Source organism: Mesorhizobium sp. CU3 (genome assembly GCF_006442965.1).
In the GTDB taxonomy this organism is placed as follows: Bacteria; Pseudomonadota; Alphaproteobacteria; order Rhizobiales; family Rhizobiaceae; genus Mesorhizobium.
Window position 1 is genome coordinate 170,849 of sequence record NZ_VFWX01000012.1, and the last position, 44,846, is coordinate 215,694.

Consider the following 44,846-nt stretch of genomic DNA (forward strand, 5'->3'; position numbering starts at 1 on the left):
AGAACCTCTCCGCCATAGGCCAGAAACGTACCGACGCCAGCTTGAACATCTTCAAGCTTCCCCTTGAATACATTGTTTTCGCCTACGAAGGATGCCACGAAGCCGTTGGCGGGGTTCTCGTAGATATTTTTTGGGGTGTCGACCTGCTGGAGTTTTCCTTGCGACATGACACCGATGCGATCTGACATCGCGAGCGCTTCGCCCTGATCGTGCGTAATATAAATGAAGGTAATGTTGGTGCGCTTCTGGATGGCTCGCAGCTCCGTGCGCATGTGTTGCCGCAGCTTCAAATCCAGGGCAGAGAGCGGCTCGTCGAGCAGCATCACTTTTGGCTCGACCGCAAGTGCCCTGGCGATCGCCACGCGCTGTTTCTGGCCGCCCGACAACTGGGCAATCGCCTTGTCGGCTGCACCCGGCAGGTCAACCAACCTCAAAAGCTCCTCGGCCTTTGCGCGCCGCGCGGCCTTGGGGGCACCGCGCACTTCCAGACCGAACGCAATGTTTTCCCACACCGACATCAGCGGAAAGAGGGCGAGGTTCTGAAAAATTAGTGCTGTTGGTCTGCGATTCGGGCCAATCCCTGCCATGTCTTGTCCGCCGATGCTGACGACACCAGCGCTTGGTGCGATGAAACCGGACACGGTGCGCAAAATCGTTGTCTTGCCACAGCCGGACGGACCAAGAAACGAAAAGAATTCTCCGGATTTGATGGACACAGAGACGTTGTTCACGGCGCGGAAACTACCGAAATTCACCGAAACGTCTGAGAGTTCAACACCTTCGCTCATAGACCGCTTTCTAAAGATTGCAAAACGGGATGCCATAATTGCACGCTGCCGCCAACGGCACGCGTGCGGCGGAGGCATCAACTCTTAGCCTCGCCGCGTCTGGGTCTAAAGGTCAAATCATAAGGCTGCAGGCTCCGTCCCGAAAGGGCTGGCCGCGCCTGCAGCCAATGCGCAACCTTGCTCAGGCCGCGCGCCACTTGTCGCCGTATTCCGTGCTCAGCTTTACGAACCATGGTTCGCGTGGCGGCCACAGCCAGAGCTTCTTCAAGGCATCCTCTGGGTATGCAGCCTTGTAGAAATCGAGCACTTTCGGCGACATGAGCTCGATGCCGCCCTTGCCGATTGGGTTGCAGCTATACATGGTGGCCCACCCGGCGGACCCCTCAGCCGACGAAACCCAGTTGATGAATTCGTTCGCCTGCTCCACGTTCTGGGCGCTCTTCATCAGGACGAAACCCTGGCTCCAACTGAACGCCCCTTCCTTAGGTGCCAGGAAACCAAACCCGTCCGGCGCGAGGTTGGCGCCGGTTGAGTCCCAGCACAGGCCGAGCGTGCAGCCATTCGTACGGAACGCGCCCTCGGCCTCGGAGTCCGAGGCCCAAAACTGGGCTACATTAGCTTTGCGTTCGATCGCCGCAGCCAGGACGATGTCCCAGATCTGTCGCATCGTAGCTTCATCTTTGTAGCTGTCGAGGAACGGCCGTGGCAACTTGCCTTGCGCCTCAAGAAGGCGCCCCATGGCCGGCAGAGCCGACTGCGGGCGCAACGTCACCTTGCCTTCGAACTTCTTGTCGAAGAGGTCGGCGAGACTGGCCGTACCGTAGGCCATTGGCGCGTCCTTCTTGCTGAACACCAGCGCTTCTGTGCCCCAGCTCGAGGGCAAGTAATAACGCTTGCCCTCGACCTCACCCTGGTCTCCCGGCGAAGCGCCCGGCGCCCCGTCGACAAAATTGGACATCTTGATCTTGTTCAAATCATAGGGCTGGAGCATGCCCTCGCTAACCCACACGCGCACATAGTGCATCGCAGGCTCAGCGATATCGATGCCGGTTTTGTCGAGCTTTGCCTGCGAAAGCATCGTCTCTGAATCAGGCTGTGCAGAAGTGATCTTGACCGTGATCCCGGTCGCCTTTTTGAACTTTTCGAGCAACGGCGCGTAGTCGTACCCTGCCCATGCCATGTAGTTTAGACTGCCCGATGACGACAGGGCATCCTTGACAATGGCCGGTGCAGCGAGCGCTGCCAAGCCAGCTGTAGTCGCCCCCTTCAGCAGGGTTCTGCGGCTGATTCTGCTTATCATCTTAGTTCTCCCCATTTGCCTTCAGTGGATCTTGTTTTTGATTTTTCCGCTTCCCCGGCGACGGCAAAAAGCCGGGCCGAAGATGGCTGTCACAGAGGCTTAGCCCAGTTCGAATTGGTTGTAAATCGGATTTTAATCGAAAACTGGTTCGCGACGTGACCGAGATCGTGATAAGGGATATGGCCCGCCATTAGGTCGCGTTTCGAACCTATTTGTCCTGCATTTCGACCTTCCGAAACGCCGAGGCAATCGGTGTGAAACGCCTTAGAATACAAGACGCCAGAGCAAAGATTGGAATTTCCGGTATGTCTAGAACTTGGTCGCGCGGTAGTTTGCGATCTTGTGAGAAGTCGATGTCAAATCGTCAGCAGCTCGGCGCAATTCCTACTCGCGCCGAACATTTCGATGGGCTAGATTCTCGATTAAGATTGTAAAACACGTGTGTGATGTGGTCTCGCCGGCCAGAACGACGCTGATACGTTCTGGATATCCAGGCAGCGATTTTGTTTAGCGGATCCTATCAAGAGAAAACCCGATTGCAGAGAGTGATATCGGTCTCGCGAGGTCCAAATCTCAGACAGCCGATGGAACGGAGATTTTGATGAGACATTCAAATGAGGATCGGGTTTTCGACACGGCGAAGAGCGCTGTCGTTAGACCTAAATCGTCCCAGCGCAAAAGCAGGTCCGACGATGTCGAGCATATCGCGCGTCGACCTATACAGAATAGGAGCCAGGCGAGGTTTTCGAAGATCCTCACGACGGCTGAAAAGCTGCTCGAGACTGCCAACATCGAGGACATCAGTTCCTACGATATCGCGCGAGCGGCAAACATACCGCCGGCTTCCATAAGCTACCTGTTCCCCACCATGGCGGCGCTGCGTATCGAATTGACAAGGAAGTGCGCACACATTGCCACAGAGATTACGGTTCGGGCGCATCGCGCTCAGGCACAATCGAAGAATCCGAGCTGGCAAGTCTGGATGTACAAGATGGGCGAATATGCCCGCGATCAATACAACTCGAACCGACCGGCCTGCGAGGTGCTTCTCGGTCCGCAACTCCATCGCCAAGCGACATGTGCGACATTCCAAGAGACGCGCGCAGCAGCACGTGAGTTGGTTTCAGCGTTGAGGTCTTTTTTTGTCATACCCGACATACCCGATATGGAGGAGACTTTTTCACGGGCGATGGACCTCGTCGAGGGGGTGTGGGCGCGCGCATATCTGCTCTACGGCAGGATTGACGACGAATCCTTCGAACACTCCATGCGAATGCAGATCTCCTATCTACGGACGATTCTCCCTGATGTGCTCGCGGTCAAGCGTGGGAAAAGGGGGGCATGATTCAAAACGGGAACTCGAACCATTCCTAAAAGCGGTCACCTGCGATTGGCTGCCTTCCCACGCATTTGGCAGCGAGAGTGAGCTGGACAATTTTACGCCCCACCGTTGACGCGATATGAATAACCCGATTAATATCAGGTTAGTGCCATCGGCATCATAGAGCACAGAGAGATTTTACCCGCGCAAATTGACTCTGCGTAGATTGTGATGGCGCTGGCGCCGGCCTGGGTTTTGTGCTGCACACCGCAACTCAGGCAGGCGGGGGCGATAAGGCCGACTTGGGAAAGGCGCATGGGCCTTACGTGTGGGCGCCGTCACAGGCAGGGCGCCCGCAGTCCGGTCCTGGTCGGTGGCGTTAGTAGGGACGGATTGTTATGGGCGTAACTGTCGAGACCTATTTTTTCAACGGGAACGGACGGGTGCCGAATTCGCGTCTGCCCTTACTCGTTTATAGAAATGTTATCGTCTGGTCAGCGGTTCAAATGGAAGATCGTCAACGATCGAATTACTGGAACCCGACGTGGCACAGTCCGATCGGCTTCTATCCGCAGCATCATTTCCACAGCCAGGCACACGAACTCATCGCAATCATCCGGGGCGAGGCGTGTGGGCTGTTTGGGGGCCATGACGGCAGAGAGGTCTTGCTCCGCAAGGGAGATGTCGTTGCTATTCCCTCTGGCGTCGGACATTTCGGCGTTTCGATCACCGACGATCTGCTCGTGACCGGATCGTTTCCTGCCGGATTCGGAGTGCTCGATTTCCGTCTGGGTCATCCAGACGAGTATTATGAACTTGCGGAGACGTCGCGTCTGGTGCCGATCCCGGCCTTTGATCCCTTCTTCGGTCCCGGCGGTCCCCTTCCGGCACTATGGAATGACGCAGACAGAGGCAAGCCCGTACCGGCCAAGCATACGGTCTAAGGCCCAAGGCGTTGCTGCCTGAACAGAGGAAGGAGACGACAATGCACAAGAGTCCGCCGGAGATCGGAGAGTACAATTCCCTAAAGGAGCAGTCCGGCTACGCCCGTCCGGTCGAAGATTTCGGAAAATCGGAGCTCAGCGAGGATCATCTGGGCAATCTTGAACGCATGCTTGGCATGCTCATCCAACGCCGGCGCTATCTCGCGCAGGAGGCGATCGCCTACCAGATGACATTCATGGGCAGGTCGTATGACATCGCCAAGATCCAGCCGATCATCGAGGCTATGCAAGCGGCGATCGCGCATGAGAAGGATCTGGGCGCGAGAAACAGTTAAGGCAAGTCACGATATCCGAGCGGCACACATGAAGCACGCCGGACCGTTACGCTGCGCACACTCCTCATCGGCCGACCTTAGGCCGCTTGCCCTTGTTGGTCGAGACGGAGTCGATAGGCGTGCCCGAGAGGATTTCCTCGACACCAATTCTCATCTTAACAAGCGCCGGTCCGATTATCTCGGCAATCGTTTGCTCGTCGATAACCTCGGCGGTCCCGCCGCAAGAGAACGCAAGAGGCGGAGACCCATCGATGGGGGTAAACGGAACACCGACGGCTTTGATGTAGCTGTGCCAAGTGCCCAAGGCTGTGACGTAGCCCACACGGGCATACTGGTCCAGGGCTTGTTCGAGTAACTTCGAAAAGGTTGCTCTTTCGCTCCTCGCGCGAGGCAGGAACCGGTGTTTCAGCAGCTTTCGTTGCTCTTCAGGGAGGCCGACCAAATAGGCCAGGCCCATACCGCTGTTCCACAGAGGGACCCTTGACCCGACATTGAGTCTCAGCGTCAGCAAGCTTTCAGATCTGCAGTTGGAGATATAGACCATTTCGTCATAGTCGCGGGTTCCAAGCGCGACCGCTGCGCCGGTTTTGTCAGCCAGTGCCTGCATGAGCGGGCGCGAAACGTGGACGATGGCGTTTGAACTCAAAGCGGTGTAGCCAAGCGAGATTGTCGCCGCACCGAGGCTGTAGCGTCCAAGGGTTTCATCGTACACGAGATAGCCTAGGCCCGCGAGTGTGTAGGTTAGTCGCGACACAGTCGCTTTCGGCAGCCCCGTGCGGGCCATAAGTTCTAAGTTTCCAAGCGACGCGTCGCCCGGGCGGAAGCTTCGCAATACTTGCAGCCCACGCACCAGTGACGTTGAGAAGCCCTCGCTCTCGCCAGCGTCGTCAATAGGGTTACTCAGTCGCTTTCGCAAATTGGTTTCCTCGATCCTACGTCGGCATGCTGTACCCTAGTAACAGCACCTACGTGAAGGCTTTCCTTTCCAAGTGCGGTTAGGTTCACCAAACACTTCCCGATGCTCTTCCCTCTCTGTGAAGGTCATAAACGAGCGGTTTTTCAAAGCCGGTGCGGAAACTTCCGAATAGCAGACGACGTCCCCATCTGACCAAGTCGGTACGGCAAACTCGCCAGACGACACATGGTGATACAGACGTGTCATTTTGGGCGACGAACTACAAAAGATCGTGTTCGAGCTTCTATGTCGCTACGACCTCTGTGAAGATCGGGCTGCACTAACGCTGGCCCGATGAGTCTTGACAAAATCCGATTAATGTCAGATTTCCTGAGAGGTGGCGCCAACCAGTCGCATGGCCGGTCGGTGTCCGCGAAAGGAAAACACCGCATGGAAGTAGTGATACCGAACACTTCGGCGGAAAAGCTGTCTGGCGGGTCCATTCTCAACCGTTCCCGCTCACATTGGTGGAACACCTCCGACTCCTATCAACCTTCTGCCCCCCTTGTCGGCCAAGCCGATGTCGACGTCTGCATCGTTGGAGGCGGTATCAACGGCCTATCGACGGCGTATCATCTGAAGAAGCTCGAACCCTCTTTGGAAGTCGCATTGCTCGAGGCCGAGGTCGTCGGCTTTGGTGCGAGCGGCCGAAACGCCGGGCAGATCATCATGAAGTTTGGAGGCACATCACCCGAGCGCCTTGTCGGGAGCTATGGGGCCGAAAGGGCGCGTGAGGCGTGGAACTACATCCACCGTGGCATAGCCCTGATCCAAGACCTTCGTCTGGATGAAGACATCGACTGTGACTATGCAAATACGGGAACGATGAACGTCTGCCTGCGCATCGAGGGTGACGGGCACGTGGACGAGGCCATGCGGCTGATGGAGCGGATGGGGCAGTCGCAATATGTTGCTTACGTTGAAAGCGAGCGGGTCGAGCAGGAACTCGGTAGCAACCAGTTTGGCGCCGCTTACCATGAGTCGCGGGGAGGCCAGTTCAACCCGCTTAAGCTGGTGCGTGGCCTCAAACGCGCTGCCGAGCGCCGAGGCGCCAGAGTCTACGAGAATTCGCCGGTGGCATCGATCGACACCACGGAAAATTTGATGACGCTACATACGGGACTCGGCGTAATCCGCTGCAAGAAACTGGTTCTGGCGACAAACGCCTTCACTCATTTGCTACCCGGCGCTAGGCGGCTCGGCCTTGCCCGCGAGCAGACGCCTCTGATGGTCAAGGGGGTCATCACGCAACCCCTCTCACCACAGCAATGGGAAAGGGTCGGGTGGCCCCGACGAGCGGGCATTAACATCCATTCGGACCTGTTCTACTCGTTCGCGCCGACGGCGGATGGTCGAATCCTTTATGTCGGGGGCTACTACACCTCTGCACCGTGGGACCGGAATCTCGCCCCAGAGATCGACACTCGCCTCAAGCGGGTTGGCCCCGACCACCTGGCGGCCTTCTTTCCCGCGCTGTACGGCGTCGGCGTCGCGCAGACGTGGGGAGGGCCTATCTCGATCACACCCGACTGGATTCCTCATGTCGGCGAAGCCAGGGACCCGCGCATCCTCTACGCTTGCGGCTGCTGGGGCAACGGCATGCCCTGCGGGATGCAGAACGGTCGTACGCTCGCCGAGCTCGCCTTGGGAAAGCATACGGAGAACGCTGACGCTTGGTTCGTGACCCGCAAGAAGCGGAAATGGCCGAGCCGTATTCTCGCCGCGTTCCTGGCCAAAGGCGTCATTCGCAAACGTCACGTCGCCAATCGCAGAATCGGTGGGCGGATGACCCCGCCGCTCCGTTTTCCGCGCTAGACTTTTTACGTGTCAATGATTCGCCAAACGTGTGGACTGAGGTTCAGCTTTGCTGAGGTCGTTGAAGACACGCTGGAGCCGACGGACTCGAACTCAGGACATCACACGCCTTTGCAACAAGGCCGTGCATGCTTGGGGAAACCGCCAAAGGGAAAGCTGCTCAGATGGCCGAGGCCTATATCTGCGATTACATCCGCACGCCGATCGGCCGCTTTGGCGGCTCCCTCTCCTCGGTACGTGCCGACGATCTCGGCGCCATCCCGCTAAAAGCGCTGATCGAACGCAATGCCGGCGTCGACTGGGCAGCTGTGGACGACCTCGTCTACGGCTCCGCCAACCAGGCCGGCGAGGACAACCGCAACGTCGCGCGCATGGCGCTGCTGCTCGCCGGCTTGCCCCAGGACATTCCGGGCTCGACCGTCAATCGCCTCTGCGGCTCGGGCATGGATGCCGTCACCATTGCCGCGCGCGCCATCAAGGCCGGTGAGGCTGAACTGATGATCGCCGGCGGCGTCGAATCGATGAGCCGCGCTCCCTTCGTCATGCCCAAGGCCGATACCGCCTTCTCGCGCAATGCCGAGATTTACGACACCACCATCGGCTGGCGCTTCATCAACCCGCTGATGAAGAAGCAGTATGGCGTCGATTCCATGCCGGAGACCGGCGAGAACGTCGCCGAGGATTTTTCCGTCTCACGCGCCGACCAGGACGCCTTCGCCGCGCGCAGCCAGGACAAGGCAGTCGCCGCGCAAGCCAACGGCCGTCTGGCGAAAGAGATCACGCCGGTGACGATCCCGCAGAGAAAGGGCGATGCCGTCATCGTCTCGAAGGACGAGCATCCTCGCGCCGGCACCACAATCGAAGCGCTGGCCAAACTGCCGACGCCGTTCCGCCAGGGCGGCACCGTGACGGCCGGCAACGCCTCCGGCGTCAATGACGGCGCGGCCGCCCTCATCATCGCCTCGGAAGCAGCCGCGAAGAAACACGGCCTGACGCCGATCGCCCGTATCCTTGGCGGTGCCGCCGCCGGTGTCGCGCCGCGCATCATGGGCATCGGCCCCGCGCCCGCCACGAAGAAACTCTGCGCCCGCCTCGGCCTGACACCGCAGCAATTCGACATCGTCGAACTCAACGAAGCCTTCGCCTCGCAAGGTATCGCTGTGCTGCGTGATCTCGGCATCGCCGAGGACGCCGCGCACGTCAACCCAAACGGCGGCGCCATCGCGCTTGGTCATCCGCTCGGCATGTCGGGCGCGCGTATCACCGGCACGGCAGCGCTTGAGCTGCGTGAACGCGGCGGCAAGCTGGCCTTGGCCACTATGTGCATTGGCGTCGGCCAGGGTATCGCGATTGCGCTGGAGCGGGTCTGACCGCTTCGCACCATTCATGGGAGATGGAATGGACGGTCGCAGCGGCTGGGACAATGATCGAATTTTGGCGGCCTACGAAATCGATATGCGGATCCCACGCTACGCGTTAGCGAAACCGAAGCTGCTGCGCGCATGGCCGGCATCTTGCAGCCAAGCGCGTCATGTTGTCGATGCTGCAGCCCTGGGGGCAACCACGAACAGACGGCTGAAAGACGTATCAGGTGCCGTCGATGTGGTATCCAGCTGATTGGTGTCAACCGGCGTTCAAAATTTTGCACGCCGAAACACACCTATGTCCTCACATTTTCGATCCGGAAAATGATATTGGAGCGAATATTTCAGTTAAGAGGAGAGGGTTGGCTCGCCAAGCAATGCTAGGCGCTATATATCGACACGCCGGTGGTCGAATCCGGTTTGGAGGAAATGGAGGCCAATTGCGCAAGCGGACCAAATTCGACCCCAATGACGATACGTTAAACGGTGAGGGCTTCTCGACGTCTCTCGTTCGTGGGCTGCAGATACTCAGGGCCTTTGGCAGCGGGGATCCACCCCTGGGCAATCTGGACCTGATGGAGAGGACCGGACTACCAAAGGCCACCGTCTCCAGGCTCACTTATACGCTTTCTGCGCTGGGCTATCTGGTCTACGACGAAGCCCTTAGGCGATACAGTCTGGGAACCGCATCGGTGTCGCTTGGCTATACCGCCCTTAGCTCGAATCCCGTGGTGCATGTTTCTCGGCCCCTTATGCATGCGCTTGCTCGCGAAACCGGTGCTGCTGTCGCGCTGGCAGGGCTAGAGCAGAACGAAATGGTCTACCTGTCCAATTGCCGCTCCGAAAGCCTTGTCACGCTTCGGCTGAATTTGGGTTCGCGACTTCCGCTGTGGAACAGCGGCATGGGTCTGGCCTTTCTCGTCGGTCTAACGGACGACGAGCGAGACGAATTAAAGCGGAATTTTCTACCAAAGAACCGTGTCGAGCGAGCAGAGATGATCAAATTGCTCGATGACGCGCTCGCCCAATACGCTCGGCTTGGATACATCACCGCGTTCGGCACTTGGCAGAGACATATCAGAGCGGTTGGAATCCCATTCCGACCACGCGATGGATCGCCCCCGGTAGCGTTCACCTGTGGTGGGATCGCGGAAATCATCGACTCGAAATCGGCACGACAGAAAATCGGACCGGCCCTGATGGATCTGAGGGAAAAGCTAGAATCTCTCCTAGAGGGAAGAAACAATATAGCGATCGGTGACGAAATCTGAGCAAATTAATGACGCACTGATGCGACATAGTTGGATAGTTCAAGCCAGATTGTCGCCTACAGCCAATCCGGTCGCTCTGCTCGGGCGAGTTGCCTATTGATCGTTGGCGGGCGTGTTCACGACTGCCTATCTCCAGAAGAAGATGGATCCCCTGCTTGACTTTGCGCGACTACGATGCGTCGGGCTTTCCTGTTTCACGCAACTGCGCCCACGACGCTGCGGCGCCGGTCTCGTCTGGGGGCGAGCTCAATAAATTCTCAAAAGAGGCCACAGCACCCGACTCTTCGAGCGCCGCGATTCTCGCCGCGGAATAGTGGAGTACCTCCGCAAGCACCTCTCGCGTGTTCTCGCCAAGCATTGGCGGTGCGCGGTGAGCTGACGTTTTTTGGGCAGCAAGCCCATGAGCTGGACCTACCAGGGAGACTTTGCCGAGGTGCGCACTATCGAGAAGCTGTACGATGCCACGTTCTTTTGCGGTCTCGCTGGTCAACGCCTCGGCAACTGTTTTCACGACCCCTGAGGGTACTTCCGCCGTCGCGCAGGCCTTCATCCAGTTTTCTCTCGAATCAATTCGAAAAATCTCTTCGAGGATTGGGATCAGTTCGTCGCGATTCTTCGCGCGGCCATTCGCCGTGCGAAAGCGAGGATCCTGGGACAGTTCCGGCCGGGAGATTACCTTATTACATAGCGCTGCGAATTGACGGTCGTTTCCGACCGCCAGCGCAAAGCTTCCGTCTACGCAGTCGAAAATCTGGTATGGCACCACTGTGGGGTGAGCATTGCCGTATCGCTTCACCTCGGCCCCGGTGTTGAGGAAGCCGCTACCAACATTAATCAACAAGTTGAGCGCCGTATCGATGAGCGCGACATCGAGGTGCTGACCCAGACCTGTTTCCTGCCGCTGGTAAAGCGCCGCCAAGATCGACTGCGCCGCAATCATTCCGCAAGTCACGTCAGTGATGGCGACGCCGAAGCGAAGCGGCTGTCCTTCGCTTTCGCCGGTGATCGACATTAGTCCGCTTTCTGCCTGCACCACGAAGTCGTAACCTGGCCGCCGGGCATCGGACGTGTCTCTGCCGTAGCCGGAGATCGAGCAATAGATCAATCGTGGGTTCGACTGTCGCAATTGCTCATATCCAACGCCAAGACGCTCTGCGGTGCCGACGCGAAAGTTCTCGACAACAACATCGCAATTGCGAGCCAGATCAAGGACAACTTCAAGTCCTTCACGAGTCTTCAGATCGATAGCGAGAGAACGCTTGCCGCGATTCGCGCAAAGGTAATATGTGCTTGTGCCTTTGTAGCTTGGAACCGACCAAGCGCGAGTGTCGTCGCCGCCGTCGATGTTCTCGACCTTCCAAACCTCGGCACCGAGATCTGCTAGGGTCATGGTCGCCCAGGGGCCAGCCAGCACCCGTGACAAATCGAGAACTTTGATCCCTTCTAACGGCAGGCGGGCCGTGGCTGCACTGCGATATGCCAAGTTCATATTCCTCCCGCCGCGAGCAGTCTTGTCGTCTTTAACGGCCATTCTGCCGTTCACCCTCGTCGGCGTCAACCGATATTGGAATTAGGTTCCGAAAATGAACTGCTAAACCCATTGCGCTTTTCGGGGCGCTCGACGGCCGGCCGACTTTCTCGGTTTTGATAGCCCGACGATGCAAATAAATGGAATTGCGTTCCGAAATTGGTTATGGTGCCACTTGTTTTCATCCAATTTGCAACTAAGCTGGACTGCGCTGCGCAGATCGATCTTGGTTCTCGGAGGCTTGGCTGGATGGCGAGAGAAATGCACCTGGTGGGGTATTGCTGTGCAAGTCCCACCTGGCATCACAACGGATCATGGCGGCATTTTGAGAGCGACGGAGCGGACGCGCTGAAGCCAGAGCGGTACGAAACGATCGGCAGAATTTTGGAGCAAGGCAAATTCGACGGCATGTTCCTCGTCGACGTGCTGATGCTGAACAGTTCCCATGGCGGGTCTTTTGTACCCAACCTGCGCGAACCAGGGCAGACTTGGCTCCTTGATCCGATGCAGCTGCTAGCTGCCATAGCTCGTGTGACGACGCATCTCGGACTAGCCGCGACGATGTCGACCTCATTTTACCATTCGTTCCATATCGCCCGGGCCTTCTCCACACTTGATCACATCAGCGGGGGGAGGGCCGGCTGGAACTGCGTCACATCCACCAGCGATCTGGAGGCCCAGAATTTCGGCATGGATCGCCTGATGGACAAGAATGTGCGTTACGATTTCGCCGACGAGGTTTTGGAGGCATGCCACGCGCTTTGGCGCAGTTGGGAGCCGGGCGCCCTCATCCTTGACCGGGAAAAGGGCGTCTACGCTGATCCCTCCAAGGTCCACTATGTCAATTATCAAGGCAAATACGTTAAAACGCGAGGTCCCCTGAACACCCCGCGCTCGCCGCAGGAATCGCCAGTCATCATGCAGGCCGGATCCTCTGAACGAGGCCGGCAATTCGCCGCCCGCTGGGCTGAGGTTATCTTCACATTGCACGCCGACAAAAAGAACATGCAGGACTTCTACAGTGACATTAAGGCGCGCGTGGAAGCTGCCGGGCGCAGCCCGCACCACTGCGCAATCCTGCCCGCGGTGGATATCGTGATTGGTGAAACGGAAGCAATTGCTCGCGAGAAGGCCGACTATCTTAACTCATTCGTCAGTGCCGAGTTGGGCGTGGCTGAGATTTCGAATGCAGTCAATATCGATCTCTCTGGCCATCCCCTGGACAAACCGCTGGGTGAACTCGAAGTAACGCAGGGTGCGCGGGGGATGCTCGACATTATCTTGCAAGGTTCCGAAGGCAAGACTCTGCGCGACGCTGGCTACGCTTGGGGTGTTAGCCAGATGACGCCCCAACTGATCGGCACTCCGAAAATGATCGCCGATTACATGCAGGAATACTTCGAGGCTAACGCATGCGATGGATTTATTGTGTGCCCTTCGCTCAGTCCGTCTGCTTACACACAATTCGTCACGGGGGTTGTTCCGGAGCTTCAGAGGCGGGGAATCTATCGCAAGGACTATACTGGCCGCACGTTCCGCGATCATCTGAGAAGCGGAACTTAAATGGATTAGGGCGGGAGCTCTAACGACTTAGTATCCAGACGCAATGAAAATCAAAATCATAGGAAAGACGGAATAAAAACAGAGAAACAGCAAGACTTAACGAAACGCAAAAAAGGGGAAAGAGGACTAAAATGGCAAATAAAGCTAATTCAGGTAATCTGACCAGACGCAAGGTACTGCAGTTCAGCGCCGGTGCCGTCGCTCTCTCGCTTCCCGGTCTGAGTATGCCGGCGCTAGCGCAGTCGAAGCCTACCGAATTGCTGGTGACTGTCGGTGGTGGAGACTGGGGTGTTTTTATAAGGAAAGCGTTCTTTGATGACTACACCAAGCAGACCGGGATCAAGATCAATCCGCAACCTTTCAAGGGATTGGCCGAACTCAAGGCCATGGTGGAGGCCAAGGCGTGGGGACAATTCGACCTTCTTCTAATGGCCGCGGGCGATGCAGCGATGGCCGAGGCGCAGGGCCTGGCCGAACCGATCGACTACAGTGTCGTTGACAAGAGCAGCTTCCTTCCAGGAACGACCTTCGATTGCTGGTTCCTCAATGACCTGGGGCCTGAAGTTATCTCATGGAATACGGATGCGGTTCCGGAGGGCTCTGAACCGAAGAACTGGGTCGATTTCTTCAATCCGGAGAACAAAGCTCCGAGAGCCCTCTACAAGTCCGGCAACCAGACCCTTGATATCGCCGCCCTTGGGGGCGGAACTCCCTTGGACAAACTCTACCCGTTTGACATTGACAAGGCTCTGAAGACGCTCAGTGCGGTTCGCGAGCACATCGTCTGGTATGAAGGAGGGGCTCAGTCAGCCCAGATGATAGTCGATGGTACCGTCGATATGGCGATGCTGTGGATGAACCGTGCTGACGCACTGGTCGTCGACAAGAAACCAGTGAAATTTATTCCTTACAATACCATTATGGATGGCGATGGGATCGTGATCCCAAAAGGACATCCCAAGAAGGCTGCTGCCATGGAATTTGCAGCCTTCATGGCGTCTCCAGAAGCACAGGCTCGTCTGACCAACCAGGTAGCCATGGGGCCGACCAACACCAAGGCCTTCCCTCTTGTCGAGCCTGACAAGCTTGCCAAGACGGCTAGCCATCCTGACAATTTTCCGAAGAACCGTCTTCAGGACTTCAAGTGGCTCGCTGAGAACACCGAGAAGATTACCAACGAGTTCAACAAATGGTTGATCGGTTGACGGAGTAGCAACGACGCAATCTTCGGATCTCGAGGCGGCCGCGTTTGCGGCCGCCTCGAAGGCTGCGGCCGTGCGGAATCGGCGAGGATGAGCAAGAGCAAAGTTTGGACACCGGATAGGGTGATGAAATTGCTGGTGTTGCCGCCGGCACTCTTCTTGTTGCCAACTTTCATCCTGCCGCTGGTTATCGTTGTGTACCGCGGCTTCAACGGTCCCGACTACAGCCTTGACCAATTCCGGCAGATCTTCTCAAACACGATCTACGTTTGGGTTCTGATCCAAACCTTCAAGACAGCGCTGATAGCGACCTGCGCGGCGTTTCTTATTGGTTTCCCCATCGCGCATGTGATTTCTCGGGCAAGACCCTTCTGGGCCAACATCGCCTTCGCTTGCGTCATGATCCCACTTTGGACAAGCGTCGTGACACGTACCTACGCTTGGATAGCGCTGCTTGGGCGGCGAGGCCTTATCAATACTGTCCTGACCGACGTCGGATTGATAGGCGCGCCGTTGGATCTGATGTACAATTCCTTGGCGGTTCAGATCGGCATGGTGCAAGTGCTGTTGCCATTGATGATACTGCCGCTTGTCAGCACGATGCGGCAGCTCGACCGAACCAAGCTGATGGCCGCGCAGATTCTCGGGGCCAACCCAATTCGCGCATTCGTCCATATCTATATCCCCATGTGTCTGCCCGGCATCATGGCAGGCTCAGTTCTCGTCTTCATCAGCGCGCTCGGGTTCTATGTGACGCCGGCGCTGCTCGGACGCGACAACGAGATGATGATCGCAGTACTCATTGAGCAGGAAGTCACCAAGACACTCAACTGGCAGTTGGCATCGGCCTTGGCGTCGGTGTTGCTGGTCATGGTGTTTATATCAGTGTGGCTGATCCTGGCTTTGTCACGACTTCGCGGGGTAAAATTGGAGCCGTCGACATGAACTGGCGTCTATTTGACCGTTTCGCGTCTGTCACGACCGTCGTCGTTGCGTTGCTGGGCTTAGCCTACATGCTGACGCCACTCTTCGTGATTTTTCCGATCTCGTTTAGCTCCGAGCGTTACCTGCGCCTTCCAGTGCCATCTTACTCGATCCATTGGTATGAGCGGATGTGGAACAGCCAAGGGTACATGACGGCTTTCAGCAACACGATCCTCGTCGGATTGGGCGTCGGCCTGGCGGCCGCCATTCTGGGCACGATGGCAGCGCTTGGCGTGGTCAGAGGCCGGCTTCGTTTCGGCGGCACAGTCTCGATGATGATCATGTCCCCCCTAATCATGCCACAGATCATCTTGGCGATCGGGATCTTTCCGATCATGGCGGCCTTGGGCTTAGTTGGAACACGCGCTGCTGTAATCATGGCCCATGTGGCGATCGCGATCCCTCTTGTCTTCACGACTGTATCGGCATCACTACGCAGCTACAGCGACTCAATGGAACTCGCGGCTATGACCCTTGGCGCGAACAACGTGCGGACCTTTCTGCATGTGACACTGCCAATGATCCGGCTCGGCATAATTGTTGGCGCGATCTTTGCCTTCGCTCTTTCGTTTGATGAGATCATCATCGCCTTGTTTCTTACCGATGCGTCGTCTGTGACGCTACCTGTCTTCATGTGGAACGAACTCCGCTATCAGATGGAGCCAACCATTGCCGCGGCTTCTACCGTCGCCGTCATCTTCTCGTTGAGCCTTCTCACCGCCGTGGCGCTTCTGCAGCGTGCCGGCAAACGCTTCTCCAATGACATGCACCAATGAACCTACAGAACCCGACCAGAGTCTCAGATCAGAAACTGGCCTCCCTCACAGAAAGGCCAAACGTACTCGGCGCCAGTGGGCGTGGTATCCGCTATGATGGCATTTCGAAGCGCTATGGCGGCGCGCTTGCCCTAAAGCCAACTTACCTTGATATCGAGCCCGGAGAGTTTTTCGCGATCATTGGACCCAGCGGGTCGGGAAAGACTACATTGCTCGGCGTCACGGCTGGGTTCATCGCCGCCACGGAAGGGCATATCCTGATTGACGGGAAGAGCATTGAAGGCGTGCCACCCTTCAAGCGTAATATCGGGATGGTGTTTCAGAATTATTCTCTGTTCCCTCACAAAACCGTTGGACAAAATATCGCCTTTCCGTTGCAGATGCGGGGCGTTCCCAAAGCCGACATTTGGGTGCGGGTGCGGGATGCTCTAAAGCTGGTGCGTCTGGACGATTTCGTCGACCGGTATCCGAGTGCTCTTTCTGGCGGCCAACAGCAGCGCGTAGCGCTTGCTCGAGCCGCTGTCTACAACCCATCACTATTAGTGATGGACGAGCCACTAAGCGCGCTCGACAAGAACTTACGCGAGGAAATGCAATATGAGATCAAGCAGCTTCATGCCAAACTTGGATCGACAGTCCTTTACGTGACGCACGACCAAAGTGAGGCAGCTGCCATGGCGCACCGCATCGCAATCATGAATGGCGGCGAAATCGTGCAAATGGGCTCGGCGCGCGAACTATACCTCCGGCCGCGGAACCGCTTCGTGGCATCCTTTCTTGGGCAAGCTAATTTGCTGCACGTATCCAGGATGGAGCGCTCCGAAGCCGGCTTGATCGTTGACACCGACTGTGGCCTGAGACTCAGGTCGTCAGCTGTCGCTGGCGATGATGAGGATTGCTGCGTATGCATTCGCCCCGAGGCCATTCGGATTTTCCGAACGCGTCCGGATACGGACAACGTCCAATCGGGCATCGTCATCGACAGCATGTTCACCAACGGTGTTCAGCGTCATCGCATTGGTGTCCATCCTGACGTGATCATTGAGCAGTGGCAGCAGATCAGCAGCGAGTCCTTCGCCTCTGAAATGGGCGAAACGGTCTTTCTTGGCTGGAATGCGAACGATACACTGATTGTCAGCAACACCTAGGAGGGTGTTGAAGAAGTACTGGCGCGTAAAGTCGCGCCGGTAGTGGGACCACCCACCTACTTCAGAGCGTGGAGCAACAAGGCTGACGCCCACAAGCCTATCCCGAACAATCCGTGCGAGATTAGATTTAGCACGCGGGTCTTCCACGGCCTCGGTGTTTTTGAAGCTGCCCAACCGACTCCCAGGCCCGGTTGGAGCAGCAGCCATGGAAATAGCACGGTGGCGAGGCCGAACAACAAGGGCTGCAGCACCGTGGGATCAGCAAACCAAGAAGATCCTACGATGATGCCGAACGCAAGTCCAAATATGACGCCAGTCCCATAGTGAACGATCCATCCAAGAGTAAGTTCATTCTGGATAGGTGGTACTTCTCGGATATTGTCGTGAAAGAACTTCAGCGCGGGTGTATGCGCCGCCCAGCGTCCTATAAGTCCCCAATTAGCGAGCGGTTGTTGAAAAAGCTTCCACAGAACAAGCCCCCAGATGTCGATGGTCACAGTGGCGCCGATACCGATTAGCGCACCATGCCAAATTGTGATCGTGTCCGGCAACGGGTCCTCCCGACGTTTTTCCTGCAAAGAAACCCGCGAAGCGACAACTGGCATCGGGGACAATTTTGGTTGGAGAGGGGTTCCTTAGGCGGCTGATCGTTCTGATCGATGCATTTATCGACTCACGTCATGTTCGACAATTCTGCGAAAGGTCTGAACGGATTGGTTCCATCCCAATCACGTGCAAGCTTCTGCAAAAGCTCCGCGCGTGCCAGTCGAGCCGGGGTTGCAATGATGAGTTCCACCAACGCACCAGGATGATCGGCGGTCTCAAGATAGATGCAATCCTCGACTTTGTTGCCATCCCAATTGAACTGCAACATCTTGCAGCCTCGGCTCACCAATGCATCCGAAACAGCTTTAGGGCTAGGCACATACCGACCGGTATGGAGCAGACCCTCACCATGCTTCTTTTTGAAATCTTGGTAAACAGAAGGCGCGTCGTCGTGCTGGCACATGAGTTCGATCTGTGTAGTGCCGGCATAGGCGATGGCGGCACTCCAGAGCGGGGCGCTCTCCTTGCCCAAATACTCGATTTCATAGGGGGCAGGATCGAAATAAAAAAACGGTCCAATGCCTGCCCTTGCGCCCCACGAACGTACGGCAGCTTCAAGATCATCGACCATGAAGCCCAGTTGGTCCGCAGTTCCCAACAAAGTTCTGCTCATTGTTCAATCTCCATCATGAATTGTTTTGGTTTTTTGGAAGCGGGCTCCGCTTCTAAATACGCCGCCCAACCTTGAGCCCTTCGAGAACGGCCTCTTCGGCGGTGCGAGGAGTTAGGCAGTCGCCTGCCAGATATGTCTCAATGTTAAGCCCAGCTACCTCAGTTTCGAGCGTTCTGTCCGCTCGTGCGCCGTCGCAAAGCACCAACGTATCTATCCCCTCGAGGACTAAGGGCTTCATCGCCATGATGTGTTCGAAATACACATTATCCTCGTCAGCGCCATATAACCGCGCATAGTTCACTACCCTTACGCCCGCGTCGAAAAGCCGTCCCGCAGCTTCATCGCGGACATACAGCGGAACCATTTCGCCAGGCTGCACGCCGGTGATGGCGAGCGTCACCTCGTGCCCTTCGGAGGCAAGTTGCAGGCTTACGCCGATCCCCACCCAATCGCACATCGAGTCCGCAACCACGACGCGTTGACCGGCCTTTACTGCGCCTGAAAGAACATCTGCCGCAACTATTGTCGTCATGCCTTCGAACCTTGTGGGGTCAAAGGCAGCAGGCTTGCCCCCTGTCGCGATCACCAGGGCGTCGACCGCCATTGATTCCAATAGGTTGCGGGTAACGCGAGTTCTCATGCGAACCTCGATGCCAGCAAGTTGCACTTCTCGGCTCAGATTTGTGACGATACCGCCGAATTCGGAGCGGCCTGGGATCTTTGCTGCAAGATTTGCCTGGCCGCCAAGCTGCCCCCCAGCCTCGCAAAGGATAACGTCGTGGCCGCGCGCTGCAGCCACGACCGCGGCCTTCATTCCGGCCGGGCCACCTCCAGCGACCAGCACTCGCTTGCGTAGAGCCGCTGGCGGATAGATCGCGAGTGAAGTTTCGCGACCGGACTCCGGGTATTGTATGCATGAGACACTGTAGCCCCGTTGCATATGGCCGATACAAGCTTGGTCACATCCGATGCAGGCGCGAATATCATCTAGGCGGCGCTCTTGAATCTTTTTGGCGACTAGCGGGTCGCAGATCATTGCCCGGGTCATCCCCACGGCGTCGGCGGCCCCACGTCTCACCGCCAGTTCGGCAACCTGGGGCGTGTTGAACCTGCCGGTAACGATCACCGGCGCTTTCAGAACTTTCTTGGCCTTCTCCCCAAAAGGCGTTACGTAGCCTGCCGCAAGCGCCATCGGAGGTACAACGTGGATCGTCCCCGACTTGGTCGATGCGCCCCCCACGACGAGATGATAGTAGTCGACAAGAGCTGCCTTCTCCAAACGGCGCATCATGTCCAAAGCATCGTCGGCATCCAGCCCAACATTATCGAGGTCAGCTGCTGACAGTCGGATGCCGACCACATAACCGATACCCACTGCATGGCGAATGGCCTCACACACTTCTAGAATGAACCGGAAACGGTTCTCGGCGCTCCCCCCATATTCGTCGGTTCGGTTGTTCACCCCCTGCGTCAGAAACTGCGCGGGCAAATAGCCATGACTACCGCAGATTTCGACACCATCCAGCCCAGCAAATTGGACCCGTTTGGCGGCGGCAGCATAAGACCGAATTACCGATTTAATGTCGGCGAGGGACATCGCCCGAGGTACGATGTGATGTCTCTCGGACATAAGGTTGGAGGAGGAGTACGTTACCGGTGCGGATCCATCCAAAGAGTAGGTCGCAGCGCGCCCCGAGTGGAGGAGCTGGCCGAAAACAACCCCGCCTTCGGCATGCACTGCCTCTGCCATCCGACGGAAGCCTGGGATCGACTCGTCTGTAAAGAGTTGAATCTGATGCTCGTAGGTAGCCGAATTTTCATCGATGCTGGCGGCGGCCAGGATCTGGAGGCCTGCGCCTCCACGCGTCCGCGCGACTTGGTAGGCGATATAGGCGTCCGTCACCATTCCCTTCTCTTGGAGCGCCGTATCATGTGCTGTGAAGACCATTCGGTTCTTCAGCCGCACGTTGCCGATTTGCAGCGGCGTCAACAGTTGCGAAATGCTAGCTTCGCTCATTCAATCCATATCCCCGAAACATGATCCAAAAGGTCTTGCCTAAAATCCGTCATCCAAACTGAGAAGCGGACTATTGGCATTGGCCACTCAGTCACTATTGGATCTGCCAATCGGGGTCGGGTCATTCATCACCTGAACCTGCACAAGACGGAGCGATCCAAAAATACGGTGGTTATACCGCGTGGGTTCCCTTTCGCTGTCAGACGCGAAAGCGCTCGCGCCACATTCGCTTCGCAAGGTGCAACCCGTCGCGTTCCACTAACTCATATCGTCCGCAGCGAAGCTGTCAAGCAATTTGGAATTAGGTTCCGACTTTGCCCCTTATAGGCTTACCAAAAATCGAAACTGAATTCCAAAACGTCCTGCGGCGCGCTTGACCAATCCGACGCAAATGGTGGATATAAGGATATGCTAGCCGACCAGTCGGTACTGGTGGTTACCCGGTGAGGCGGTCCGCCAATTCAGGGCAGGCATGAGTCGCAAGGTCGTCAAAGCCAGCTGCAAAAATTGGGGATCCCAATGAAGGTCGAGACAATATTTCTCAAGCCCACGCCGACAGTGCCCAACTCACGTCTTCCGGTGCTAATCTACCGCGGTATCATCTCAGGCAGCATCGCCAATTTCGAGGCGACCATACGGGCCAACGGTTGGTTCCCGGACTGGTACAGCAAGATGGGGCTCTATCCAAAGCACCACTTTCACAGCGATGCTCATGAGCTGATCGGCTTTGCCAGCGGCGCCCAGACAGGACGGCTCGGCGGAGATGGGGGTGTTGATGTCGAACTGGAAAAGGGCGACGTCGTCGTGATTCCGGCCGGCGTTGGTCACCTGGGCATTGGGATCAGCGACGACATTCTGGCCATAGGCGCTTACCCGTTGGGCTACGGCATTCGCGATTTCCGGCTATGCGAGGCGTCAGAGTTTGCCGAAGCTTTTCGTAAGGTTCAGCAGGTTCCGGTGCCTCCGACGGACCCATTCCTGGGCGCTACAGGCCCGCTTCCGGAAATTTGGATGAATGCGGCAGCATAGACGCTGGCCGGGTTATAGCTCAATGGAGACGAGGACGATGAAGGCTCCGCCACCTGCTGACCAACACAATTTTCTCGCCGATAATGATGCCTACCTGAAGGGCGCGAGCGGGGCCGATGGCGGCGAGACAGCCGAAACCCACGTCGATCACCTGCTCGGTATCAGGCGGAAGCTGGTCGTCCGGCGCCGGCAACTCGCCGCCGACGCGAAGAACAATGAGATTGTGTACCTCGGACGAGCAATCGATATCCATAGACTCCAAGAGCTTCTTCGAGCCATCGATGAAGCGATCCTGGACGAGCGCCACAGTCAGCCGACCTCCTAATCTCGGTCGCGCTGAACAAAGCCCTCCATGCTATTTGACAAGCGACGGGTGACGTCGTGCCCCGTTTCTCTTCACCTTGACGATGTCTACGAAAGGCGCTTTATTGGAATTGCGTTCCGAAAATGCGGGGTACGGAGAGACACTCACCCGCTTGGGAAACGGTCACAAAAAAGGGGAACCGCATGAACACGACGTCTCGAAGCGCATACCGCCCAACAAGGCGAGATATCTTCAAAACAGGCTTGGGTGTGGGCGTCAGCTTGGCTGCAGGTACCCTAACAATGCCCGCGATCGCGCAGTCCAAGCCTGATCAGCTTTTGGTAGCGGACGGAGGTTCGATCCTCCGTGACGCGTACACCAAGGCGTACTATGAACCGTTCACGCAAAAGACGGGCATCAAAGTTGTCCCTCAGTCCTATATGGGCGCTGCCGAGATCAAGGCGATTGTCGACAACAAGGCGTGGGGGCAGGGTGATGTTGCATTGACGGGGACTGCGGAAGCCGCGGTCGTCAGCACTCAGGGCTTGGCGGAAAAGATCGACTACGGCAACATTGACCGCGCCGATTTCTTCGACAGCATGTCGTCAGACGACTGGTTCATGACGCTGGTTGCCGCAAGCTGTTTAGCCTGGAATACGGAAAAGTTCCCAGGTGACAAGGCGCCGAAAAGTTGGACGGACTTTTTCAAAAAGAGTGGATCCTTTCCAGGACGCCGTACCTTGCAGAAGGCCGCAACTCTAACATTGGACATTGCCGCGATTGGCGACGGAGTCGCCCGCGATAAGCTGTATCCATTGGACATAAACCGGTCTATCGCCAGCCTGGACCGAATTCGGGATGATATCGTCTGGTGGGAGAGCGGCTCGCAGTCCCAGCAGAACATGGTCAGCGGCGAGGCCGATTTGGGCTTCCTGTGGAATGGTCGAGCTCAGCAATTGAAGGACCAAGGCAAACCCATCGACTTCACTTTCCAAGATGCTGTTCTCGACGGAGACGCCTTTGTGATCCCGAAGGGTCACCCCAACGCCAAGTGGGCACATGAACTTGCCGTCGTCTTCGCCGACGGGAAAAACCAGGCGAAATTCACCGAGCTCCTCCCCTACGGCGCAGCGACAAAATCAGGTGTCGCCCTGGTTTCTCCTGCGAGGCTGGCGGTGACGCCGACAGGACCTGAGAATAGAAAGGTCACAGTTCTGCAGGATTTTGCCTGGTGGGCGAAAAATGGCGAGGAGGCCATGCGGCGCTTCACCGAATGGACGATTGGCTGAGGGAATGGGAAAGTCGGCGGCGGCAGGTCCGTCCGCCGGCTTTCCTCGTTTCAAAGTGCGGCAATCCCCTGAGGCCATGTTTATTGTCTGGGGCGGAGACCTTTTTGGCGATCGGTTGGACATATGCCGACTCGTCGTCGCAGACCTACGCTCTTAGCTGACCGAACAAAGTTGGAAATGATCGAAATGTCGAAGGCTTGGAGTTTGGAGAAGGGGTACCGCATACTGAGCCTGCCAGTACTACTTTTTCTCGGCCCCGCCTTTTTGCTTCCGTTAATTGTTGTGGTCGTTAGAAGTTTCGCTGAGCCAACTCTGGGACTCGAAAACTACGTATATATTTTTACCAGCCGCGCGCACATCGTGGTGCTTATCAATACCTTTCGTACCGCGTTCACAGTCACTGTCGTGACCCTTTTGCTTGGATATCCCTTTGCGTACTTGATGTCTCGAGCATCTGGTCTCAAGCTTAACATGATGCTTGCGCTGGTAATGATTCCGTTTTGGACAAGCGTTATTATTCGTACATATGCCTGGATTTCTCTCCTTCAACAACGTGGTTTGGTGAACAACTTCCTCGTGCACATGGGCATAATCGACGCGCCACTCCGTCTTTTGAATAACCAACTTGGGGTCCATATTGGGATGGTGCAGATTCTACTCCCCCTGATGATCCTCCCGCTCCTTAGCACCATGCGTCAACTCGATATGACCAAAGTGCAGGCTGCAGAGATCATCGGAGCCAACCCCTTACAGGTATTCTACTACGTATATCTCCCTATGACGCTGCCTGGCGTCTTCGCGGGGTTCCTTCTGGTCTTCATCACTGCGCTGGGATTCTACGTGACACCTGCACTTATGGGAGGCAGTCGCGACGCTATGGTATCGATGCTAATAGAACAGCATGTTCGCAAGACCTTGAACTGGCCACTCGCCTCCGCACTGTCGGCGACACTGCTGTTCATGGCGGGTATTCTCTTCGTTATTTATGAGCGGCTCACTGTACAAAGATCGAATAGGGTCTAACAGGCAATGTGGTCAACGTTCACCAAGCTTCAGTCTGCTGTGCTTCACGGTGTCGTCTACCTGACGATGGCCTATCTCATCATTCCGACCCTAATCATTCTGCCAATCTCGTTGAGCAGCGAGCGGTACCTGTCATTTCCCCCGGCCGGCTATTCGTTGCAGTGGTATAAAAGCTTCATCGACAACCCAGGCTATGCCCACTCGATGCTGAACACCCTCAAGGTCGGCATTCCCGTGACAATCTTGTCCATGGCCCTCGGAACGCTGGCTGCGCTGTCGGTTGTCCGGGGCAACTTGCCCATGCAGCGCTCATTTTCGGCTCTGGTGCTCGCCCCGTTGATGCTTCCGCAGATTATTCTAGCGATCGGCCTCTTTCCCGTTCTCGCGTCAGTGAACCTGCTAGGTGGGTTTGTAGGGATCATTATCGCCCACACCGTCATATCCATCCCGCTCGTCATGATCACAGTCAGCGCCGCGTTGCGAGGCTTCGGGCCGAACTATGAGCTCGCCGCCATGACAATGGGCGCCAATTGGTGGCAGACATTCTGGAGCGTAACCTTCCCGATGATCCGACCCGCTGTCCTAGTTGGAGGATTGTTCGCCTTTGCCGCCTCGTTTGACGAAATTATCATCGCGCTGTTTTTGACCGACTTCAATTCAGTCACGCTGCCGAAGTTTATGTTCAGCGAGCTGCAATATCAGCTAGACCCGACTATCGCTGCAGCATCGACTGTTGTAGTTTCGATATCGCTCATCCTGTTGACGATTGTCGCGTTGATACAACGACGGTCCTCCTCCATTGTCAGTAAGGCGCAGAACAGAGCATGAGTGAGATACGTGGCCACAAAGTTAGTTTCATCGAAATTACGAAATCATACGGTCAGGTAGTTGCACTTCATCCAGCTAACCTTGAAATCGAAGCCGGCGAGGTTTTCGCAATTATCGGGCCGAGCGGTTCTGGAAAATCGACGTTACTTGGATTGACGGCAGGATATACAACACCTACTGCAGGTGAGATCCGGATTGACGGTGCCAACATCGCAGACAAACCACCGTTCAAACGCAATATCGGCATGGTGTTTCAGGGTTACTCGCTGTTTCCTCATATGACGGTTGCCGAGAACATCAGCTTTCCGCTGAGAGTCCGGAATGTGCCGAAGCCAGAAATTGCAACGCGTCTGAAGCGCATGATCGACCTGGTGAGGCTGAGCGGAATGGCCGATCGCTATCCGGCAGCCTTGTCCGGCGGCCAGCAGCAACGCGTTGCGCTCGCGCGCGCCGCTATCTACAACCCCCTCCTATTGCTGATGGATGAGCCGCTCAGCGCGCTGGATAAGAACTTGCGCGACGAGATGCAGTACGAGATCAAACAGTTTCACCAGGCAGTCGGTTCGACCTTTTTGTACGTAACGCATGACCAGGGCGAGGCTGCTTCGCTAGCCGACCGTATAGCGATCATGCGTGATGGACGGATCGAACAGATAGGCGGCGCGCGTGAATTGTATGAAATGCCTAGCAGCCGCTTCGTGGCTTCTTTTCTCGGGCACGCAAACATCTTCGAGATAACCGACCTGATTCCGAAGGGCAACGGTGTCGATGTGCGGACGAGCTTTGGCGCGATATTGCACTCATCCCAAGTTCCAGGCTCGGCTAACGTCTGTGCATGCGTGCGGCCTGAAGCAATGTCGATCGCGACCACAACTTTGACGACAGACAATACCGTGGCTGGAGTGGTCGAGGACATCACTTTTATAACCGGCTCCACTCGGTACAAGGTCCGCGTCGAGAATGGCCCGCAAGTGCATCTTGTACAGCCCACTACTCGTCTGCTCGAAGCCATTGCAGTGGGCCGGCGTGTCCATCTCGGCTGGTCAGCATCAGATATGCTTCTGGTCCGCAACTGACGCCAGCGGCGTATTTCCCGTCTCAACCACCGTCGCTAACGGCGGCCTGAATTCGGAGCCAGCAAGAGGGAATCCACTACCAATGCAAAGGTTGGTGATATGAAAAAGATTCTGATTGTGGGCGCCACAGGCAACTTTGCGTCTCACGTGGCCCGGGAACTTGCTACGCTAGGCGATATCGCGTTGCGGGTGACCAGCCGCTCGGAAAAAGGGTTGGCCAAGCTGAGCAAGGAGTTCCCCCATGCTGAAGTGGTTCGGGCGGAGTGGACGGACCGTGACAGCCTGGTCAAGGCGTTCGCGGGGGTTGATCGCGCCCTGATGATAACGCCGGATCTAACAGACGAGGCGGTCGTCGTTCCCAACACCATCGCTGCCATCGAGACTTCGCCCAATTTCGACCTATTGGTCCGCCTCATAGCTATTCCGCCGATTACAGCCGATGAGATGACAGAAGAATGGCTAAACACGAAGGTCGGTACAGCTGCCCATTGGGTAGCGAAGGACGCGTTTAAGGGTAGCGACGTGCCGATCGCATATGTCAATGTCTCCGCTTGGACGGCTTACACGCTGCCCTGGTTATGCGGCGAGGCCATTAGAACCCGACGGGAAATGCCGATCACAGGAGACGCCTTACGCAACTGGATCGTTGAAAGCGACGCGAGTGAATTGATGGCGAAGATGCTGAAAGAGGGTTCAGATCCGCATCAGGGCGAGGAATACATCGTCACCGGCCCGGAAAAGCTGACCTTTCCCGATATTGCACGTATCCTCAGCGAGGAGCTTGGGGAAGTGGTCACTTGGGTCGATTCTTCAGATTCCTATGAAAGCACCGCCGGAGACATGGCCGAGGCGCTTGCCATCTATACCCGCTATTCGGCAATGCACGGCCACAAGCAGCCCGTCACCGACACGATCAATAAGCAGTTGGGGCGGCCCGCAACGTCGCTAAGGCAGTATTTTCGAAACAACCTGCATTTGTTCAAGTGAGACTAGGTAGAGGGTCGGCTCGGTTCAGAGCTCTTGAGTTGAGGGAATTGCTATTGATCAATGTAGAGGATGCGCAGTTCAGATTATGAACGGTTCCGCCCGGCGCTGGCGTCATGCTTTTTGCCGGCGTCGAGCGCAAAGATGACCTCGCAATGATAGCCGGAAAACCGCCTGCTGCGATCGGTAGAGCCGGGGTCGATGATATGATCTAAGAGCGATTCTTGTGGCGAACACGGTTGGCGTTCCCAACTGCCCGCGTCAACCCGTTGCAAGCTGGTGATATCGCCCCCTGTAGTAGAGCAGGGGAGAGGAGTGTTCGTCGCCTCTGGGTTCGCCAATCTGGTTCACTTCGGCGATGATCACCCAGTGATCGCCGGCCTCGTGCTCAGCATGCAGCCTGCAATCAAGCCATAGAAGTGTACCCTCTATGACCGGGTTGCCGCCTTCGGTCGTGTTCCAAACGACGTCGGCCCAGCGGTCGATAGCCGATTTGGCAAAGGTGTCTGAAAGTTGCACTTGGCGGCCTGACAACACGTTGACGCAAAAACGCCCGCCCTGGCGAATCTTCGGCCAACTCGTAGATGACTTCATAACGCTGAACGACACCATGGGCGGCTCGACCGAGACACTGTAGAAGGCCTGGCACGTGAAACCCACGGGCTTGCCGTCGATCATGCTGGCGATGATCGTGATGCCCGACGCAAAATGACTCAAAGCGTCGCGGAACTGGCGTGAATTGATGACCTGTGCGTTCATGGGGCCTTATCCTTCATGGAGAGACTGGCGGTGATTGCGTCGAGCGTCGGCTTGGCTGAGATAATAGCGATTCGGATCTCATTGACCGCCTCGCTGACCAGTTCGTCGACCTTCTCGATCTGTGCCGTATTGAAATAGAGACCTCGTACAGGCACGCTCGCTCCAAGTTCGAACATTAGAGCGTTCAAATTGACCGTTGGAGCCATCGAGTGGCCGAAGTCGGCGCCGGTCATAACAGACAAGGCGGTGATACCGCGCAATCCGTTTGCCGGATAGCGGTCGAGGAATACCTTCAACAGACCGGTGTAAGTTGCTTTGTAAGTGGGAGAGGCGAAGACCGCCAAATGAGAGCTCGAAACGCGCTTCGCAAGATCGGCCATCCGCTGCGATGGCCACTTAAAAATCTCGTCGATATGCTCAACAAGGTCGATGACGCTGCAGTCGACCTCCGTGCCGGCGAAGAGCTCGTCAACAATCATCTCGGCAATTCGCCGAGTTCGAGAGTGAGCCTTTGGATTTCCGACAACTATGGTCACTTGCAACATTGAGCACCTCATCGATGGCCAATAAGCCAGTGGCATCCAAAGCCTTGAGGCGCTTAGAGCCGACTGACCATACGATCAGCAATTCAAACAACTGACAGGATTCTGTGGCCCATCAGGATTGCAACGGCTCACGTCACGCTCACATTTACTCTCACGTGGGCGGGGTCTGTCAAGGGTATTATGATCTTTATCAGCTTTCTTGCGGGTCGATCGCAGGGCGAACCCGCATCTCACTCCGTTGTCAGCTTCAGGCAGCCAGCAATTGGGCTAACTAGGCTAACAAAGGATCGTAACCCGCCAATCGAGCCATGGTCGCCATCCCGGGAGGGAGCGCCCTGGCGTTGACCATAGCTGAAAACCTGAGTAACGTCAGGTTTGGTCGTCTTGGTCGGAAAACCTAATGCACGTTACCAAGCTTCTTTTCCCCGACATGTTCGCGGTCGAGATAGATGGGCAGGCCGGGACGGTTTGCGATGTGTTCCCGGACTGGAATGTTCACGACCGGTTCGGCATCGTCCTGGACAGCCCTCTTGGTGGCGTCGGCGCGACCCATCTCATCCAACTCGCCATCGTGTGCTTCTATGAGATCAAGCCGCAGCGCCGCAGCGCGAGGGCCATCTATCCCGAGATTTATGCGTTTCACCTCGGCCGGGGCTTTGGCACGCACTCACCGTTCGACTTTTGGCCGGCTCGCCGCGAGGTGATCCTCAAGACCGAGGACCACCGGGAGGTTCTCGACGCCATCAACGACAGGGCGATCACACGTCTCGCCATTCCCAACAGGCCACGGCGGGAGATTGTCCACCGCCGTAAAGAGACGGAAGCGGCACTGGAGACGATACGCTCGGCATTCGTTTACAGCCCGACGGGTCGTGTGGCCGATCCAGACTTCGCAATCCGCGGCACCAGCCCGAAAACCGAGTACAATCCCAAACAGGTGATCAAGCCACCGAGTGCGCAGGAGGTCGAGGCCCGGGCGGTGGCGGCAAAGGGTCTGGTCAAAGAGGCGGACCTCGACTATGCGCGTTGGCTTCAGGTCCGTAGCGCGGATGTCGGCGCGCAAGACCGTGCGCGCGCCGCCTCCGCCCGTGAGGCCATCTCGTGCGACGGCCTGGTTAGAGAGACCTATCGCCGGATCCCAGTCGATGAAGCCTTGCTTTGCCTCTGAGAGGAAATGCGGGGCTCGCACGGCGCGGTTTGGTCCTGCAGTTTTGTTGGCGATCCGCCTCCCCCGTGCCAATTCCATCGATCGCCGTCCCGGTTCACTAAAGGGCGACGTGTGTACCATCACCAAATGCCAGCATGACAGGAGCCGGTTTTGACCGATTCTTTCGACTTCATCGTGGTTGGCGCGGGCTCCGCCGGCTGCGTCGTGGCCAATCGGCTGTCGCGCGATCGGAGCACGCGGGTGCTGTTGCTCGAAGCCGGGGGGTGGGACTGGAATCCGTTGGTCTCAATCCCCATCGGCGCGAGGAAGTTGACGCAATATGGTCTCTACGAGTGGGGGGATGTCTCCGAGCCCGATCCTTTGCTCAACGGACGGCGTATGCAGGTTCCTCACGGAAAGGTCATCGGCGGCGGCTCTTCGATCAACTACATGGCCCATACGCGCGGTCACCCAGTCGACTACGCACGCTGGGTCGAGCAAGGCGCGACCGGTTGGAGTTACGAGGAGGTCTTGCCCTATTTTAAGGCGTGCGAAACGTGGGAAGGCGGCGAAGATCATTTTCGCGGCGGCGAGGGTGAGCTCGGCGCCCGTAAGGCACTCCGGCCAGACCCTATCTACGACGCCTGGTTTGACGCGATCCGCTCCCAAGGCTACCCCGTTACCGACGACTACAATGGCGCCGAGCCCGAAGGCTTCGCAATGGCGCAATACACGGTGCGCGACGGCATCCGCTCTTCGTCGGGCCGCGCCTTCCTCAGGCCAGCGATGGCCAGGCCGAATCTTCTTGTGCGCACACGCGCGACAGCCACCAGGGTGCTGTTTGATGGGAGGCGAGCGGCGGGCGTGGAGTATGTGCGCAACGGCAAAACCTTTATCGCCCGTGCGCGTGAGCGCACGGTCCTGTGTCTGGGCGCCGTCAACACGCCGCACCTGCTCATGCTGTCTGGCGTCGGCCCGGCCGGCCATCTGAAGGCCATGGGCATCAAGCCCCTGGTCGATCTGCCGGTTGGCAAGAACCTCGAGGACCATCTCGGGGTCTGGGTTTTCTGGAGTCGCAAGCAGCCCGGCCTGTTCCATCGCAGCCTCAGGCTCGATCGCATTGGGGCGAACATGCTGCGCGCCTATTTCGGCGGCACCGGGCCGGCGACCAACATCCCCGGCGCCATATTGGCTTTCATCAAATCGCGGGCTGGGCTGCGCCAGCCCGATCTCGAGCTGGTTGTTTCCATGGTGCCCGGAGACGCCAACTTTTGGTTCCCCGGCCTCAAGCGGCCTTACGTTGACGGATTCGGCATCAGGCCCGAGCTGCTTAGCCAGAAGAGCCGTGGCGAGATCTTGCTCAAATCGTCCGACCCCAGGGACAGACCCCGTATCTTCTACAATTCGCTCTCCGAGCCGGAAGATCTTTGCGTTCTGCGCGACGGCGTGCGGCGCTCGCTTGAGCTCGGCAACAGTGAGGCGTTGGCGCCGTTCCGGGGCCGTCCAACGGTTCCCGATCGTGACCTGAGGACGGACGCTGAGATCGATCGCCATATCCGTGACAATGCCGTCCAGCTCTATCATCCTTCTTGCACCTGCAAGATGGGCAAGGGCGAGGCTGCGGTCCTCGACCCGGATTTGAGCGTGCGCGGTCTGGACGGTCTGAGTGTCGTGGACGCGTCCGCCATGCCGCACTTGATCTCTGGCAATCCGAACGTGGTCATTATGATGATGGCCGCGAAGGCGGCCGATAAGATGATCGGGAAAGCTGCTCCGGCCAGGGCGGATCTGGTAGGCGGTCGCGCCTGATCATGCAGTGTGCGGGGGCGGCCGGCCTCACGTCCGAGAACCTGTTCCAGGGCTGTGCATTCTGATCGCGAGCGGTCGGTAAGGGGAGCCGCCTTGAAAGCAAAACGCGTTTAGTGATAGTGTTTGATAAACGCGTTTTATAAATGGGTCTATTTGATGCCGCGCCTCGCCATGACGGATGAAGCCCTTGGCGTGATGCGCGAGCGCTTGTTGGCGGCGACGGGCCGCATCATCGCGGGTGAGGGGGGATATTCGGCCTTCTCGATGAGACGTCTGGCCAAGGAGGTTGGCCTGACCGCCGGTGCCCTCTACCGCTACTTTCCGACGCGCCAGCATGTGCTCGTGGCCTACTGGTCCGATAGTCTGGGAGAACTTCACCGTCGCTTTGAAGTAATCTGCGCAGACAGAAAAGGCGTTCGTGATCAGCTCGAGGCGATGCTGCTGGCTTATGCCGACTTCGCGATCGAGAATCCTGACCGCTTCCGTGTGCTCTTTCTCGAAAACGACCTCGGCCAATTCTCCCGCTTTGGCGATATGACGACCCTTCTAAAAGGGTACGAGCTTTTTCTCGAACGGGTCGAGGCCGCGTTGACGGCCGGTATCATCCGCCCACTCCCGGTGGCGGTCGCCGCCCATGTTTTGTGGGGAACCATCCACGGGGTGGTGAGCTTGGCGATCACCGTGGAGCAGATCGACTTCGGGGATGCCCGCAAACTTGCCGAGGTAGCCAGCGCGACGGTGCTGCGCGGCCTCTTTGTATCTGGAGACAGGGATTGAGATGACGACTGTCGCTTGCAAGGTGGCGCCTCTGCTGTGCGCTGCACTGATGCTTACGGCCTGTGGCAAGGAGGAGGCCGAGATGCCCGAGAAGCCGCGGCCCGTGAAGGTGCTCAGGGTTCTGCCGACCGATGTCGCCGACATCATCGCCCAGACCGGCGAGATCCAGCCGCATACCGAGACCGACCTGGGCTTCCGCGTCAATGGCAGAATCGTGAGCCGCACCGCCGATGTCGGTGCGCGCGTCAGCGCCGGGGAGACGATCGCCGTCCTGGACAGCAGCGATATCGCCAACGAGGTCAGGGCGGCGGAGGCCGATCTCGAGAGCGCCAGCGCCGCCGAGACCGCCGCCCGCTCCACGCTCGACCGGCAGCGGTCGCTGTTTGACAAGCAGGTGGTGGCCAAGCCCGCGCTTGAAACCGCAGACGCGGAATGGCGAAGCGCTGCCAGCCGGCGCGAGGCCGCCGAGGCCAACCTGGAGAACGCACGCAACAAACTTGGCTACACAAAGCTGGTCGCGGTCGATGCAGGTGTGGTGACGGCCATTGGCGCCAATGCCGGACAGGTAGTCGGTGCCGGCCAGATGGTCGTCCGGGTTGCTTCGGACGGTGCCAAGGACGCTGTTTTCAACGTCTCCGAGCGCCTAATCAGCGGCGCCTCCGAAGATATTCCGGTCCGGGTGGCGCTGACGTCGGATCCGGCAGTCAATGTCCTTGGTTCGGTCCGTGAGATCAGCCCGGCGGCCGATCCGGTGACGCGGACCTACCGTGTGCGCGTCGCGCTCCCCGGCGCCCCCAAGGCGATGACGCTCGGTGCCACGGTGAGCGGGACGGTGGAAATCCCCGGCGGCAAGGTGATGGTTGTGCCGGCGCTGGCAATCACCAGCAGGTCCAGTTCACCGGCCGTCTTCGTGGTAGACACCGCTACCAGTAAGCTCGCGCTCAAATCCGTCGTCGTTGCCCGCTATACCGACACCTCGGCCGTGATCCAGTCCGGGCTGGCCGTGGGTGATGAGGTAGTCGTTGCCGGCGTCAGCAAGCTTCGTCCGGATCAGGCCGTCAAGCTCGAAGAGGCTGGCCAGTGAGCGCACTCCGCGACGCCTCCCGCCCCGGCGGCTTCAACCTGTCGGCATGGGCGCTCAGCAATCAGTCCCTTGTCATCTTCGTCATGCTGGCGACGTTGGTCGCCGGCGCCTGGAGCTATGTGCAGCTCAGCCGCAACGAGGATCCGCCTTTCACCATCAAAACAATGGTGGTTTCAGCCTTCTGGCCCGGCGCGTCCACCAAAGACACAACCAACCTGCTCACCGACAAGATCGAGCAAAAGTTGGAGGAGACTCCCTATCTCGACCGTATCGACAGCTACACCAAACCCGGAGAGAGCGTGGTCTTCGTCAACCTGCGTGACGACACGCCCCCGTCCAAGGTGACCGAGATCTGGTACCAGGTGCGCAAGAAGGTGCAAGACATCGCACCCACGCTGCCGCAAGGGGTGCAAGGTCCTGTCTTCGATGACGAATTCGGCGACACCTTTGGGCTTGTCTACGGCTTTACGGCAGAGGGATTCAGCGATCGTGAGTTGCGGGATCGCCTCGATCGCATCCGAGCCGAGATACTCAAGATCAAAGATGTCGGGAAGGTCAACCTTCTCGGTGTGCAGGAGGAGCAAGTCTTGGTGACGTTCTCGCCAAGCCGGCTTGCAATGTACGGGCTCGACGTCCCGGCCCTTGTCAAAGTCCTGCAGGGTCAAAACGCCGTCGCGCCGGCCGGCGTCGTCCGCCTCAGCGACGAACTGGTCGGCCTCTCCGTCACCGGTGCCTTCGTATCCGAGGAAAGCCTGCGCAAAGTAACGTTATCAGTGAATGGACGGTTTTTGCCGCTGACCGACCTGGTCGCTATCAAACGCATAGCTGCTGACCCGCCCTCGCCGCTGTTCAGGGTCAATGGCGAGAAGGCGCTCGGTCTTGCCATCTCCATGGCGCCGACGGGAAATCTCCTCGAATTCAGCGCCGCAGTGAAGGCAAAGATGGCCGAAATCGGGCAGACTCTGCCCTACGGCATCGAGGCGAGTGAGGTCGCCGATCAGGGGACGGTCGTGAAGGATGCCGTCGACGGGTTTCTGAAAGTTCTGGCAGAAGCCATCGCCATTGTGCTGGCCGTGTCCTTCGTTTCGCTCGGGATGCGCGCGGGTCTGGTTGTCACGCTGTCGATCCCGCTCGTCTTGGCAATGACCTTCCTGGGGATGGAGTTTGCGGGGATCGGGTTGCAGCGTATCTCCCTTGGTGCCTTGATCATCGCGCTTGGCCTGCTGGTCGATGACGCGATGATCACGGTCGAGGCAATGGTGGGAAGGCTTGAGCAGGGATGGGACAGAGCGCGGGCGGCCAGCTACGCCTATGACACCACTGCCTTCCCGATGTTGACCGGGACGCTGGTAATGGTCGCCGGTTTCGTGCCAGTCGGTTTCGCGGCTTCAAGCGCCGGTGAATATTGCTACTCGCTATTCGTGGTTGTCCTGATCTCTCTGGCGGCCTCCTGGGTCGTGGCGGTGCTATTCTCACCCCTGATCGGAAACTGGATCCTGCCAAGGACCATGCCGGCCCATGCCCACGGAGAGGGCAGGGTGATGAGGACGTTCAGCAAGCTCGTTGGCCTTGTGCTGGCCCGTCCGCTGGTGACCATGGGCCTGGCACTGGCTGCACTGACCCTCGCCGTGTTCGGGGCCACGAAGCTGCAACAGCAGTTCTTTCCGCCCTCCGATCGGCCGGAGCTGCTGGTCAGCCTCACGCTTCCCGAGAACGCGTCCATAGCTGCCACCGACCGGGCGGCCCGGAAACTTGAGGACATTTTGAAGCAGGACCCCGCTGTCGAGCGCTTCTCGACATATGTTGGGTCCGGCGCCATACGTTTCTACCTGCCGATGGACGTTTTGCTCACCAATGACAACATCGCGCAGGCCGTTGTGGTGGCGAAGGGTCTTGCAGAGCGTGACGCCCTGCGCGCGCGGCTCGATGAAGCATTCCGCGGCCAGTTCGGCGACGTCGTGGCGCGCGCTACCCCGCTCGAACTCGGTCCTCCCGTCGGCTGGCCGCTGAAGTATCGTGTGACCGGGCCCGACGTCGCTAAGGTCCGCGAATACGCCCTCGCGCTCGCCAGCGTTGTTGCGAGCGATGTCGATGCCCGCGACGTCAACTTGACCTCGGGCGAACCCCGAAAGAGCGTGACGATCGATGTTGACCAGACCGCAGTCCGCGCTGCCGGCCTCTCCTCCGAAGATGTCGCCAGCGCGCTCGCCCTCGTGTTCTCAGGCGATCGCGTCACCGCGGTCCGGGACGGCACCCGCCTGGTGGATGTTTTGCTGCGCGGCGAGGATGTCGAGCGGACCGATATCGGCACGATCGCCAATCTCCAAATCGCGACCGCCGACGGAAGGTCGGTGCCGCTCAGCCAGATTGCCAGCCTCTCTTATGGTGTGGAAGAACCGATTATCTGGCGCCGGCAGCGGGACGCAATCATCACCGTGCAGTCCGATGTGGCGCATCAGGTCCAGCCCAGCACGGTGACCGCGCGCCTCGCTCCGGCCGTCGCGGCCTTCGCTGGAAAGCTGCCGGCGGGCTACGCGGTCGCGACGGGCGGGGCCGTGGAAGAGGCTAAAAAGGGCAACAACTCGGTCTTCGCCGTTGTGCCCCTGATGATCGGGATCATGGTCGCGTTGCTGATGGTCCAACTGCGCAGCTTCTCGCGGACCGCGTTGGCGATCGCTATGGCACCGTTCGGCCTGATCGGTGTGGTTGCGGCTATGCTTCCGACCGGCACGCCGATGGGCTTTGTTGCCCAGCTCGGTGTGATCGCGCTCGCCGGGATGATCATCCGCAACGCCGTGATCCTTATCGAGGAAACTGACGCGAACCGAGCCAATGGCGCCTCGGCGAGGGTGGCGGTGATGGAAGCCACCATGCACCGTGCCCGCCCCATTATGCTGACAGCGCTTGCTGCCATATTGGGCATGATCCCGATCGCTCCGCAAGTATTCTGGGGGCCAATGGCCTACGCGATCATCGGAGGTCTGGCTGTGGCAACAGTATTGACGATCACGTTGCTTCCCTCGGCCCTGCTTCTGCTGATTGGGCGCGAGGTGTCATCAGCCCCCTCAGGTCAGGCGACCGCCTCGGTGTTCTGACGCGCACGATGCACATCATTGTGCCTGACATGGCACGGGCCGGATTGCATCCGCAATCCGCATCAACGGGTCGGACAGGGTCCTTCAACACGCAAGTTGACGTGCTCCGCTTCCTTGGGAGGTCTGAGGTCGCGGAGCACGCCAGCGCCCTCGCGGGCACGCCAGCGCCCCGGAGGGCATGGCTCGTTTCAGGTCGACGACGCCGCGATCGCAGCGTTGTAGAGCTTATTCGCATGCAGGCATCGACGGCTTCCTGCGGGCACGCTCGCCACATCCATGCGCCACCCGAAAGCACCAAGGCTCCGGACACGCCGGCCGTCGCGATTGTCATACACGCCATAGGTCATATGACCAACTCGATCAGGAAGGGGCGAGGGAGGTGGAAGCTTGCTTCGAGGAGGTCGGCGCATTGCTCGAGGGAGTGCGCTTGAACCGCTTCCACGCCCAGGCCTTCAGCGAGTTTCACCCAGCCGATGTCAGGATTCGAAAGGTCCAGCATGTTCATCGCTGTCTGCCCCGGCACCGCACCGACGTCTTTATATTCGCCGATCAAGATGTTGTACTTGCGGTTGCTGAGCAGGATGGTCGTGACCGGTAGCCGTTCCCGCGCCTGGGTCCACAGCGACTGCAGCGAGTACATGGCCGAACCGTCCGCCTGCAGGCTGATCACCCGCCTTGAGCCGCCCGCGCCGATCGCTGCCCCCGTGGCGACGGGCAGGCCGTCGCCGATCGCGCCGCCGGTGAGATGCAGCCAGTCATGCGGCGCCGCATTATGCGTTTCGGCGTAGAACCCTCGACCGAACGAGATACTCTCGTCTGAGACAATCGCCCCCTCGGGCAAGACCGCCCCTAACATGCGCGCAAAGCCCTCTGAGGTGGGTTTGCCGGTGACCCGTTGCGGCCGCGCCGCTGCGGCCGGAAACGCTGCCTCCGGCACCCCCAGCGTATCGACCAAGGCGTTGAGTGCCGCCTCGGCGTCCTGGTCCTGACGGGCAAGCACGTGCAGGCGTGTGCCATCCGCATATTGCCGCGACGGCTTGTCGGGATAAGCGAAGAAGCCGACCGGCGGTCGCGCTCCTACCAGGACAATATCTGTGAAACGGCTCAGCACCTTGACCGCGGCATTGGTGCCATAAGGGATGCGCTCGAGGGAAAGGCGACCTGCACCCCTTTCCACCCGCGGCGCGACGAACTCTCCCAGGATCGCGGCTCCGCTGGCCTGGGCCAAGCGCCACGCAAGGCGTTGCGAGGCGGCGCGGAATCCCTTGCCGCCGAGCAGGATGAGGACATTCGACCCATTGCCGCGCAATGCCGATGCGGCCGCGTCGACCACGTGCGGGTCGATCGGCGGCGCCCTGAGCGCGGGTAGCGGCTCGGCCACGACGCCACCGCGACCCCAGGAGGAGTCCGATGGCAGGATCAGCGTGGCGAGATTGCGGGCAATCGTCCCAGCCGCCTGCATGGCGGCTGCGGCGTCTGGCCCGACATCCTGCGGTCTGGCGCTGGTGCGCACCCACGCCGATACGGTTCGGGCCAGGGCCTCGGTATCGGCCGTCAGTGGTGCGTCGAGCGGCGCGTGGTAAGTGGCGTGGTCGCCGACGATGTTGACCACGCCGCTGCCGGCACGGCGAGCGTTGTGGAGATTCGCCAGGCCGTTCGCTAGGCCGGGCCCGCAATGCAACAGCGTGCAGGCCGTCCTGTCCGCCATGCGGTAGTAGCCGTCGGCCATGCCTGTGACGACGTTCTCCTGCAGCCCCAGGACACAGCGCATGCCGGGAATCTGATCGAGCGCCGCCACGAAGTGCATCTCGCTTGTGCCGGGATTGGCAAAGCAGGTGTCAATGCCCCCGGCAATCAAAGTTCGAACGAGGCTCTCGGCACCCGTCATTTCATTTGCTTGCGTCATGCACGCACGGCCTTCTCACGTCTTGCCGAGCAATTCGGCGTTGGTACGCAAATTCCGTATGTTGGAATTAATTTCCGAAGAATTGACTTGAACCGTACCCAAGTGTAAAGCCCTTTGCAAGGGCGGACGGAGCGATGGCGAGCCGAAAATGCGCGGGCGTGAAGCTGTAGACGGGATGGGATCTAGGCGCGACGCCGGGCGACCGTGCCTCGGCGCAGATCAGCTGTGCCGCAGGCCGCTTAGCCCCGGCGCAAATCGCTAGCCGATATCGCTCGAATCTGCCGCCCAAGCCACGCGAAGCGGCACCAACTTGCAGAGATGACACGGAACCCGACATGGCGCTCGATCCAGCCACTTTCGATCAACTTATCTCTACCGTCGCCCGCTTCGTCAGCGAGCGGCTCGTTCCACTCGAGGCGACGGTTGCCGAGCAGAACGCCATCCCTGAGGACGTCAAGCAGGCGTTCCGAGACATGGGCCTGTTCGGACTTTCCATTCCGGAGGCCTATGGCGGACTTGGTCTCACGATGGAAGAGGAGGTGAAGGTCGCCTTCGAACTCGGGCGAACGTCCGCGGCATTCCGATCGCTGATCGGCACTAACAACGGGATCGGCTCCCAAGGCATCGTCATGGATGGCACGGAGGACCAGAAGCAGAAATACCTGCCAAGCCTCGCCACCGGTGAAATCATCGCCTCATTCGCCCTGACTGAGCCTGAGGCAGGCTCAGACGCGGCTTCGCTGCGCATGAGCGCGAGGCGCGATGGCGGCAGCTACGTGCTCAACGGCACCAAGCGCTTCATCACCAACGCTCCGCATGCCGGTCTCTTCACTGTTTTTGCGCGCACCGCCGATGCCGAGCGCCCGAAAGGACGAGTTACGGCCTTTCTGGTCGAGGCAGGCACCCCGGGCCTGAGCCTTGGCGCCGTCGACAAGAAGATGGGGCAGAGCGGATCCCTCACCAGCGACGTCATCTTCGAGGACTGTCGCGTCCCGGCTGACGCCGTACTGGGAGGGCGCGAAGGCCAAGGCTTCCACACCGCCATGAAGGTGCTGGACCGCGGGCGGCTCCACATCTCGGCGGTGTGCGTCGGCATGGCCGAGCGACTCATTGCCGACAGCCTGGCCTACGCTATCCAACGCAAGCAGTTCGGTCAGCCGATCGCGGAGTTCCAGCTCGTGCAGGCCATGCTCGCCGACAGCAAGGCCGAGGCCTATGCGGCGCGCTGCATGGTTGTCGAGACGGCGCACGCCAAGGATCGCGACGCCAACGTCTCGACGGAGGCCGCGTGCTGCAAGATGTTTGCCAGCGAGATGGTCGGTCGTGTGGCCGACCGCGCGGTCCAGATCCATGGCGGCGCCGGCTATATGAGCGAGTACGGCATCGAGCGCTTTTATCGTGATGTGCGGTTGTTCCGCATCTACGAAGGCACGACCCAGATCCAGCAGTTGGTTATCGCCCGCAATATGATCAAGGACACTGCTCAGGCGAGCTAGCCGCGGCGGCAGCCATTTTGAAACCCGGATCCGGAGCACACCTTGAACCAGCCGCAAGCAAGCATATCGCCGGTGCTCGTTGAGACCGTCGACGGCGTCGCCCGCCTCACCATCAGCAACCCACCGGTCAACGCGCTCTCGCAGGCTGTCCGCCAGGCACTGATCGACCTGGTTCGCGAAATGGGCGAGCGGTCGGATATCCGGGCAGTTGTCATCGCGGGCGGCGGAAAGGCTTTCATTGCGGGGGCCGACGTGCGGGAGTTCGAGGGACCTTTGCTGGGTCCGGCCCTGCCGGAAGTGCTGCGGGTCATCGAGGACTGCCCGAAACCCGTAGTAGCCGCCATTGACGGCGTGGCGTTGGGGGGTGGTGCCGAGCTCGCGCTAGCTTGCCATGCTCGTGTAGCAACGCAGCGCAGTAGCTTCGGCTTCCCAGAGGTCAAGCTCGGCATCATTCCGGGCGCCGCCGGAATTCCCCGTCTCGTTCGCCTCGTCGACCCCACCCAAGCGCTCGAGCTGGTCGCTACCGGCAAGCCGGTCGCTGCGGACCGGGCTCGCGCGCTGGGCGCCGTTGACGCCATCACTGGCGCGGCGGATTTCCTGGAGGCGGCAACAGCCCTGGCTCTCGAACTGGCGGCAGGGCCGCTGCGCAGGACGTCGGACCTACCGATCAGGCCGACCGCGGACCGGTCAGCTTTCGAGGCCGCTGCGCGACGGCTGGCGGACAGGGCGCGTGGCCAGGCTTCGGTGACTGCGGCCATCGAAGCGGTCCGGGCGGCCGAGAGCCAGGATTTCGAGGAGGCCGCGGCGGCCAACCGCGCCGCCTTCCTCGATTTGCGCCAATCCGACCAGGCGCAGGCGCTACGCCATCTCTTCTTCGCCGAACGCGAGGCGCTAAGGATTCCTGGCATCGACCAAGCGGCGTCGCGCAAAGTCGCTGCCGTGGCGGTTGTCGGCGCCGGCACCATGGGACGAGGGATTGCGGTCGCCTGTCTCAAGGCCGGATATCCGACGCTGCTGATCGACCGCGATCCGGCAATCGTCGAGCAAGCCCGGACGGCCATCGGCGAATCTCTTGCCAGAATGGCAAAAAGCGAGAAATGGGAGACGGCGCGGGCACAAGCCCTGCTTGCCAAGATCGAGGTCGCCACGTCGCTTGCAGCTGTGGCAGGTCATGATCTCGTCATCGAGGCGGTGTTCGAGGACTTGGCGGTAAAGCAGGAGGTGCTGGTTGGCATCGCCCTCCATGCCGATACAGGCGCCATCATCGCGACGAATACGTCTTATCTTGACACCAATCTACTGGGACGTTCGGTGGCAGATCCGGCGCTTTTTGCAGGCCTGCATTTCTTCGCGCCGGCGGAAGTGATGCGTCTGGTCGAGGTCGTGCGTACCGAGCACAGCGATCCGGCGGTGATCGCTACGGCGCTACGTTTTGCCAAGTCACTTGATAAAGTGGCGGTAGTTTCCGGTGTCTGCGACGGCTTCATCGTCAATCGTATCCTTGCCCGCTACAGGCGCGAGATGGAATATCTGTTGGAAGACGGCGCTTTGCCCCAGGACGTCGACGAGGCTCTGGAGGCTTTCGGCTTCGCCATGGGGCCGTTCGCCGTGGCCGATTTGTCAGGCCTCGACATCTCGTGGGCACGCCGCAAACGGCTCGCGCCGACGCGTGACCCCTTGGAACGCTACGTGAAGGTGGCGGACTGGCTTTGTGAGATGGGCCGTTTCGGCCGCAAGACCGGAGCGGGCTGGTATCGCTATGAAGAAGGCAAGCGGGTGCCAGATCCGGCCGTGGAAGAACTCATCAGGCGCGCCTCGGCTGAGCGTGGCATCAAGCGTCAGCCGATAGGCGGCCCCGCGATCGTGCGTCGTGCGCTCGAGGCGATGGCGGTCGAGGCGAGGGCCATATTGGCCGAAGGTGTGGCGTTGCGCCCATCAGACATCGACTTGGCGATCGTCAACGGTCTTGGCTTCCCCGCTTGGCGCGGCGGCCCGCTGTATTTTGCCGATCGGTCCGAAGCGAACGGTTTCCAGGCAACGCTGGGCGCTTGATACCGTGACGGTACTTTTCTTCAGCCGGATTTCCGTGTTAGGTGCGGGAGAGAACAGGCAGAAGCTCCGATTGACTCCGATAACACACGAAACCTCGAAAATTTTTTTGCCGAAAATTTCTCTTTAAAATCAATACCTTATTTTTTTGACGGGCCATGGGTCGGCTTTCGATGCTCCAAGTAAGAAAAAACCCAGCTAGATCAATGACCTAGCTGGGTTAAGAACAATTGAGTGGGCTGCAGTGACGGCCGAAGCAATTGTCGCTGCATCATCAACATCCGCCGCGGAAAATGCGGACGTTCAAACCGCCTCGATCCGCGAATGTCGGCATAATTTGCGTGACTCCCGCAAGCAGTATGCAACAGCGTGCCGATGATGCCCAGATTGTCCACTGCGGCTGACGCACCAACAGCATTGTGACCCCAGCCAACGCGAGGCATCGCATCTCAGATATGCTCAGTAGCACTATCACCGATAGATGGAGTGGGACACTCGATGCCAACAAGACCGTTATGATCGACCGGCGGATGGTTGATCAGCGTCCTGATGCGTCACATGCGTCACGCCAAGATGTTCGCGCTCCGCAAATCGTCGGGTCGACGTCGCCAAGGCGACTGAGCGTTCCTGCCAATGCTGGGTCGCCTGGATCAGAGCTCCAATCCGTAGTTAGCGGACCTATGCACTTCGCAGAGTTCCTGCTGCGAGAATGAGCGCAAGCCGCAATGGATCTTCCCCAGAGCCTTTCGTGGGAGACACCGGTTCGGCAAATAGCGCGAGCCGGGAGGGGCGGAGCGGTGCGAGGAGGGAGAGTGGGGAGTGGTGATCACAGCGGGTTGGAGGTTCGGAGAGAGGCTCCGGCCGGCCCGCCATGGAGAAATGATATGGCAAAGGCCATTCAGAAGATCACCCTTGACCGATCGATGGACATTCCTTTCGACAAGCTCGAACTCTCGCAGAAGAACGTTCGCAACATCAAGGCAGGCATCTCGATCGAGGATCTCGCCAACGACATCGCCCTTCGCGGGCTTCTCATGAGCCTGAATGTACGGCCGATCCTTGGCGAGAACGATAAGGAAACCGGTCGGTACGAAGTTCCCGCCGGCGGCCGCCGCTATCGTGCGCTCGATCTGCTGATCAAACAGAAGCGCATGGCGAAGACGGAGCCAATCCCCTGTATCATCAAGCGCGGCGGGTCGACCTCGGTCGAGGACGATTCGCTTGCCGAAAACGTCCATCGCCTCCAGCTCCATCCTCTCGACCAGTTCCGGGCTTTCCAGACCCTCTATTTGCAGGGTCTCGGCGAGGAGGAGATCGCTGCGCGCTATTTCGTCTCTTTGTCGACGGTGCGCCAGCGCCTGCGGCTGGCGTCGGTTTCGCCCCGCCTTCTCGATCTCTACGCGAACGACGAGATCAAACTTGAGCAGGTGATGGCCTTTTCCATCACCAACGATCATGTTCGCCAGGAGCAGGTCTGGGATACGGTCTCCCGGTCGCATGTCCGTGAGCCGTACTACATTCGCCGGCTGCTGACCGAAACAGCGGTGCGTGCCGTCGATCGCCGCGCGGTCTATATCGGGATCGAAGCTTACGAAGCTGCCGGCGGCGTCGTGATGCGCGACCTCTTCGAACAGGATCAGGGTGGGTGGCTCCAGGATCCGGCGCTTCTCGAGCAGCTCGTGTTCGAAAAGCTTAAGACCGACGCCGAGGCGCTGAAAGCCGAGGAGGGCTGGAACTGGGTCGACGCGGCAATCGACTTTCCCTATGGCCATGCCTCCGGACTGCGACGCTTCTACGGCGAGCGCCCAGAACTGAGCGCCGACGAACTGGCCCAGTACGATGAGGCAAAGGCGGAATACGACAAGCTCGACGCGGAATATGCCGAGGCGACCGACTATTCCGAGGAGACAGAAACCCGGCTCGAAGAACTCGGTAACGAGCTGGACCGGCTGAATGACCGGCCCCATGTCTTCGATCCGGAAGAGGTGGCGCGCGGCGGCGCCTTCATCTCGCTCGGCGCCAGCGGCGAGTTGAAGATCGAGCGCGGCTTTGTTCGACCTCAGGACGAGCCGATCGTCGAGGCCGATGGCACGGGTGCCGGCGATCACGATGGCGATCATGCAGTTGCGGCATCGGCAACCGGAGGAATCTCGGTCAACGGCAAGCCGGTTGCAGTCGAGCCGCCGGAGGAAGAGGACGACCGCATTCGTCCGCTATCGGATCGTGTCGTCGAGGATCTGACGGCAGCCCGCACGATCGCGCTCAGGAACGCGCTCGCAAACGATCCGGTCATGGCCTTTGTCGCTGCCTTGCACGTCCTCGTTCTCAAGAGCTTTTTCGTCTATGGCTCCGACTCGTGCCTGGAGGTCACGTTGCAGAGCGCGAAGTTCAGCCAGACGCAAGGGTTGGGCGACACGGTCTGGGCGAAGGAGATCGAACAGCGTCATGAGGCGTGGGGACATGATCTTCCGAAGACACCCGCGGAGCTTTGGGCCTACCTGGTCGCACTCGACGAGGCCAGTCGGCAGGCGCTGTTTGCTCATTGCGTCTCGCTGTCGCTCAATGCCGTCGTGCAGCCGTGGAATCGGCGCCCCGCGGCGATCGCCCATGCCGATGAACTCGCCCGCTCGATCGGCTTCGACATGGTCGAGGCAGGCTGGACGCCGATGGTCGACAATTATCTCGGCCGCGTGACCAAGGCCCATATCCTGCAGGCGGTCCGGGAGGCGAAGGGTGAGCAGTCCGCGCAACTCATCGATCACCTCAAAAAGGTGGACATGGCCTGTGAGGCCGCCCGGCTGCTCGAAGGCAGCGGATGGCTGCCCGAGCCACTTCGGCTCACCGTGGATGAGGCGCTCCCGGAACAAGGCAACGAAGCCGCGGACGAGGTCATCGCGGATGACGCGGTGGAGGGCGCCGACATCGATCTGCCGGCATACCTGACCGAGGGTGCCGAAGGTGAAGATACCGCTCATGAAGATGCCGGTATCGAAGAGAATCGTCATCTCGACGCTGCGGAATAGCCCTCTCTAGACCTTCTGATCCAAGGCCCGGCTCTGCGCCGGGCCTTCCTCCAGCATCCACCTCACCAGCCCGGGCGTCGCAAAAGCGACGGC

General features: G+C 58.9%; 37 protein-coding genes (1 of these 37 cut by a window edge). 27 read left to right on the forward strand and 10 right to left on the reverse strand.

Features of this window, described 5'->3' with window-relative positions:
- Both FJ988_RS19730 and FJ988_RS19735 read right to left on the reverse strand, forming a co-directional pair.
- A protein-coding gene (locus FJ988_RS19730) for an ABC transporter ATP-binding protein (RefSeq protein WP_140820009.1) crosses the window boundary here: on the reverse strand, nt 1-788 show its 5' portion. It extends 373 nt beyond the left edge of the window; only the first 788 of its 1,161 coding nucleotides appear in the window; the start codon lies at nt 786-788; the stop codon falls past the left edge of the window.
- Between the two features lie 181 nt (nt 789-969).
- Nucleotides 970-2,088: an extracellular solute-binding protein gene (locus FJ988_RS19735; RefSeq protein ID WP_181183605.1), complete on the reverse strand. Its 1,119-nt coding sequence runs from the start codon at nt 2,086-2,088 to the stop codon at nt 970-972.
- A gap of 601 nt (nt 2,089-2,689) precedes the next feature.
- Between FJ988_RS19735 and FJ988_RS19740 the strand changes: the two genes are divergently transcribed.
- The 3 genes from FJ988_RS19740 (at nt 2,690) to FJ988_RS19750 (ending at nt 4,688) form a co-directional block, all read left to right on the forward strand.
- Nucleotides 2,690-3,433 (forward strand): TetR/AcrR family transcriptional regulator, encoded by a 744-nt coding sequence (locus FJ988_RS19740; RefSeq protein ID WP_140820011.1) that lies wholly within the window; start codon nt 2,690-2,692, stop codon nt 3,431-3,433.
- Nucleotides 3,434-3,807: 374 nt separating this feature from the next.
- A complete protein-coding gene (locus FJ988_RS19745) occupies nt 3,808-4,353 on the forward strand; it encodes a cupin domain-containing protein (RefSeq protein WP_140820012.1) in 546 nt (181 codons plus the stop codon).
- A 41-nt stretch (nt 4,354-4,394) separates the two neighbouring features.
- Nucleotides 4,395-4,688: a hypothetical protein gene (locus tag FJ988_RS19750; RefSeq protein WP_140820013.1), complete on the forward strand. Its 294-nt coding sequence runs from the start codon at nt 4,395-4,397 to the stop codon at nt 4,686-4,688.
- A gap of 64 nt (nt 4,689-4,752) precedes the next feature.
- Here the strand turns inward: FJ988_RS19750 and FJ988_RS19755 are convergent, their stop codons facing one another.
- Nucleotides 4,753-5,604 (reverse strand): IclR family transcriptional regulator, encoded by an 852-nt coding sequence (locus FJ988_RS19755; RefSeq protein WP_246688607.1) that lies wholly within the window; start codon nt 5,602-5,604, stop codon nt 4,753-4,755.
- 429 nt (nt 5,605-6,033) lie between these two features.
- Between FJ988_RS19755 and FJ988_RS19760 the strand changes: the two genes are divergently transcribed.
- The 4 genes from FJ988_RS19760 (at nt 6,034) to FJ988_RS19775 (ending at nt 10,093) form a co-directional block, all read left to right on the forward strand.
- Nucleotides 6,034-7,458: an FAD-binding oxidoreductase gene (locus FJ988_RS19760; protein ID WP_181183606.1), complete on the forward strand. Its 1,425-nt coding sequence runs from the start codon at nt 6,034-6,036 to the stop codon at nt 7,456-7,458.
- Between the two features lie 164 nt (nt 7,459-7,622).
- Nucleotides 7,623-8,828, forward strand: coding sequence for a 3-oxoadipyl-CoA thiolase (gene pcaF / locus FJ988_RS19765; protein ID WP_140820015.1), 1,206 nt, complete (start codon nt 7,623-7,625; stop codon nt 8,826-8,828).
- Between the two features lie 28 nt (nt 8,829-8,856).
- Nucleotides 8,857-9,075: a hypothetical protein gene (locus tag FJ988_RS19770; protein ID WP_140820016.1), complete on the forward strand. Its 219-nt coding sequence runs from the start codon at nt 8,857-8,859 to the stop codon at nt 9,073-9,075.
- Between the two features lie 187 nt (nt 9,076-9,262).
- Nucleotides 9,263-10,093 carry an IclR family transcriptional regulator gene (locus FJ988_RS19775; protein WP_246688608.1) on the forward strand — a complete coding sequence of 277 codons (831 nt, stop codon included), beginning with the start codon at nt 9,263-9,265 and terminating at the stop codon, nt 10,091-10,093.
- A gap of 169 nt (nt 10,094-10,262) precedes the next feature.
- Here FJ988_RS19775 and FJ988_RS19780 read toward each other — a convergent pair whose 3' ends face one another.
- Nucleotides 10,263-11,582 (reverse strand): CaiB/BaiF CoA-transferase family protein, encoded by a 1,320-nt coding sequence (locus tag FJ988_RS19780; protein WP_140820058.1) that lies wholly within the window; start codon nt 11,580-11,582, stop codon nt 10,263-10,265.
- Nucleotides 11,583-11,786: 204 nt separating this feature from the next.
- Between FJ988_RS19780 and FJ988_RS19785 the strand changes: the two genes are divergently transcribed.
- The 5 genes from FJ988_RS19785 to FJ988_RS19805 all read left to right on the forward strand — a co-directional run bounded on the left by FJ988_RS19785 (nt 11,787) and on the right by FJ988_RS19805 (nt 17,294).
- Nucleotides 11,787-13,184: an LLM class flavin-dependent oxidoreductase gene (locus FJ988_RS19785; protein WP_246688609.1), complete on the forward strand. Its 1,398-nt coding sequence runs from the start codon at nt 11,787-11,789 to the stop codon at nt 13,182-13,184.
- A 131-nt stretch (nt 13,185-13,315) separates the two neighbouring features.
- Nucleotides 13,316-14,389 (forward strand): extracellular solute-binding protein, encoded by a 1,074-nt coding sequence (locus FJ988_RS19790; RefSeq protein ID WP_140820017.1) that lies wholly within the window; start codon nt 13,316-13,318, stop codon nt 14,387-14,389.
- A gap of 123 nt (nt 14,390-14,512) precedes the next feature.
- On the forward strand, nt 14,513-15,331 hold the full coding sequence (locus tag FJ988_RS19795; protein ID WP_140820018.1) for an ABC transporter permease: 819 nt from the start codon (nt 14,513-14,515) through the stop codon (nt 15,329-15,331).
- The gene (locus FJ988_RS19800; protein ID WP_140820019.1) at nt 15,328-16,146 is read left to right on the forward strand and encodes an ABC transporter permease; all 819 of its coding nucleotides are present in this window, start codon (nt 15,328-15,330) and stop codon (nt 16,144-16,146) included. The genes FJ988_RS19795 and FJ988_RS19800 overlap by 4 nt, the downstream gene beginning before the upstream one ends.
- Entirely contained in the window at nt 16,143-17,294 is a 1,152-nt protein-coding gene (locus tag FJ988_RS19805) for an ABC transporter ATP-binding protein (RefSeq protein ID WP_140820020.1), read from the forward strand. The genes FJ988_RS19800 and FJ988_RS19805 overlap by 4 nt, the downstream gene beginning before the upstream one ends.
- Before the next feature lie 56 nt (nt 17,295-17,350).
- On the opposite strand, the gene FJ988_RS19810 is transcribed toward FJ988_RS19805, so the two are convergent.
- From FJ988_RS19810 to FJ988_RS19820, 3 genes are all read right to left on the reverse strand, one after another.
- A complete protein-coding gene (locus FJ988_RS19810; RefSeq protein ID WP_246688610.1) occupies nt 17,351-17,845 on the reverse strand; it encodes a DUF2938 domain-containing protein in 495 nt (164 codons plus the stop codon).
- A 122-nt stretch (nt 17,846-17,967) separates the two neighbouring features.
- Nucleotides 17,968-18,513, reverse strand: coding sequence for a VOC family protein (locus FJ988_RS19815; protein ID WP_140820022.1), 546 nt, complete (start codon nt 18,511-18,513; stop codon nt 17,968-17,970).
- A 52-nt stretch (nt 18,514-18,565) separates the two neighbouring features.
- On the reverse strand, nt 18,566-20,530 hold the full coding sequence (locus tag FJ988_RS19820; protein ID WP_140820023.1) for an FAD-dependent oxidoreductase: 1,965 nt from the start codon (nt 20,528-20,530) through the stop codon (nt 18,566-18,568).
- 519 nt (nt 20,531-21,049) lie between these two features.
- Between FJ988_RS19820 and FJ988_RS19825 the strand changes: the two genes are divergently transcribed.
- From FJ988_RS19825 to FJ988_RS19855, 7 genes are all read left to right on the forward strand, one after another.
- A complete protein-coding gene (locus tag FJ988_RS19825; protein ID WP_140820024.1) occupies nt 21,050-21,559 on the forward strand; it encodes a hypothetical protein in 510 nt (169 codons plus the stop codon).
- 37 nt (nt 21,560-21,596) lie between these two features.
- A complete protein-coding gene (locus FJ988_RS19830) occupies nt 21,597-21,884 on the forward strand; it encodes a hypothetical protein (protein ID WP_140820025.1) in 288 nt (95 codons plus the stop codon).
- A gap of 182 nt (nt 21,885-22,066) precedes the next feature.
- Nucleotides 22,067-23,152 (forward strand): extracellular solute-binding protein, encoded by a 1,086-nt coding sequence (locus FJ988_RS19835; RefSeq protein WP_181183607.1) that lies wholly within the window; start codon nt 22,067-22,069, stop codon nt 23,150-23,152.
- Nucleotides 23,153-23,338: 186 nt separating this feature from the next.
- Complete coding sequence (locus tag FJ988_RS19840) at nt 23,339-24,175, forward strand: ABC transporter permease (RefSeq protein ID WP_140824805.1); 837 nt, start codon at nt 23,339-23,341, stop codon at nt 24,173-24,175.
- A gap of 6 nt (nt 24,176-24,181) precedes the next feature.
- Complete coding sequence (locus FJ988_RS19845; protein WP_140820028.1) at nt 24,182-25,003, forward strand: ABC transporter permease; 822 nt, start codon at nt 24,182-24,184, stop codon at nt 25,001-25,003.
- Nucleotides 25,000-26,079 (forward strand): ABC transporter ATP-binding protein, encoded by a 1,080-nt coding sequence (locus tag FJ988_RS19850; RefSeq protein WP_140820029.1) that lies wholly within the window; start codon nt 25,000-25,002, stop codon nt 26,077-26,079. Before FJ988_RS19845 ends, FJ988_RS19850 begins: the two co-directional genes overlap by 4 nt.
- Before the next feature lie 99 nt (nt 26,080-26,178).
- Nucleotides 26,179-27,066 (forward strand): NmrA family NAD(P)-binding protein, encoded by an 888-nt coding sequence (locus tag FJ988_RS19855; protein ID WP_140820030.1) that lies wholly within the window; start codon nt 26,179-26,181, stop codon nt 27,064-27,066.
- A gap of 258 nt (nt 27,067-27,324) precedes the next feature.
- Here the strand turns inward: FJ988_RS19855 and FJ988_RS19860 are convergent, their stop codons facing one another.
- Nucleotides 27,325-27,822: a flavin reductase family protein gene (locus FJ988_RS19860; protein ID WP_140820031.1), complete on the reverse strand. Its 498-nt coding sequence runs from the start codon at nt 27,820-27,822 to the stop codon at nt 27,325-27,327.
- Nucleotides 27,819-28,367 (reverse strand): NADPH-dependent FMN reductase, encoded by a 549-nt coding sequence (locus tag FJ988_RS19865; protein ID WP_181183608.1) that lies wholly within the window; start codon nt 28,365-28,367, stop codon nt 27,819-27,821. The genes FJ988_RS19860 and FJ988_RS19865 overlap by 4 nt, the downstream gene beginning before the upstream one ends.
- Nucleotides 28,368-28,767: 400 nt before the next feature.
- Here FJ988_RS19865 and FJ988_RS19870 point away from each other — a divergent pair, with 400 nt between their 5' ends.
- The 5 genes from FJ988_RS19870 to FJ988_RS19890 all read left to right on the forward strand — a co-directional run bounded on the left by FJ988_RS19870 (nt 28,768) and on the right by FJ988_RS19890 (nt 36,279).
- The gene (locus FJ988_RS19870) at nt 28,768-29,535 is read left to right on the forward strand and encodes a hypothetical protein (RefSeq protein ID WP_140820033.1); all 768 of its coding nucleotides are present in this window, start codon (nt 28,768-28,770) and stop codon (nt 29,533-29,535) included.
- 150 nt (nt 29,536-29,685) lie between these two features.
- The gene (locus FJ988_RS19875) at nt 29,686-31,323 is read left to right on the forward strand and encodes a GMC family oxidoreductase (RefSeq protein WP_140820034.1); all 1,638 of its coding nucleotides are present in this window, start codon (nt 29,686-29,688) and stop codon (nt 31,321-31,323) included.
- A gap of 156 nt (nt 31,324-31,479) precedes the next feature.
- Entirely contained in the window at nt 31,480-32,100 is a 621-nt protein-coding gene (locus FJ988_RS19880) for a TetR/AcrR family transcriptional regulator (RefSeq protein WP_140820035.1), read from the forward strand.
- An 82-nt stretch (nt 32,101-32,182) separates the two neighbouring features.
- Nucleotides 32,183-33,184 carry an efflux RND transporter periplasmic adaptor subunit gene (locus FJ988_RS19885; RefSeq protein ID WP_210242777.1) on the forward strand — a complete coding sequence of 334 codons (1,002 nt, stop codon included), beginning with the start codon at nt 32,183-32,185 and terminating at the stop codon, nt 33,182-33,184.
- Nucleotides 33,181-36,279 carry an efflux RND transporter permease subunit gene (locus FJ988_RS19890; protein WP_281407751.1) on the forward strand — a complete coding sequence of 1,033 codons (3,099 nt, stop codon included), beginning with the start codon at nt 33,181-33,183 and terminating at the stop codon, nt 36,277-36,279. The genes FJ988_RS19885 and FJ988_RS19890 overlap by 4 nt, the downstream gene beginning before the upstream one ends.
- 343 nt (nt 36,280-36,622) lie before the next feature.
- Here FJ988_RS19890 and FJ988_RS19895 read toward each other — a convergent pair whose 3' ends face one another.
- Nucleotides 36,623-38,167 (reverse strand): acetolactate synthase large subunit, encoded by a 1,545-nt coding sequence (locus tag FJ988_RS19895; RefSeq protein WP_140820061.1) that lies wholly within the window; start codon nt 38,165-38,167, stop codon nt 36,623-36,625.
- 353 nt (nt 38,168-38,520) lie between these two features.
- Here FJ988_RS19895 and FJ988_RS19900 point away from each other — a divergent pair, with 353 nt between their 5' ends.
- The 3 genes from FJ988_RS19900 (at nt 38,521) to FJ988_RS19910 (ending at nt 44,753) form a co-directional block, all read left to right on the forward strand.
- On the forward strand, nt 38,521-39,681 hold the full coding sequence (locus FJ988_RS19900; RefSeq protein WP_140820037.1) for an acyl-CoA dehydrogenase family protein: 1,161 nt from the start codon (nt 38,521-38,523) through the stop codon (nt 39,679-39,681).
- 42 nt (nt 39,682-39,723) lie between these two features.
- Entirely contained in the window at nt 39,724-41,733 is a 2,010-nt protein-coding gene (locus FJ988_RS19905) for a 3-hydroxyacyl-CoA dehydrogenase NAD-binding domain-containing protein (protein ID WP_210242778.1), read from the forward strand.
- An 881-nt stretch (nt 41,734-42,614) separates the two neighbouring features.
- Nucleotides 42,615-44,753, forward strand: a complete 2,139-nt coding sequence (locus FJ988_RS19910) for a ParB/RepB/Spo0J family partition protein (RefSeq protein WP_140820038.1) — start codon at nt 42,615-42,617, stop codon at nt 44,751-44,753.
- Nucleotides 44,754-44,846 lie beyond the last annotated feature (93 nt).

Excerpts from the sequence above, each read along its gene's own strand:
- FJ988_RS19735 (WP_181183605.1), bottom strand. The coding sequence starts at position 2,088 with ATGATAAGCAGAATCAGCCGCAGAACCCTGCTGAAGGGGGCGACTACA.
- FJ988_RS19740 (WP_140820011.1), top strand. The coding sequence starts at position 2,690 with ATGAGACATTCAAATGAGGATCGGGTTTTCGACACGGCGAAGAGCGCT.
- FJ988_RS19745 (WP_140820012.1), top strand. The coding sequence starts at position 3,808 with ATGGGCGTAACTGTCGAGACCTATTTTTTCAACGGGAACGGACGGGTG.
- FJ988_RS19750 (WP_140820013.1), top strand. The coding sequence starts at position 4,395 with ATGCACAAGAGTCCGCCGGAGATCGGAGAGTACAATTCCCTAAAGGAG.
- FJ988_RS19760 (WP_181183606.1), top strand. The coding sequence starts at position 6,034 with ATGGAAGTAGTGATACCGAACACTTCGGCGGAAAAGCTGTCTGGCGGG.
- pcaF (WP_140820015.1), top strand. The coding sequence starts at position 7,623 with ATGGCCGAGGCCTATATCTGCGATTACATCCGCACGCCGATCGGCCGC.
- FJ988_RS19770 (WP_140820016.1), top strand. The coding sequence starts at position 8,857 with ATGGACGGTCGCAGCGGCTGGGACAATGATCGAATTTTGGCGGCCTAC.
- FJ988_RS19780 (WP_140820058.1), bottom strand. The coding sequence starts at position 11,582 with ATGAACTTGGCATATCGCAGTGCAGCCACGGCCCGCCTGCCGTTAGAA.
- FJ988_RS19785 (WP_246688609.1), top strand. The coding sequence starts at position 11,787 with ATGGTGCCACTTGTTTTCATCCAATTTGCAACTAAGCTGGACTGCGCT.
- FJ988_RS19790 (WP_140820017.1), top strand. The coding sequence starts at position 13,316 with ATGGCAAATAAAGCTAATTCAGGTAATCTGACCAGACGCAAGGTACTG.
- FJ988_RS19795 (WP_140820018.1), top strand. The coding sequence starts at position 14,513 with ATGAAATTGCTGGTGTTGCCGCCGGCACTCTTCTTGTTGCCAACTTTC.
- FJ988_RS19800 (WP_140820019.1), top strand. The coding sequence starts at position 15,328 with ATGAACTGGCGTCTATTTGACCGTTTCGCGTCTGTCACGACCGTCGTC.
- FJ988_RS19805 (WP_140820020.1), top strand. The coding sequence starts at position 16,143 with ATGAACCTACAGAACCCGACCAGAGTCTCAGATCAGAAACTGGCCTCC.
- FJ988_RS19815 (WP_140820022.1), bottom strand. The coding sequence starts at position 18,513 with ATGAGCAGAACTTTGTTGGGAACTGCGGACCAACTGGGCTTCATGGTC.
- FJ988_RS19820 (WP_140820023.1), bottom strand. The coding sequence starts at position 20,530 with ATGAGCGAAGCTAGCATTTCGCAACTGTTGACGCCGCTGCAAATCGGC.
- FJ988_RS19825 (WP_140820024.1), top strand. The coding sequence starts at position 21,050 with ATGAAGGTCGAGACAATATTTCTCAAGCCCACGCCGACAGTGCCCAAC.
- FJ988_RS19830 (WP_140820025.1), top strand. The coding sequence starts at position 21,597 with ATGAAGGCTCCGCCACCTGCTGACCAACACAATTTTCTCGCCGATAAT.
- FJ988_RS19835 (WP_181183607.1), top strand. The coding sequence starts at position 22,067 with ATGAACACGACGTCTCGAAGCGCATACCGCCCAACAAGGCGAGATATC.
- FJ988_RS19840 (WP_140824805.1), top strand. The coding sequence starts at position 23,339 with ATGTCGAAGGCTTGGAGTTTGGAGAAGGGGTACCGCATACTGAGCCTG.
- FJ988_RS19845 (WP_140820028.1), top strand. The coding sequence starts at position 24,182 with ATGTGGTCAACGTTCACCAAGCTTCAGTCTGCTGTGCTTCACGGTGTC.
- FJ988_RS19850 (WP_140820029.1), top strand. The coding sequence starts at position 25,000 with ATGAGTGAGATACGTGGCCACAAAGTTAGTTTCATCGAAATTACGAAA.
- FJ988_RS19855 (WP_140820030.1), top strand. The coding sequence starts at position 26,179 with ATGAAAAAGATTCTGATTGTGGGCGCCACAGGCAACTTTGCGTCTCAC.
- FJ988_RS19860 (WP_140820031.1), bottom strand. The coding sequence starts at position 27,822 with ATGAACGCACAGGTCATCAATTCACGCCAGTTCCGCGACGCTTTGAGT.
- FJ988_RS19865 (WP_181183608.1), bottom strand. The coding sequence starts at position 28,367 with ATGTTGCAAGTGACCATAGTTGTCGGAAATCCAAAGGCTCACTCTCGA.
- FJ988_RS19870 (WP_140820033.1), top strand. The coding sequence starts at position 28,768 with ATGCACGTTACCAAGCTTCTTTTCCCCGACATGTTCGCGGTCGAGATA.
- FJ988_RS19880 (WP_140820035.1), top strand. The coding sequence starts at position 31,480 with ATGCCGCGCCTCGCCATGACGGATGAAGCCCTTGGCGTGATGCGCGAG.
- FJ988_RS19885 (WP_210242777.1), top strand. The coding sequence starts at position 32,183 with ATGCCCGAGAAGCCGCGGCCCGTGAAGGTGCTCAGGGTTCTGCCGACC.
- FJ988_RS19895 (WP_140820061.1), bottom strand. The coding sequence starts at position 38,167 with ATGACGGGTGCCGAGAGCCTCGTTCGAACTTTGATTGCCGGGGGCATT.
- FJ988_RS19900 (WP_140820037.1), top strand. The coding sequence starts at position 38,521 with ATGGCGCTCGATCCAGCCACTTTCGATCAACTTATCTCTACCGTCGCC.
- FJ988_RS19910 (WP_140820038.1), top strand. The coding sequence starts at position 42,615 with ATGGCAAAGGCCATTCAGAAGATCACCCTTGACCGATCGATGGACATT.